This is a genomic window from Thalassospira sp. B30-1 (genome assembly GCF_015767575.1).
Classification (GTDB): Bacteria; Pseudomonadota; Alphaproteobacteria; order Rhodospirillales; family Thalassospiraceae; genus Thalassospira; species Thalassospira xiamenensis.
The window spans coordinates 3439507-3497177 of sequence record NZ_CP065232.1; the positions used below are offsets into that span (position 1 = coordinate 3439507).

The 57671-nt window shown below is 55.6% G+C and carries 53 protein-coding genes and 2 tRNA genes (1 of these 55 running past the window's edge); 19 read left to right on the forward strand and 36 right to left on the reverse strand.

Features of this window, described 5'->3' with window-relative positions; all coding sequences use genetic code 11:
* From glyS to IT971_RS16260, 3 genes are all read right to left on the reverse strand, one after another.
* A protein-coding gene (glyS, locus tag IT971_RS16250; RefSeq protein ID WP_063092620.1) for a glycine--tRNA ligase subunit beta crosses the window boundary here: on the reverse strand, positions 1-1900 show its 5' portion. 164 nt of this gene lie to the left of the window's left edge; the window shows 1900 of its 2064 coding nt (coding positions 1-1900); its start codon is at positions 1898-1900; its stop codon lies off the left edge, out of view.
* Between the two features lie 3 nt (positions 1901-1903).
* Positions 1904-2794, reverse strand: coding sequence for a glycine--tRNA ligase subunit alpha (locus IT971_RS16255; protein WP_007092414.1), 891 nt, complete (start codon positions 2792-2794; stop codon positions 1904-1906).
* 247 nt (positions 2795-3041) lie between these two features.
* The gene (locus tag IT971_RS16260) at positions 3042-3275 is read right to left on the reverse strand and encodes a hypothetical protein (RefSeq protein ID WP_063092619.1); all 234 of its coding nucleotides are present in this window, start codon (positions 3273-3275) and stop codon (positions 3042-3044) included.
* Between the two features lie 137 nt (positions 3276-3412).
* On the opposite strand from IT971_RS16260, the gene IT971_RS16265 reads away from it, so the two are divergent.
* A complete protein-coding gene (locus IT971_RS16265) occupies positions 3413-3940 on the forward strand; it encodes a hypothetical protein (protein ID WP_063092618.1) in 528 nt (175 codons plus the stop codon).
* Positions 3941-3943: 3 nt separating this feature from the next.
* Here IT971_RS16265 and IT971_RS16270 read toward each other — a convergent pair whose 3' ends face one another.
* Both IT971_RS16270 and IT971_RS16275 read right to left on the reverse strand, forming a co-directional pair.
* On the reverse strand, positions 3944-4729 hold the full coding sequence (locus IT971_RS16270; protein WP_063092617.1) for a tRNA1(Val) (adenine(37)-N6)-methyltransferase: 786 nt from the start codon (positions 4727-4729) through the stop codon (positions 3944-3946).
* Between the two features lie 43 nt (positions 4730-4772).
* Entirely contained in the window at positions 4773-5030 is a 258-nt protein-coding gene (locus tag IT971_RS16275; RefSeq protein WP_007092411.1) for a DUF2007 domain-containing protein, read from the reverse strand.
* A 231-nt stretch (positions 5031-5261) separates the two neighbouring features.
* Here IT971_RS16275 and IT971_RS16280 point away from each other — a divergent pair, with 231 nt between their 5' ends.
* The 6 genes from IT971_RS16280 to IT971_RS16305 all read left to right on the forward strand — a co-directional run bounded on the left by IT971_RS16280 (position 5262) and on the right by IT971_RS16305 (position 10558).
* Positions 5262-6272, forward strand: coding sequence for a polyprenyl synthetase family protein (locus IT971_RS16280; protein ID WP_063092616.1), 1011 nt, complete (start codon positions 5262-5264; stop codon positions 6270-6272).
* An 87-nt stretch (positions 6273-6359) separates the two neighbouring features.
* Positions 6360-6436 (forward strand) — tRNA-Pro (locus IT971_RS16285).
* 204 nt (positions 6437-6640) lie between these two features.
* Positions 6641-6717: transfer RNA gene (locus tag IT971_RS16290), tRNA-Pro, on the forward strand.
* A gap of 659 nt (positions 6718-7376) precedes the next feature.
* Positions 7377-8438, forward strand: coding sequence for a TRAP transporter substrate-binding protein (locus IT971_RS16295; RefSeq protein WP_063092615.1), 1062 nt, complete (start codon positions 7377-7379; stop codon positions 8436-8438).
* Between the two features lie 114 nt (positions 8439-8552).
* Entirely contained in the window at positions 8553-9143 is a 591-nt protein-coding gene (locus tag IT971_RS16300; RefSeq protein ID WP_007089655.1) for a TRAP transporter small permease subunit, read from the forward strand.
* Positions 9144-9166: 23 nt separating this feature from the next.
* Positions 9167-10558, forward strand: a complete 1392-nt coding sequence (locus IT971_RS16305; protein ID WP_063092614.1) for a TRAP transporter large permease subunit — start codon at positions 9167-9169, stop codon at positions 10556-10558.
* 132 nt (positions 10559-10690) lie between these two features.
* Here IT971_RS16305 and IT971_RS16310 read toward each other — a convergent pair whose 3' ends face one another.
* Positions 10691-11827: a DUF2336 domain-containing protein gene (locus tag IT971_RS16310; RefSeq protein ID WP_063092613.1), complete on the reverse strand. Its 1137-nt coding sequence runs from the start codon at positions 11825-11827 to the stop codon at positions 10691-10693.
* A 265-nt stretch (positions 11828-12092) separates the two neighbouring features.
* Here IT971_RS16310 and IT971_RS16315 point away from each other — a divergent pair, with 265 nt between their 5' ends.
* Positions 12093-12488, forward strand: coding sequence for a cytochrome c family protein (locus IT971_RS16315; RefSeq protein WP_037992286.1), 396 nt, complete (start codon positions 12093-12095; stop codon positions 12486-12488).
* A gap of 76 nt (positions 12489-12564) precedes the next feature.
* On the opposite strand, the gene IT971_RS16320 is transcribed toward IT971_RS16315, so the two are convergent.
* From IT971_RS16320 to IT971_RS16360, 9 genes are all read right to left on the reverse strand, one after another.
* Positions 12565-13305, reverse strand: coding sequence for a hypothetical protein (locus IT971_RS16320; RefSeq protein ID WP_063092612.1), 741 nt, complete (start codon positions 13303-13305; stop codon positions 12565-12567).
* 139 nt (positions 13306-13444) lie between these two features.
* A complete protein-coding gene (locus IT971_RS16325) occupies positions 13445-14314 on the reverse strand; it encodes an SUMF1/EgtB/PvdO family nonheme iron enzyme (protein ID WP_063092611.1) in 870 nt (289 codons plus the stop codon).
* A gap of 318 nt (positions 14315-14632) precedes the next feature.
* Positions 14633-14986, reverse strand: coding sequence for a hypothetical protein (locus tag IT971_RS16330; protein WP_156487984.1), 354 nt, complete (start codon positions 14984-14986; stop codon positions 14633-14635).
* Positions 14987-15058: 72 nt separating this feature from the next.
* On the reverse strand, positions 15059-15487 hold the full coding sequence (locus IT971_RS16335; RefSeq protein ID WP_007089662.1) for a universal stress protein: 429 nt from the start codon (positions 15485-15487) through the stop codon (positions 15059-15061).
* 14 nt (positions 15488-15501) lie between these two features.
* Positions 15502-18093, reverse strand: coding sequence for a TRAP transporter permease (locus tag IT971_RS16340; RefSeq protein ID WP_063092609.1), 2592 nt, complete (start codon positions 18091-18093; stop codon positions 15502-15504).
* A 208-nt stretch (positions 18094-18301) separates the two neighbouring features.
* Complete coding sequence (locus IT971_RS16345) at positions 18302-19279, reverse strand: TAXI family TRAP transporter solute-binding subunit (protein ID WP_037992231.1); 978 nt, start codon at positions 19277-19279, stop codon at positions 18302-18304.
* A 207-nt stretch (positions 19280-19486) separates the two neighbouring features.
* The gene (locus IT971_RS16350; RefSeq protein WP_063092608.1) at positions 19487-20317 is read right to left on the reverse strand and encodes a 3-keto-5-aminohexanoate cleavage protein; all 831 of its coding nucleotides are present in this window, start codon (positions 20315-20317) and stop codon (positions 19487-19489) included.
* Positions 20317-21678, reverse strand: coding sequence for an aspartate aminotransferase family protein (locus tag IT971_RS16355; protein WP_063092607.1), 1362 nt, complete (start codon positions 21676-21678; stop codon positions 20317-20319). Before IT971_RS16355 ends, IT971_RS16350 begins: the two co-directional genes overlap by 1 nt.
* Positions 21675-22577, reverse strand: coding sequence for a MurR/RpiR family transcriptional regulator (locus IT971_RS16360; protein WP_063092606.1), 903 nt, complete (start codon positions 22575-22577; stop codon positions 21675-21677). Before IT971_RS16360 ends, IT971_RS16355 begins: the two co-directional genes overlap by 4 nt.
* Positions 22578-22853: 276 nt before the next feature.
* Between IT971_RS16360 and IT971_RS16365 the strand changes: the two genes are divergently transcribed.
* Positions 22854-23948, forward strand: a complete 1095-nt coding sequence (locus IT971_RS16365) for a response regulator (protein ID WP_063092604.1) — start codon at positions 22854-22856, stop codon at positions 23946-23948.
* A gap of 149 nt (positions 23949-24097) precedes the next feature.
* On the opposite strand, the gene IT971_RS16370 is transcribed toward IT971_RS16365, so the two are convergent.
* Together IT971_RS16370 and IT971_RS16375 are read right to left on the reverse strand one after the other, a co-directional pair.
* Positions 24098-26029: an asparagine synthetase B gene (locus IT971_RS16370; protein WP_063092603.1), complete on the reverse strand. Its 1932-nt coding sequence runs from the start codon at positions 26027-26029 to the stop codon at positions 24098-24100.
* Entirely contained in the window at positions 26030-26302 is a 273-nt protein-coding gene (locus tag IT971_RS16375) for a ribbon-helix-helix domain-containing protein (protein ID WP_063092602.1), read from the reverse strand. It abuts the gene before it with no gap.
* 78 nt (positions 26303-26380) lie between these two features.
* Here IT971_RS16375 and IT971_RS16380 point away from each other — a divergent pair, with 78 nt between their 5' ends.
* Positions 26381-27157, forward strand: a complete 777-nt coding sequence (locus IT971_RS16380) for a phosphodiesterase (RefSeq protein ID WP_063092601.1) — start codon at positions 26381-26383, stop codon at positions 27155-27157.
* A 2-nt stretch (positions 27158-27159) separates the two neighbouring features.
* Here the strand turns inward: IT971_RS16380 and queG are convergent, their stop codons facing one another.
* The 10 genes from queG to IT971_RS16430 form a co-directional block, all read right to left on the reverse strand.
* On the reverse strand, positions 27160-28314 hold the full coding sequence (gene queG, locus IT971_RS16385; protein WP_063092600.1) for a tRNA epoxyqueuosine(34) reductase QueG: 1155 nt from the start codon (positions 28312-28314) through the stop codon (positions 27160-27162).
* A gap of 112 nt (positions 28315-28426) precedes the next feature.
* Positions 28427-30904: a TonB-dependent siderophore receptor gene (locus IT971_RS16390; protein WP_063092660.1), complete on the reverse strand. Its 2478-nt coding sequence runs from the start codon at positions 30902-30904 to the stop codon at positions 28427-28429.
* A 166-nt stretch (positions 30905-31070) separates the two neighbouring features.
* Positions 31071-32093 (reverse strand): FecR family protein, encoded by a 1023-nt coding sequence (locus tag IT971_RS16395; protein WP_139190043.1) that lies wholly within the window; start codon positions 32091-32093, stop codon positions 31071-31073.
* Between the two features lie 139 nt (positions 32094-32232).
* A complete protein-coding gene (locus IT971_RS16400; RefSeq protein ID WP_063092659.1) occupies positions 32233-32757 on the reverse strand; it encodes an RNA polymerase sigma factor in 525 nt (174 codons plus the stop codon).
* A gap of 201 nt (positions 32758-32958) precedes the next feature.
* Entirely contained in the window at positions 32959-33426 is a 468-nt protein-coding gene (gene queF / locus IT971_RS16405; protein ID WP_062958438.1) for a preQ(1) synthase, read from the reverse strand.
* Positions 33427-33430: 4 nt separating this feature from the next.
* Positions 33431-34573, reverse strand: a complete 1143-nt coding sequence (gene tgt, locus IT971_RS16410) for a tRNA guanosine(34) transglycosylase Tgt (protein ID WP_063092598.1) — start codon at positions 34571-34573, stop codon at positions 33431-33433.
* Complete coding sequence (gene queA, locus IT971_RS16415) at positions 34573-35622, reverse strand: tRNA preQ1(34) S-adenosylmethionine ribosyltransferase-isomerase QueA (RefSeq protein WP_063092597.1); 1050 nt, start codon at positions 35620-35622, stop codon at positions 34573-34575. The genes tgt and queA overlap by 1 nt, the downstream gene beginning before the upstream one ends.
* Positions 35623-35724: 102 nt before the next feature.
* Positions 35725-36270: a queuosine precursor transporter gene (locus tag IT971_RS16420; RefSeq protein ID WP_063092596.1), complete on the reverse strand. Its 546-nt coding sequence runs from the start codon at positions 36268-36270 to the stop codon at positions 35725-35727.
* A 261-nt stretch (positions 36271-36531) separates the two neighbouring features.
* The gene (locus IT971_RS16425; protein WP_063092595.1) at positions 36532-38061 is read right to left on the reverse strand and encodes an inorganic phosphate transporter; all 1530 of its coding nucleotides are present in this window, start codon (positions 38059-38061) and stop codon (positions 36532-36534) included.
* Positions 38062-38231: 170 nt separating this feature from the next.
* On the reverse strand, positions 38232-41819 hold the full coding sequence (locus tag IT971_RS16430) for an AsmA family protein (protein WP_063092594.1): 3588 nt from the start codon (positions 41817-41819) through the stop codon (positions 38232-38234).
* Positions 41820-42221: 402 nt separating this feature from the next.
* Here IT971_RS16430 and IT971_RS16435 point away from each other — a divergent pair, with 402 nt between their 5' ends.
* Together IT971_RS16435 and IT971_RS16440 are read left to right on the forward strand one after the other, a co-directional pair.
* A complete protein-coding gene (locus IT971_RS16435; RefSeq protein WP_007089683.1) occupies positions 42222-43058 on the forward strand; it encodes a DUF2189 domain-containing protein in 837 nt (278 codons plus the stop codon).
* Between the two features lie 180 nt (positions 43059-43238).
* Positions 43239-43619, forward strand: a complete 381-nt coding sequence (locus IT971_RS16440) for a hypothetical protein (RefSeq protein ID WP_063092593.1) — start codon at positions 43239-43241, stop codon at positions 43617-43619.
* A 154-nt stretch (positions 43620-43773) separates the two neighbouring features.
* Here IT971_RS16440 and IT971_RS16445 read toward each other — a convergent pair whose 3' ends face one another.
* Entirely contained in the window at positions 43774-44013 is a 240-nt protein-coding gene (locus tag IT971_RS16445; RefSeq protein WP_063092592.1) for a hypothetical protein, read from the reverse strand.
* Positions 44014-44172: 159 nt separating this feature from the next.
* On the opposite strand from IT971_RS16445, the gene IT971_RS16450 reads away from it, so the two are divergent.
* A complete protein-coding gene (locus tag IT971_RS16450; RefSeq protein ID WP_063092591.1) occupies positions 44173-44907 on the forward strand; it encodes a Crp/Fnr family transcriptional regulator in 735 nt (244 codons plus the stop codon).
* Positions 44908-44943: 36 nt separating this feature from the next.
* Here IT971_RS16450 and IT971_RS16455 read toward each other — a convergent pair whose 3' ends face one another.
* The 4 genes from IT971_RS16455 to IT971_RS22595 all read right to left on the reverse strand — a co-directional run bounded on the left by IT971_RS16455 (position 44944) and on the right by IT971_RS22595 (position 46433).
* Positions 44944-45162, reverse strand: coding sequence for a hypothetical protein (locus tag IT971_RS16455; protein ID WP_063092590.1), 219 nt, complete (start codon positions 45160-45162; stop codon positions 44944-44946).
* Positions 45163-45293: 131 nt separating this feature from the next.
* Positions 45294-45674: a hypothetical protein gene (locus IT971_RS16460; RefSeq protein WP_063092589.1), complete on the reverse strand. Its 381-nt coding sequence runs from the start codon at positions 45672-45674 to the stop codon at positions 45294-45296.
* Between the two features lie 116 nt (positions 45675-45790).
* Positions 45791-45988, reverse strand: a complete 198-nt coding sequence (locus tag IT971_RS16465; protein WP_007089689.1) for a hypothetical protein — start codon at positions 45986-45988, stop codon at positions 45791-45793.
* A 211-nt stretch (positions 45989-46199) separates the two neighbouring features.
* Positions 46200-46433, reverse strand: coding sequence for a DUF3309 family protein (locus IT971_RS22595; RefSeq protein ID WP_063092588.1), 234 nt, complete (start codon positions 46431-46433; stop codon positions 46200-46202).
* Positions 46434-46793: 360 nt separating this feature from the next.
* Here IT971_RS22595 and IT971_RS16475 point away from each other — a divergent pair, with 360 nt between their 5' ends.
* Positions 46794-47159, forward strand: a complete 366-nt coding sequence (locus tag IT971_RS16475) for a hypothetical protein (protein ID WP_063092587.1) — start codon at positions 46794-46796, stop codon at positions 47157-47159.
* 117 nt (positions 47160-47276) lie between these two features.
* On the opposite strand, the gene IT971_RS16480 is transcribed toward IT971_RS16475, so the two are convergent.
* A complete protein-coding gene (locus IT971_RS16480) occupies positions 47277-48188 on the reverse strand; it encodes a DMT family transporter (RefSeq protein ID WP_063092586.1) in 912 nt (303 codons plus the stop codon).
* Between the two features lie 166 nt (positions 48189-48354).
* Here IT971_RS16480 and IT971_RS16485 point away from each other — a divergent pair, with 166 nt between their 5' ends.
* Together IT971_RS16485 and IT971_RS16490 are read left to right on the forward strand one after the other, a co-directional pair.
* Entirely contained in the window at positions 48355-49263 is a 909-nt protein-coding gene (locus IT971_RS16485; protein ID WP_063092585.1) for a LysR family transcriptional regulator, read from the forward strand.
* A complete protein-coding gene (locus IT971_RS16490) occupies positions 49260-50345 on the forward strand; it encodes a lipid A deacylase LpxR family protein (protein WP_063092584.1) in 1086 nt (361 codons plus the stop codon). The genes IT971_RS16485 and IT971_RS16490 overlap by 4 nt, the downstream gene beginning before the upstream one ends.
* Positions 50346-50423: 78 nt before the next feature.
* On the opposite strand, the gene IT971_RS16495 is transcribed toward IT971_RS16490, so the two are convergent.
* Both IT971_RS16495 and choX read right to left on the reverse strand, forming a co-directional pair.
* Positions 50424-51827: an FAD-binding oxidoreductase gene (locus IT971_RS16495; RefSeq protein ID WP_063092583.1), complete on the reverse strand. Its 1404-nt coding sequence runs from the start codon at positions 51825-51827 to the stop codon at positions 50424-50426.
* 197 nt (positions 51828-52024) lie between these two features.
* Positions 52025-52981 carry a choline ABC transporter substrate-binding protein gene (gene choX / locus IT971_RS16500; RefSeq protein ID WP_223304849.1) on the reverse strand — a complete coding sequence of 319 codons (957 nt, stop codon included), beginning with the start codon at positions 52979-52981 and terminating at the stop codon, positions 52025-52027.
* Positions 52982-53240: 259 nt separating this feature from the next.
* Between choX and IT971_RS16505 the strand changes: the two genes are divergently transcribed.
* Positions 53241-54140, forward strand: a complete 900-nt coding sequence (locus tag IT971_RS16505; RefSeq protein ID WP_063092581.1) for a LysR substrate-binding domain-containing protein — start codon at positions 53241-53243, stop codon at positions 54138-54140.
* Here the strand turns inward: IT971_RS16505 and IT971_RS16510 are convergent.
* Positions 54137-54844 carry a TIGR00266 family protein gene (locus tag IT971_RS16510; RefSeq protein ID WP_063092580.1) on the reverse strand — a complete coding sequence of 236 codons (708 nt, stop codon included), beginning with the start codon at positions 54842-54844 and terminating at the stop codon, positions 54137-54139. The genes IT971_RS16505 and IT971_RS16510 overlap by 4 nt on opposite strands.
* A gap of 185 nt (positions 54845-55029) precedes the next feature.
* Between IT971_RS16510 and IT971_RS16515 the strand changes: the two genes are divergently transcribed.
* Together IT971_RS16515 and IT971_RS16520 are read left to right on the forward strand one after the other, a co-directional pair.
* Positions 55030-56451, forward strand: a complete 1422-nt coding sequence (locus tag IT971_RS16515) for a branched-chain amino acid ABC transporter permease (RefSeq protein WP_063092579.1) — start codon at positions 55030-55032, stop codon at positions 56449-56451.
* A gap of 91 nt (positions 56452-56542) precedes the next feature.
* On the forward strand, positions 56543-57541 hold the full coding sequence (locus tag IT971_RS16520; protein WP_063092578.1) for a sensor domain-containing diguanylate cyclase: 999 nt from the start codon (positions 56543-56545) through the stop codon (positions 57539-57541).
* Positions 57542-57671 lie beyond the last annotated feature (130 nt).

Here is a 57671-nt window from a genome sequence, read left to right on the forward strand (position 1 = left end):
CCGCGGCATAATTCTCGGCCCGCAGAAGCGGCAAAGCCTTATGCCGGACATTGATGAGCGCCTCATAGAGCTTGCGTTCCTCGTCCTGCGTCAGAAGATCGGCGGACACATCCGCATCATAGGATTTTTCATCCTTCTTCTCTTCGATACGCAGGATATTGGACGCGCGCTTGTACCCGGCCATAAGGTTAACGCCGCTTTCACCCGATACAAAATCGGCAAGCGCATCAACACGGGCCAGAAGGCGGACAAGATCGTCCTCGCCATCCAGGGCAAACACGGCGGACACCAGATCATGGCGCACGCCCTGTTCACGCAGATGGACTTTCAGGCGGTCGGCAAAGAATGCCAGAAGTTCGTCAACCGCCTCGTCACGACGAATGGAGGCCGGATATTGGGAAACGGCAAAGGCAAATGCACGCCGCAGCGGCACACGCAAACCGTTTTCCAGAACCAGCCGGATGACACCCAATGCCGCACGACGCAGCGCGAACGGGTCTTTTGAACCGGTCGGCTTTTCATCGATGGTAAAGAACCCGGCAAGGGTATCGAGCTTCTCGGCCAAGGCAACAGCCACCGAAACAGGCGCGGTCGGACACATATCCGACGGACCGGCCGGTGCATAATGCTGTGCAATGGCGTTGGCGACTTCGGGGGCTTCGCCGTCATTCTCGGCGTAGTATTTCCCCATCAGTCCCTGAAGTTCGGTAAATTCGAACACCATGTTCGACACCAGATCGGCCTTGGCAATTTCCGCCGCCCGATCAGCAAGTTTGACATCGCAGCCCGGTATATCGGCTGAAAGTTCGCGTGCCAGTCCGCGCAGGCGCAGAACACGCTCCGCCAGCGAGCCAAGCTTGGCATGGAACACGATGTTATCAAGTTTCGGCAGACGCGCTTCCAGCGTCACTTTCCGATCCTGATCCCAGAAGAATTTCGCATCATGCAGGCGCGCACGCAAAACGCGTTCGTTCCCGGCAATGATCTGCGCATTCGCATCCAGCGTCACCATGTTTGAAATGGTGATGAAACGTGCGGCCAGTTTGCCGTTGCTGTCTTCGACAACGAAATATTTCTGATGTTCACGCATCGAGGTTTCCAGAACCTCGCGCGGGATATCCATGAACTGGTCATCGACCTTGCCCATGACGGGTACGGGCCATTCGACCAGACCGCAGACTTCCTCAAGCAGTCCGTTATCTTCCAGAAGCGTAAAGCCTTCTGATGCCGCAAGCTTGCGCGCACCGTCCAGAATGACTTTCTTGCGTTCTTCGCGGTCCAGCATGACCTTGGCAAAGGCAAGCTTCGCCTTGTATTCTGTGGCATTGGCAACGCTAAAGGTGGCCGGTGCCAGGAACCGATGGCCGCTTGTGATATTGCCCGCCGTTACCGGGCCAAAGGATGCCGGGATCACCTTGCCGTCAAACAGGCACAGGATACGGTCAAGCTGACGGACCCAGCGGACCTTCTGATCGGCCCAGCGCATCGATTTCGGCCAGGGCAGTTTTGCCATGGCGTCTTCGATGATGTCCTTGATGACATCCGCGCTATCGCGGCCCTTCTGTTCGACAATCGCGAACAGGAAAACACCCTTGGGCGTTTCGCGCTTTTCACATTGTTCCAGCGTCACACCATTGCCGGCAAGGAACCCGGCAATCGCCTTTTCCGGGGCATCGGCACGCGGGCCACGGCGTTCTTCGCGAAGGTCCGGCTGTTTGTCCGGCAAACCGTCAATGATCAGGGTCAGACGGCGCGGTGTTACCAGTGCCTCGACATTATCAAACGCAAGGTCGGCGGCCTTCAGGCCATCGGTAACCAGTTTGGTCAGATCCTCGGAAGCACGCGCCTGCATGCGGGCCGGAATTTCTTCCGAAAACAGTTCAAGCAGCAATTCGGCCATGACTTATGCCTCCTCTTTCAAATGCCCGCGCGAACGAAGCCACGCCTCGCAGCAGGATTTCGACATGTCGCGGACACGGCCGATATAGGCCGCACGTTCGGTGACGGAAATCACGCCGCGCGCATCGAGGAGGTTAAAGATATGGCTGGCTTTCATTGCCTGCTCGTAGGCAGGCAGGGCAAGGCCGCGTTCGATATTGACCGCACATTCGGCCTGCGCGTCCTTGAAATGCTGGAACAGCATGTCGGTATTGGCGACTTCGAAGTTATAGGTCGACTGTTCCTTTTCATTCTGAAGGAACACATCGCCATAGCTGACGCCATTGCCGTTATAATCAAGGTCATAGACGTTTTCGACGCCCTGGATATACATCGCCAGACGTTCCAGACCATAGGTCAGCTCGACCGGGACCGGATCGCATTCAAAACCGCCGACCTGCTGGAAATAGGTGAACTGGGTGACTTCCATCCCGTCCAGCCACACTTCCCAGCCAAGGCCCCACGCGCCCAAAGTCGGGCTTTCCCAGTCGTCTTCGACGAAACGGATATCATGCGCCATCGGGTCAATGCCCAGATGGGCCAGCGAGCCAAGATAAAGTTCCTGCGAATTGGCCGGTGACGGCTTCATCAGGACCTGGAACTGGTAATAGTGCTGCAAACGGTTCGGGTTTTCGCCATAACGACCATCGGTCGGGCGGCGCGACGGCTGCACATAGGCCGCATTCCAGCTTTCCGGGCCCAGCGCGCGCAACGTGGTTGCGGTGTGGAAGGTGCCGGCACCGACTTCAAGGTCATAGGGCTGCAGGATGACACAACCCTGATCGGCCCAATAGCTTTGCAGGCGGAGAATGATTTCCTGGAATGAAGGGGGACGTTGCGACCCGTCGAGCGCCATTGCGCGAACTCACTTTGATGTTGTCGGTAAATTTAGAGCGGCAAGCTACCGCCCCACCCCGTCGGGGTCAAGAACGCAAAAGCCCTGAGTGGGCCTGAATTTAGCGCTTTTTATGACGTCCCGCCGAATCTCATACCGCATTGCAGCATACAACATCCGTGCAACAACCGGTTTTTCAAAGCGAAATCACGGCCTGTTGGGCGAAAGTCGAAGAAATCAGCAAAGGAAAATATGCCGTCCGCGCAACTCAGCTTTCGCAAACATGCGCGCTGCCTTCGGCGTGATACACACCGCATTTCGGGCATTTTTCAAGATCGTGCGCCACAGCTTCCTGTTTCTGCTGTTTGGCTTTCTTGTCATGCGCGGTCTGTTTTGGCTGCTCCTGCCCGGAAACCTGATTCTTGCGGGTAAACAGCTTGAAGCCCTGCCATACCACCACAACGATCAGTGCGGTAAAAAGGATTTTCGACAAACTCAGCATGGCATTTCCATAAACTTAAAATCAGAACTATTTGGCAAAGTCAAACTTGCATCAAAATCAGTCAATGACTTACTTCCACCACTAATGTACATTCAATAAAATTAATACGCATAAAAGTTTCTTCTCTGGATTATGCTGTGAAAAAATTCACTATTTGCGCACTAAGCTTGACGCTACTTTCCAGTTGCCTTCCTCTAGAGAAGGACTTGGAAGCTGCCTACCCTAACACACAAATTGCCGTAGAAAGCTGCGTAACCAAAAATGCATCTGAAATCGTCGAGCAACCTCAAATTCGAGATGCTTGCGCAAGCAAGCATAAGATTGAATTCAAAGTTTGGGAAAGATATTTTCTAAACGGCAAAGCCGGTTATTCTTCTAGTTCATTTTATACGACTGACACATCAGTATTTGAAGGCGACCTGACGAATGAATCGGTCAATTTGATCTTCACAAATGCTACTATTGAGATTCAGCACACAGAAAATCCAGACAAAACAGAAACGTTATATCTGACAGGGCTCTGGATTCCTCCGTCCGGCAAATATAATTTCAGCGAAAATGTTTTGTTCAAACCTAAATCGGTAGCGAATAAAGATGCAGAAGGGAACTCCCTTTATACATGGAATATATCATCAGCTAGCGGCGTAAGAATTGAACTCAGATAAAATTTAGAAGCCCGGCAGGCATGATATATCTCTTAGAATGTCGTCGGCTTCACGCATCCAATTCCCGGCTTCATCATGCAAAACAATTCCGCGTCGCAGGGTAACCGGCGATGAAACGCCCTTGCGCGCCGAAACAATCACGCGAAGCGGTGCATCGGCACTGGCCTTGCTCCAGACCGGATAGATGGTCATGTCGCCTGCGCGACCATGCAAAAGCCCGATGATCCGGTCCAAATGATCCGCCCGGTGTACGATGGTGATCCGGCCCTTCTGGCGGACCATCTTAAGGCAGAAATGGATCCAGTCCTTGAGATCAGCCGTGCCTTCCTGATGCGCCTTGGCCCGGCTTTCATTGGCCGGGCGCGTTCCCCCGGCATAGAAGGGCGGGTTTGAAATCACCTGATCAAAACTTTCGGCCACCAGCGGCAAGGACCGGTCATTGATATCGCCATGAACCGGCGTTACCCGACCCACCAGATCATTTTCGACAATGTTGCGACAAAACAGCGCATAGAGATCGTCCTGCAACTCGACCCCGGTCACTTCTGCATCGGGCAGACGGCGCGCAACGCAAAGCCCGGCCGATCCGACAGCCGCCCCGACATCGAGTATTTTCTGATCGCGTCTGGAATTGATCGAGACGGACGCCGCCAGCAAAACCGCATCGACCGCCGCGCGATACCCATCGACCGGCTGTTTTAACGTCACCGAACCGCCCAGCAGAAAATCGTGGCTGATGCGTTCTTCCGCAAAATCGGGAACATGAAATGCGCTATCGGTTCGGGTCATAAATGCCTTAATTCCTGCAACCTTGCCGATGTCGGACTGATTTTCAGTCCTGAACTTCCTCGGTATCGGGATCATGCTGTGCGTTATGCGCATCAAGTTCGCGCCTGGCAATATCAAGGATGTATTTGGCCCGGCTTTCTTCCTCGGGGGCCACCATCAAACGCCTTGGCAATGCGCCGATGGATCCTTCGAGAATGCTGGCGTGGTAATCAAAAATATGGCTGGCGATGTCTTCGTCGGCGAGAACCGATTGCGCCCAGCTGAGCTCGATCGGGTCGTTGCTGCGAAATAGCTCGATCATGCGATTTATGCGCCCCGGTTGTTATTGTATGTTTATGTTATCCATATATATGTGTGTAGCAGAACATATTCGGGTAAAAATGACGGCAAAGCGGTTATTGTTGCCTGCCTGGCAACCATTTGTCCACTTGACCGTCACCACCCGGCATCTCTATGTTGAGGCCGCCCACTGAAATCAGCGTCCGTCCCGGTGGGCGGGGTCAATACGCGAGAAATTGTTTCGGATTACAGCGTGACCAATATCGCAACGCAGCAGACGACCGAACCCAGCCTGGACTCCCTGATCCGCCTTGTCGATGCCGACATGAAGCGCGTCAATCAGGTCATCATTGACAACATGCACAGCGAAGTCGCGCTGATCCCGCAACTGGCAAGCCATCTTGTCGCTGCTGGTGGCAAGCGCATGCGCCCGATGCTGACACTGGCATCCGCCCAGCTTTGCGGCTATCAGGGCGGCACATCGGCGGTTGATCTTGCGGCCTGTGTCGAGTTTATCCACACCGCAACGCTTCTGCATGACGATGTCGTTGATGAAAGCCTGCTGCGCCGTGGCCAGGCATCGGCCAATGCCCTGTTTGGCAACGAAGCCAGCGTTCTGGTCGGGGACTTCCTGTTTGCGCGCGCCTTTGTCGTGATGGTCAGAAACGGCTCGCTCAAGGTTCTTGATATCCTTGCCAAGGCGTCCGCCGTCATTGCCGAAGGCGAAGTTTTGCAACTTTCGACCGCCAATGACATGGCGACCACCGAAGAAGCCTATCTTGAAGTCATCACCGCCAAAACCGCCGCCCTGTTTGGTGCGGCGTCGCAGATCGGTGCAGTGATTGCCAATCGTTCGGCGGAGGACGAAGAAGCCCTTCGCCTTTATGGCATCTATCTTGGCACCGCCTTCCAGCTGATCGACGATGTTCTGGATTATTCCGCCCATCAGGCGACGCTGGGTAAAACCGTTGGCGATGATTTCCGTGACGGCAAGGTGACCCTGCCGGTGATCATTTCCTATGCCAAGGGTGACGACGCGGAAAAGGCCTTCTGGCGCCGTTGCATGGAAGATCAGGATTTCCAGGATGGCGATCTTGATCGCGCGCAGGAACTGATTCGCAAATATGACGCGCTTAGCGCATCGATGGATCGTGCGCGCGAATTTGGCCAGCTTGCCATTGATACCCTGACGCGCTTTGACGATGGCCCGATCAAGGATGCGATGATCGAAGCGGTCGAGTTCTGCATTTCGCGCCCATACTGATATCGCATGCCGGGGTTCCGGCGGATTGGCGCAAAAAATTCTTGCGTCGGTCGGTATTTGGGATTATCACCCGGCTTCGCAGAATGACGGAGCGTAGCTCAGCCTGGTAGAGCACTGTCTTCGGGAGGCAGGGGTCGGAGGTTCGAATCCTCTCGCTCCGACCATCATTCAAAGGCCCTGAAACGGTTTTACGTTTCGGGGCCTTTTGCGTTTTGGCACAAACCCCGCCGAATTCACCCGCAAAGCGATTGATGCCCACACCGCGCAACCGTGAAATCATCTGTCGTAAAACGGCAAAGTTTTTCAGGCTCACCGACCGGTTTATGCTTGATCCAGCCCTGAAGACGGGCTAAACAACCGCCCACTGACGGAGCGTAGCTCAGCCTGGTAGAGCACTGTCTTCGGGAGGCAGGGGTCGGAGGTTCGAATCCTCTCGCTCCGACCATCAGTCGGGAAGCCTTTTTCAAAGGCTTCCCGTTTTCATTTCCGGATACTTTCCCGCCTGACATGCCCCGCCTTAACCATGCGTTATATCGGGTGCCGGCATCACAAGGTCCTCTTTCCGCACGGCTGACCAGAAAGCCCTTCGCAAACCGGTTCTTCATCAAATCAAACCAGTTCGGCCGCACTGCGCCGCGCCGCAACAAATCCGCATTACCGTTCGCAAGTGCAAACTTTCTCATCATGCTTTGGCATCGATTCCACTCACCTTGCCAGTCTTGCGCATGACGGCACCACAGCCCGTCAACAATCCGAAAGCAGTTGTTCTGCCAATCGATTCGCAACCATAGCGCGGGTTACCGGGCCTTTCTGCCATAACAACTTTAAATGAGAGCTATGCAATATGCTGAACCCCGTATAAATACGCATTTCCATGCGTAAATCCCGGTTTTTTGAGCGAAATCAAGTCATTTTTGTGCGTTCGCGAAGATATTTTCTTGCGTAGCGGGCGAAACAAACTTGCTCATACTTGCGAAATACGCTTAAGCTTCGCCCTGCAACAAGAGGCACGGGACGTTTTCGCCAGCAATAATAAAAGCAAAAGGCGGTTATCGCCCCGACGTGGTAATACCAATTTCGGACTTCTTAGGGAGGAAGCTACGAATGAAATTTTCTAATTTTTTGAAATCTGCAACCTGTGTGGCCGTACTTGCAGCGGCTACTTTGACGACGGTTGCGCCTGATGCGGATGCTGCTGATCGTGTTCGCTGGAAAATGGGCTCGACCTATCCGGGCAGCCTGACCCAGCTTGGTACGCTTGGCAAACGCGTTGACGAAAAGATCGACGAAGTTTCCGGCGGCAACATTCAGATTAAATTCTATGAGCCGGGCGCACTTGTTCCGGCACTTGAAGTGTTTGATGCGGTTTCAACCGGTTCCATCGATGCCGCCTTCTCCACCCCGGGTTACTGGGCGGGCAAGGTTCCGGCACTTCAGCTTTTCGGTGCCGTTCCGTTTGGTCCGCAGGCTGGTGAATATCTGGCATGGGTCAAATTTGGCGGCGGTCAGGAAATCTTTGACCGGCTTTACGCCGAACATGGCATCAAGTCGCTGTTCTGCGGCCTGATCGCACCGGAAGCATCGGGCTGGTTCTCCAAGGAAATCAACACGGTTGAAGACCTTAAAGGCCTGAAAATGCGCTTCTTTGGTCTTGGCGCAAAAGTGATGGAAAAGCTTGGTGTCTCGACCCAGCTTCTGTCGGCTGGCGACATCTATCCGGCACTTGAACTCGGCACGATTGACGCGACCGAATTCTCCATGCCGGCAATCGACCTTAAACTGGGCTTCCATCAGGTCGCCAAATACTACTATTTCCCGGGCTGGCATCAGCAATCCACCTTCTTCGATCTCATGATCAACAAGGAGAAGTGGGAAGGTCTTGATAAGACCCAGCAGGCACAGATCGAAGCCGTCTGTAACGACAACCTGGCTTATGGTTTCGCCGAAGGTGAAGCGATCCAGTTCGCAGCCCTGAAAGAACTTCAGGAAAAAGGCGTGAACATCAAGAAATGGTCGCCTGAAATGCTTGATGCCATGCGCGGTGCATGGGAAGAAGTCGCAGGCGAACTTGCTGCACAGGATGCGGACTTCAAAGAAGCCTATGACAGCCTGCAGGGCTTCCGTGCCAACTACAAAATCTGGAAAGACATCGGATATCTTGATTAATCTTTCCCGGTCCTGATGCGACCTTGTGTCGGACCACAAAAAAGTCTCGGCAAGGCCGGGCGCCAATGGCCCCGGCCTTGACCGCGATTAAGAAAAGACCCGGGAGGCTTTTTAATGGAAGCGCTACTAAAACTGAGTGACGGCATTGATGCCATCGTTTCCCGCATCGGGAAATGGGCCGCCCTGCTTGCCATTCCGCTGATGCTGACGATCATGTTTGACGTGATCCAGCGTAAATTCGGCGGCCAGGGTTCCATCAAGCTGCAGGAACTGGAATGGCATCTCCATACCGGCCTGTTCATGCTGTGTTTCGGTTTTGGCTATATTCGTGACTCTCATGTCCGCATCGAACTGATCCGTGACAATTTACGCCCGCGCACACGCGCCATCGTCGAGATGATCGGCGCGATTATCTGCATTCTGCCGTTCTGCGCACTGGTGATTTATTTTGGTTATGATTTTGTCCTTCGATCCTTCGAAAACCACGAAGTCTCTGCCTCGACCACGGGGCTGACCCATCGCTGGCTCATCAAATCAACCATCCCCATCGGCTTCGGCCTTCTCGCCATGGCCGGTTTTTCGGTCTTCCTGAAATGCTATGTCTTTGTGTTCGGCCCCAGCAACCTGCGCAGCCGTGCGGGTCACTATGTCGGCGCAACACATCACGCAGACCTTGGCAACGAAGCCGCCAGGCTCAAAGACTGATTGCGGAACGGGGATAATTCCAAATGGAAAACTTCTATATCGAAGACTGGTTTCCGCTGATCATGTTTGCCTCGCTGGGCATTCTGGTCTTCTCGGGGCTGCCGGTCGCATTCGTCATTTCGGGCATCGGGATCGCCTTTGGCTTCCTTGGCATGGCCTATGACGTCTTCTCATTCATTGAATTCTTCAACATCGTATCGCGCATCTGGGGTGGCATCGCCGAAAACATGGTGATGGTTGCCGTTCCGATGTTCATCTATATGGGCACGATGCTGGAAAAAAGCGGCGTTGCCGAAGACCTGCTTGAATGCCTGAACGTTCTGATGCGCAAGGTTCCCGGGGGTCTGGCACTTTCGGTTACCCTGATGGGTACGATCATGGCCGCCACCACCGGCATCATCGGTGCATCGGTTGTGATGATGACCCTGCTTGCCCTGCCGGTCATGCTGCGCCGCAATTATGATCCGTCGCTTGCGACCGGGACGATTGCCGCATCGGGAACGCTCGGCATTCTGATCCCGCCAAGCATCATGCTGGTCCTGATGTCCGACCTTCTGTCGGTTTCGGTCGGGAACCTGTTCCTGGCGGCGATCATTCCGGGTCTGTTGCTGGCATCGCTTTATACCATCTATATCTTTGTGCGGTGCCAGATGCAGCCCCATCTTGCCCCGCCCCTGCCCGATGCCGAAGCGGTCCATGGCACGGAGATGGTGCGCATGATGGTGCGAAGCTTCATCCCGCCGGTCTTCCTGATTGTGCTGGTGCTGGGATCGATCTTTGCCGGTTTTGCCACCCCGACCGAGGCCGCAGGCGTTGGTGCGGTAGGCGCGACCTTCCTGGCACTGGTCAAGGGTCGCCTGAAATGGGATGTGCTTAAGGACGTCTGCGAACGGTCGGCTTTGACCGGGGCGATGCTGTTCTTCCTGTTTGCCGGTGCAACCGTCTTTTCCTATGTGTTCCGTTCACTGGGCGGGGATGACCTGGTTATCGATCTGGTCGATAGCGCCGGCCTTGGGGCGTGGGGCGTTCTGTTCCTGCTGATGCTGATCGTGTTCATACTTGGCTTCTTCTTCGACTGGGTCGAAATCACCCTGATCGTGCTGCCGATCTTTGCACCCGTCATTGCACAGCTTGATTTCGGCGATCACCTTGCCGTTGCCGGGATTGGCCCGACCGAGACACAGGTACTGACCTGGTTTGCCGTCATGGTTGCGGTCAATTTGCAAACCAGCTTCCTGACACCGCCCTTCGGGTTTGCCCTGTTCTATCTTAAGGGCGTCGCACCGAAATCGATCACCATCCAGCAGATTTACAAAGGCATCATTCCCTTTGTCATCCTGCAGGTGATCGGGCTGTTGCTGGTGATGTATTTCCCGGAACTGGCGCTGTGGATGCCAAATACCATTCTTGAATAGGCTTATGCCTGTCACATCAAAGGCACCGTGCAAACGGTGCCTTTTTTGTTGCCCGCAATCAGGCACACCAGACAAAGCAAAACCGCCCGAAACGGGCGGCTGCAAGATCACGAAGCTGCTTGCTGGTTAGGGTTACGGCTGAAGGTTCCGCTCGCTTGGCAATTGCAGCATACGGCCCATCAGGTAATCGACATCGTCTGAGTCAAACTCGACACCAAGATCACCATACTGGGTCAGAACCCGTTCGATCATCCGGCGCGAATAGCGTTCCCGATCACGTTCCCCGCCATCAAGGTCGGTTTCGCGCGCGACTTCAACCGCGGCACGAACCCCCGGGAAGAAATGAGCCGGCATGTCGGCCTTGTTATAAATCGCTTCAAGCCCGAACGGGCCGCTATCATGGATCAGAATGCGGGTATTGATCAGCGATACCCCGGCACGGCGCGCAAGGGCAGCTTCGAAAAAGGCAACATCGCCCATGCAAAGCGCACGCAGGATCAGACCGCTGGTCAGACGGTTGTTGGTGTGAAGATGTTCGACCAGAAGCTCGACATCGCGTTCTTCCGCGCCATCCCCCAGAAGGCCGATGGTCGCACTTTCCTGCGACTGGGTCATGACCGCATTCACGATCCCCTCGGGGATGTGGCCGCGCGCAATCAGTTCGGATCGCATCCGGTCAGACACCAGCGTCACAAGCCGTTCGGCAATCGTGATCGGCAGATGATTGCGTTCGATCATCGGCTTCTGGATGCGCTCGTTCTCGCCGAATTCATCCACAACCTTTTGCAGGGAATGTTCACTGATCTGTGCGCCGTCATTCGAAATCAGATCGACCATCACGTCTTCATGGCCGATATCGACCAGGGTTGCCGAAACGATTTCCGACACATGCGGACGCGATGCGATGGCACGCTGTTTTTCAACACTGTCGGCATTGTCACCGATAATGTCGACCAGATCCTCGTCATTGAGAACTTCGGAAAATTTCAGGATCGGCAGGGCCACATCATCAACGTCGCGTGCAAGGGTCGCTGCAACATCGTGGGGCACAAGCGGGGTCTGCTTAAGGTTCTTGGCCAGCGCCTTGCGCACACGCACTTCCGCGTCACGCACCATCAGCCGGAAAATATCCTCGGCAAGCAGACGTTCGCTGTCACTCAGGCTTTCAGCAGAAAATTCACGGCTGATTTTCTCGGCCGTTTCCGCACGATTCTTCCCGGAAGGATCCTGGATCAGATTGTTAAGATCTTCTTTGGTTATACGCGGCAATGGAGTTCTCCCGGCACGCTAAGCAATCGGCTGCCAACCATTTGTAATTCTTTATACACCGTAGGGCCGATTGACTAAACGCAAATTATTCAGTTCCTGCTTGTGCTAAATGTCGTGTCGAATTCGGGAAACTCAACAGTAAGCCGATCTTTTTTAACGAAAAGCGAATTTTTGCTTCCGTTGATGTTTTTCGGTTCACTTGTGAAGCAACCAACGACACAATGTAGTGGGGACCCTACCACCGCAGACCATGAGAGGCCGCAATATGAATTTGACCAAAACACTTACCATCGCCGCCACCCTGGCCGTACTCGGCATGGCACCGGCAATGGCTGGTGATGCCGAAAAAGGCGAAAAAGTTTTCAAGAAATGCGCTGCCTGCCACAGTGTGGAACCTGGCCAGAACAAGGTCGGACCATCGCTGGCAGGGGCCTTTGGTGCGCAATGTGGCCATGTCGCCGACTTTAAATACGGCAAAGGCTATCAGGCTGCTTGTGAAAAAGGTTTCACCATCGATGAAGCCTTCCTGGTTGACTATCTTAAGGATCCGTCAGCCAAGCTTAGCGAAATCTCGGGTTCGAAAGAACGCTCGAAGATGACCTTCAAGCTGAAAAAAGAAGACGAAATTGCCGATGTCATCGAATATCTGAAAGCGCACTAAGCCTTTCGATATCCGGTACCGGAATTAAAAAACGGCCAGTGCTTCTGCATTGGCCGTTTTCATGCGTGCAAAGATATCACGCTGCGGCGCGTCGCCGACCAAGTTCCTCGGTGATCGCGCGGATTTGCTCCTCGACCCGGATGTCGATGGTCGATGTAACTTCCAGTTCGCGATCTTCGTAAACATCGCGATCAGGATGCTTTTCACGCCATTCGTTGATTGTCATATCACGCAGGCGGATCAGCTGTTCGATTTGCGGCCGATACAAAAAGATCATCCCCGATATCCAGCGATTTACCGGCCAGGATGGTTGCGCATGATCAATGATGAAGTTTTCGAGCATATTGATCACGGTTTCGCCGTCATACCAGACTTCGCCGGTCACCCACCGGTTGGTGGTGAACAGACGCTGGGCAAAACCGTATTCATCCATCGATACCGCAATCAGGTGCGACAGCGCGTCATTTGGCCCTTCGGGATAGTCAAATCCCTCAATCGGTACCGGCTTTGACCCGGCCGGCATACCGCGCGGCCGCAGGAAGGTATGGAAATGTCCATGCTCGTTCCAACTGCGCTGTTCGTCTTTGGGATGGGCATGATAATAAAACTGGGCGTGCGAATTGCGGTCATACACATCCCCTTCGGGATAGTGCGTCCATTCATAAAAAGGCCCCGCCGTCTTGATCAGTTCACCGACAATATTATCGCCGGTCACCGTCAAGACCCGGTGGCATTCCATAACATCGCGTCCCGCAGTCAGCATCCGTTCAAGCCGTCCGGTCGGAAGCGATGTCCAGTCAATTGCAATTTCGGTCATTCCAACACCAGTAACCTTGCGATGAGAATCCTATCCGCAGCGGCAGAAATAACCCGTCCATGACCATGACGGCCAATTAATCCCGTTCAAGAATTAGTGATTCTGTCACAATGTGCAAGCCTGCTTCGAAAACAGGCCGCTATTCATGCATCAACCGAAATCCGATAAGGATATGCTGCATATGTTCCGGCCTGCCATGGCGGGCGGCGGGGCGGCAAACACCGCATCCCCGATCATCCCAAGATCCGCCCTTAACAATACGGTATCCGGCTTGCAAACTGGTGGCCGTCCATTCAAACACCTGCCCCGCCCCGTCATACAGCCCATAAGGTCCGGGTTCGAACTGTCCCACCGGGACTGTATCAAACGGGCCGCGATCGGCACTGTTCAATTGCAGCGGGTCATAAATATTGCCCCAGGGATAGAAAATGCCGTCCGCACCGCGAACCGCCTTCTCCCAATAGATTTCTTCGGGGATGCGCCACTTGATGCCGGTTTTCGAACTTAGCCAGGCGGCATAATCCTGGGCATCACGCCACGACACCAGAACAACCGGATGATTGCCCTTGCCACGCGGCGGTTCGCCATTCTGCCACGCAAAGGGACGGGTCGCGTCATATCCGTAAATCAGACCAAGACTTTCCCAGTCTTCCTCGCTGATATCGGGCGCTTCACGACCGGTATCCCGGACAAAGGCGGCATACTGATCATTGGTGACCGGCGTTTTCATGATGAAATAGTCGGGCAGATAAATGTGCCATTTATCGACTTCAACATCGTACCAGCGATTCCGGCGGCTGATGTCATGGCCATAGACCTGCTCATCAATCTGATAGGCATATTGCCGTTCAACCGCATCCGACCCCTGAAAGAACCAACCGGCCGGAATTTCCGCCACATCGGCATATGGTACATCCGCGGACTGCGCCCGCACAGAACCGGGCAACGACATCGTGGCCAAAACGGCCGCAAAAAGCCCGCCGATCATGTGACTCTGCTGTTTTTTCATTGTCTGTTCCGGTCTCCGTGATGGCTGTTCTCACGGTTTATTCAACCGTACGCCATGCTCCGCTCCCCGTATCCCCGATTTCTTAAATGCGTAAAATCTATCGGTTTTTCAATCGTTTTGATACCAAAGCATAAAAAATCAAACATGAATTGTTCGCGACTCATTCAACCGTGGGCATATTTTGACCGCTTCTCTCACACGGCTCTCTCACACAACAGTGAAACCATGTGACGTTCCGGGCGACCTGATTTGGCGCATATTGGCTTGCATCGGACGAAAAACATTCAAACGTCCCTACCGTCAGATCGAAATGAACGCTTAATCAGTGAGGCAATCAATGTCCAAAAAATCCAGCTTCTTCTCCCAGTCGGCCCTGATGCCCGCGATTGCCGTTGGTGCCGGCCTTGTCATGGCAGCCCCGATGGCAATGGCGGCCCCGCTTCCGACACCGACCGCCGAAGTCGCGACGTGCACAGCCAATCCTTGCGCGGCCAACCCCTGTGCCGCAAACCCCTGTGCCGCAAACCCGTGCGCGGCCAAAAAGGTCGTCAATCCCTGCAGCCCGTGCGCGGCCAACCCTTGTGCTGCAAATCCTTGCGCGGCGGCTAACCCCTGCGCTGCCAATCCGTGTGCGGCAAATCCCTGTGCTGCCAAATAACCGGGCCGATCCATCGCCCTGACCATGCAAAAGGGGCAGTGCTTTTGGCGCTGCCCCTTTTTCGTGTCTGTCCGGAACGATAGCAATCAGTCGCGAACCACCATCACCGAACAATCGGCATGGCGAACAACCCGCGCGGCATTCGGCCCCAGAAGGTAATCCTTCAATTCGGGGCGGTGTGCCCCGATGACGATCAGATCGCAATTGGTCTTTTTCGCCATTTTCAGGATCACTTCATAAACCGTCCCCTGGCCCACGATATGCTGAACCTTAAGGTCGGACGGAATATGTTCGGAAACGAACTGGTGCAGTCTTTCGTTATAGGCATCAAGAACCTTTTTCTCGTAACCCTTCGGAAAGAACTGCCCGACCATCGACATCCCGACCGTGGGAACCACGGTCAGGACATGAAGGCGCGCATTGAATGCCTGGGCTTGCTTGATTGCGACCGGAATGGCTTTTTTCCAGGACAGATCGTGATCAAGATCCACTGTAACCAGAATATCCTTATACATGGACTTGGCCCTCCTTAGGCCGCTTCGGCACGACGGCGACGGCGTTGCAATACGATGATCCCGCCCAGCAGAATAAACGCCGGGATAAAGAACACCTCTTTGGGCATGCGGTCGGCTTCGATCTTGATCGCGGTGATTTCAAAGTCGAAATCAAGTCCCGCTTTCTCGGCCGGACCACCAAATACCAGATCATCGATAAAGACCTTGCCGTCTTCGTTGCGAACCGCAATGCCCGCATTGTAAAGACGATCTTCACCCGATGCTTCCGGCCCCAATGGCAACATCACCGATTTGCTGACCTCGTCGCCTTCAAGACTGATGCCCTCGACATCCAGAAGAATGCTGGTATTGGCGGGCATATCGGCCGCCTTTTCAACAATCTCGGTCGCGGGCAGGTTTTCATAGGGCGGCTCGAGCAGATCAAGCCAGAAACCCGGACGGAACAGGGTAAAGGCAATCAGCAGAAGTGCCGCACTTTCCCACAGTTTCGACCGGGTGAAGAAATACCCCATCGTTGCTGCGGCAAAGACCAGCATCGCAACAATCGCGACAAAGATCACCATCACCACTTCAAACGGATGATCAAGCCCGATCAGCAGAAGCTGCGTGTTGAACAGGAACAGGAACGGCAGAACGGCGGTACGCATGCTGTAAAAGAACGCGACAAAGCCGGTCTTCATCGGGTCGGCCCCTGAAACCGCGGCGGCGGCAAAGGATGCCAGACCGACCGGTGGTGTCACATCGGCCATGATGCCGAAATAGAACACGAACAGATGCACGGCAATCAACGGCACGATCAGGCCGTTCGCAGCCCCCAGTTCAACAATCACCGGTGCCATCAGGCTCGACACCACGATATAGTTCGCCGTCGTCGGCAAGCCCATGCCAAGGATCAGACTGATGATCGCGGTAAAGATCAGGATCAGCATCAGATTGCCGCCCGAAATCAGTTCCACGAATTCAACCATCACCTGACCGATCCCGGTCAGCGACACCGTGCCCACGATGATACCGGCCGCCGCCGTCGCCACCCCGATCCCGATCATGTTGCGCGCCCCGGTGGCAAAACCGTCAATCACATCGGCAATGCCTTCCTTCACACTGGCCATATAGTCCGGCTGCTTGCGGAAGAACGCCTTGACCGGACGCTGGGTCAGCATGATGAACAGCATCAGAACCGTCGCCCAGAAGGCCGACAATCCGGGTGATTTCAACTCGATCATCAGGAACCAGACCAGAACCACGACCGGCAGCAGATAATGCAGGCCGGACTTGGCCGTTTCGCCCAGTGCCGGAAGCTCCAGCACCGGCTTGTTGGGATCATCCAGTTCAAGATCAGGATATTTCGCCGCATAATACAGACCGGCAAAATAGATCGCGGCACATTCGACCGAGACAATCCAGCCCACCGCGTTACCGAATATCTGTTTCTGGAAATTGATCGCGTAGTAAATCACACCCGCAAGAATAACCAGCGACAACACGAACAGAAGCGAACGCATCAGCACTTGCTGCACGGTCGATGTCTGACGTTTCGGCAGGCCCTTCATATTGGCCTTAAGCGCCTCAAGATGGACGATATAGATCAGCGCGATATAGGAAATCGTCGCCGGCAGGAAGGCATGCTTGATGACTTCCGGGTAAGGAATGCCGACATATTCCACCATCAAAAAGGCCGCAGCCCCCATGACCGGCGGCATGATCTGCCCGTTGACCGACGATGCGACTTCGACCGCACCGGCCTTCTCGCCCGAGAAACCGACACGCTTCATAAGCGGGATGGTAAAGGTCCCGGTCGTTACCACGTTGGCAATCGAGGAGCCTGAAATCAACCCGGTCATTGCCGATGCCAGAACGGCAGCCTTTGCCGGACCGCCACGCATGTGACCAAGGGCGGCAAACGCCACCTTGATGAAATAGTTGCCAGCCCCGGCTTTATCGAGCAACGAGCCAAACAGCACAAACAGGAACACGAAGCTGGTCGAAACGCCAAGCGCGATCCCGAACACGCCTTCGGTCGTGATCCACTGATGCGACATCGCCTTGGAGAAGCTTGCACCCGCCCATTGCAGGACATCGGGCACCCACGGCGCATTGCCAAAGAACACATAGGCAAGGAACACCATTGCCACGATCATAAGGGGCGGACCAAGTGCGCGGCGCGTTGCTTCAAGCAACAGCACCAGACCGGCACCGGCCACCACAAGATCCTGCGTGATCGGCAAGCCCGGACGCGATGACAGCTCGCGGTAGAAAATAAAGATATAAAGAGCACAGAATGCCCCGGCAGCCGCCAGGACCCAGTCAAAAACCGGAATATAACTTCGCGGTGAATTCTTGAAAGCCGGATAGGCCAGAAATGCCAGGAACACGGCAAAAGCCAGATGGATCGACCGTGCTTCGGTCGAATTGAAAACCCCAAAACTGACAATATAGGGCAGTGGCGATGCCAGCCACAGCTGGAACAGCGACCAGGCCACGGCAACATACAGCAAAATTATTGCCGTCATGCCGGTCGGCTGGCGCGCGCCTGTATCATTTTCCGCGATCAGATCCTGAAGATCCTGGTCCGATGGACCCTGTGTCGCGCTTTTATCGTCGGTCATTGCAAACTCCCGGTCTGAACGCGGTTTCTGTTTCGGGCGGCCCAAACCGATAGCCCAGAAACAAAAAACCTCCGTCGACACTTACCCGGTCGCCCACGGAGCATATCGGCACATCATTGTGCGCCATTTTGATCAAATTTTTTAAGATGCCCGCAGGACGGAAGAAAACAAAACGGGAGGCACGGCGTGCCCCCCGTTTCAACCTGACTTACATCAGGCCAGCTTCTTTGAAGTATTTGACAGCGCCGTCATGCAGCGGTGCCGAAAGGCCGTCTTTGACCATTTCTTCTTTTTTGAGGATCGCAAAAGCCGGGTGCAGCTTTTTGAAGTCGTCGAAGTTTTCAAAGACTGCTTTGACAACATTGTAAACGACGTCCGCATCGGTTGCGGTCGAGGACACGAAGGTCGCGCCGACACCGAAGGTCTGAACGTCGTCCGGGTTACCGCGATACATGCCGCCCGGAATGGTGGCAACACGGTAATACGGGTTATCGGCAACCAGTTTGTCGATTTCCGGACCGGCAACTTCGACCAGAACAGAATCACAGGAAGATACAGCTTCCTGAATCGAACCGGACGGATGACCAACGACATAAAGCATCGCATCGATCTTGTTATCGCAAAGCGCCTGCGACTGTTCAGCCGGCTTCAGTTCGGATGCCAGTGCGAAATCGTCAAGGGTCCAGCCCTTGGCGTTCATCACGATTTCCATGGTGTCGCGGCTACCCGAACCCGGGTTACCGATATTGACACGTTTGCCTTTAAGGTCATCAAAGGTTTTGATGCCGGAATCAGCGCGGGCAACAATGGTGAACGGCTCCGGATGGATCGAGAAGACGGCACGAAGTTCCGGGAACGGGCCGACGTCTTTGAATGCTTTTTCACCATTCAGGGCATAGTACTGAACGTCAGACTGGGCAACGCCAAGATCCAGTTCGCCCGAACGAATGGTGTTGATGTTGTAGGACGAACCACCAGTGGACTCGACCGAGCAACGAATGCCATGCTCTTTACGGTCTTTGTTCACCAGACGGCAGATTGCACCACCTGTCGGATAGTAAACGCCCGTCACGCCACCGGTACCGATGGTGATAAAACGGTTTTCCTGTGCCGATGCCTGTCCGGCGAACAGCGACGCACCTGCCAAGGTGGCAATGGCACCCGCTACAGCAATAAGTTTCTTCATCAGGATTAGCTCCCTATTACACCCTGTTATAAAGTTTTCAACCACACCGCGAAGATGCGGCGGAAAAACATGGAAACATCAGATAAATCAGATGTTTCAGCGAGGGGATTATAATGACGAGCCCCAAGAATTGAAACCCTATAACCCCGAAACCCCCTGATACTTTTATGTCAGGTAACCAGTCTGTTTTCATTGGCGCGCCAAAGTCTACCACTGCGGTTGCATGATTTTTCGCGCCTGATCGCCGGTCGCAACAGTCCGCCCCATAAGATACGCGCCTTCGCGCGCCTGAACGATCAAAGCAGCATTGTCGACCGCACCCGAACGGTCAACCAAAAGATGATTATTTTCAAAACCAATGCGCGCATGACCACCCAATCCGGCCGCCGTCAACGCACAGGCATTTTCATGTGCCCCGAAGGCGCACAGCATCCATTCCGATACAAATGGCGACGCATCCAGATACGGCAAAAGGTCCTTGGGATCGGATACCTGCCCCGTGGTGTAACGGCCCAGAACATAAAGCACCGGCAGCTTTTCACCCGGAATGACGCCATCACGCACAAGCTGGTTGAACCGGATCACGTCTTCTGGCGCATACAGGATGAATTGCGGCAGGATATCCGCCTCGCGGATGAAGGCAAAGAAATCGCGCAGTTCATCAAGATCGGCATTTTCCGGCGCAATTTCGCGCACTGCAATCGAAACGGCTTCGGGCACAAGTTCGCGGATCATCGCCATCTGATCCTGCGCACCATACATGCCGACCGCCTCGCTCGTGACCTGAAGCAGCATGTCATCACCAACACTTGCGCGCACCTCGGTCAGCATTTCACGATACCGCCCCACATCAATGCTGTGTCTCTGGTCATCATCACGCACATGCAGATGCATCATTGCCGCCCCGACGGCCTTGCAGTTGGCGGCTTCTTGCGCCAGTTCCGCTGGTGTAATCGGAATGCTGGGCAGATCGGCCTTGGTTTTGCGCGCGCCATTGGGGGCCGATGCGATCAGAAACGGGGTTTCACCATAAGACATTACAAAAGCCCCTCGGCGGTAAACACGTCATTCATCGCCAATTCAAACAGATCAACGATCCTTGCAACATCATCCCCGGTCACGATAAAGGGCGGCGCAAACAGCACATGGTCACCCCGCACGCCATCAATCGTGCCGCCCATCGGATAGGCCATCAACCCGCGGGCAAAGGCCGCCTTCTTGATCTTGGCGTTGATCTTGCGCGCCGGATCAAACGGGTCTTTGGTTTCGCGATCCGCGACCAGCTCAAGCCCCCGGAACAATCCCCGACCGCGAATATCCCCCACAAACGGGTGCTGCCCGAACCGTTCGCGCAATCCATCGGCCAGCAATTCGCCCTGCCTGACGACATTGGCCAGAAGATCGCGTTCGCGAATGGTTCGCTGGGTTGCAAGGGCCGCGGCACAGGCGGTTGCATGCCCCTGATAGGTATGGCCGTGCTGAAAGAAACCCGATCCATTGGCAATCGCATCATCGATTTTCTTCGACACCAGGATCGCACCAATCGGCTGATATCCGGCCCCCAGTCCCTTGGCGATGGTTTGCAAATCACCCGAAATGCCTTCCTGTTCAATCGCATGCAGGGTGCCGGTGCGGCCCATACCGCACATGACCTCGTCAAGGATCAGAAGCACACCATACTGATCGCAAATCTCGCGGATACGTTTGAAATAACCCGGCACCGGGGCCAAGGCACCCGATGTTGCGCCGACAACCGGCTCGGCGACAAAGGCGGCAACGCTGTCGGCCCCCAGTTCAAGGATCGCGGTTTCAAGTTCGTTGGCGACCCGCAAACCATACGCCGCGTCACTTTCGCCCGGCATCTGGTCACGATACGGATAACAGGGCGCGATATGGCTTGCCGTAATCAGCAGCGGCTCGAACTGTTTGCGACGCCACATATTGCCGCCAACCGAAAGCGCGCCCAGCGTATTGCCATGATAGGACTGGCGGCGCGCAATCACGTATTTCCGGTCCGGCTGCCCGATCTCAAGGAAATATTGCCGCGCCATTTTAAGCGCCGCCTCTGTCGCCTCGGACCCGCCCGAAACGAAATACGCCTTTGCCATGCCTTCGGGGGCATGGGTTACAAGGTCCTCGGCCAGTTCTTCCATCGCATCGGTGGAAAAGAAACCCGAATGGGCATAGGCAATCTGATCAATCTGGGCATGCATGGCGGCACGCACCGCCGGGTCGGAATGCCCAAGGCATGAAACCGCGGCACCCCCGCTGGCATCCAGATAACTTTTGCCATTCTGATCAAAGATATAAATACCTTCGCCCCGCACCGCACGCGGCGGGATCGCAAGACTGCTGCGATGAAGGACATAGGTTTCGGGCTTGCTGTGGGGCTGGTTCATGATCGGGAATTCCGGGTGGGGGCGGCTTCTTCATGATAGGTATCGAAAGCCGCAAGTTGTTCTTCCGCAACGGCAATCCGTTGCAGTACCTTTTGACCGCCGCGCGCAACCAGAAGGGCGACAAGCGCCTGCATGACCGAAACGCTGGTGGTAAAGCTTTGGAAAAAGGATGGGGAACTGTCGGATACGACCAGCTTTGCAACCGCATCGACCGCAATCGGCGCAACGTCCGAATCACAAACCGCAATCACCGGGCAATGCTGTTTGCGGGCAAACGCGACCGCGCGCACCGTATCGCGAATATAGGGCCTTGCCCCGACGGCAATCAGAACGTCCCGCGGGCCAATCCCGCGCAACTGGTCCCCGAATGCCCCTGCATGCCCGTCAACCAGAACACCATTTTCGTTAAACAGCCGATAGGCATAGGCAAACTGATACGCCGCCGGATAGGCCGCACCACGCCCGACGACAAAAACCTGACGGGCGCGCGCAATATGTTCACACGCATCCTTCATGCGTTCGCACATTTCCGGTGCGAATACCTGACCGATATTGGCAATCTCGGCCTGCGCGATGCTTTGCAGCAGATGTGCATCGCGATGGATATCGGCATCGCTGTTTTGCAACGCGCGCGCCCGGTGTGCGTAACTTGCCGGCAGGTCAAGCAACCGGTTCTGGTAACTGTCGCGAAACTGCTGCCAGGTATCGACACCGATGGCCGCCATCAGGCGGGTAACCGTACTGGGTGGCACATTGGCCGCCCGTGCAAGGGCGCGCATCGAACGCAGGGCCACATCATTGGGATGATCAAGGATATGGCGCGCCGCCTTCTGCATTTGCGGACTCAGCGTCGCATAATCGGAAATCAGCTTTTCGCGCAAATCGGTGTAAACACCCATTTTCCCGGGTTCCTGTGATCAATTGATCGGAAAACTACGCCACAGCGCCACCGGATTTGCAACGAATGTTTCAATTACATGACTTAATGAAACGTTTGTTTCGTAAAATGTTTCATGACCAAGGCAGCCTTGTGGGCTGCAATTGGTAAAAACCATGGACTTATAAGAAAAAGATGTAACAATACCAAATTCGCGGCAGGAACGTTTACGTTTCATATAAAGATATAAATCTACATTCGCGATGTGGGACTGGGCACCGAATCGATAAGGTGGCCAATGAATAACCAGATCATCAATGCACTGGCACAGACAAGTGCGGGCATCGCTCTTTTTGACAGCAATGAACGGATCATCTATGCGAACCCGGCGTGGGAACAGCTGATTACCGGCGTTGCCGAAGAAGACCTGCTGTTTTCCGAAACGGAACTCGCTGACGGCGGCATGATTTCCGTCTGCTTCGTCAAGCCGCAGGCGGAGCATCCCCACCCGATTGCCCTTCCGGCATCGGCCAATGACAGTAAAATCGGTACCGTGATCATCGCCGATGACAGTGAAAGCAACCGCATGGTCGCGCGCCGCATCCTGCAAGCCGAAGGATACGGCATTGTCGAGGCCACCAACGGACAGACCGTGCTGAACATGCTGCGTCGCGGGGTGACGGCCGATCTGATCCTGATGGATGTTGAAATGCCCGATATGGACGGATTGCATACGACGCGCCGCATCCGCCACATGCAGGGGCCGGTTGCCCATACCCCCATCATTGCCTTGTCTGCTCACCAGTCGCGCGACTGGAACGTCATTGCGCGTCAGTCCGGGGTTGATGAATTTATCAACAAACCGATCCAGCGCACCAAGCTTCTTGATACCATCCGCGACCTCATCAGCCGGTCCCCGGAGGGTGCGGCTTCCGCCCCGCGCCTTTCGCCGCCGCCGGTATTGCGATCCAAGGGGGCACGCATCACCCGCCCGGAACGCCTTGATCCGCCTTCAAGCCCGGTGCTTGATATCCGCACCCTCGAACAGCTTTATGCCGACGCCGGGGACGAAGGCGCATCATGCGGTATCGACCTTTTCATCAATGAAACCGAAACCCGTCTGGTCAAAATTGACAACGCGCTGTCAAATGACGACCTCGCAACCGTCCGGGACGAAGTCCATGTGCTCAAAAGCACCTCGGGCACCTTTGGCTTGCGCCAGCTTTCCGATTTGTGCGGGGTCACACAGAATTTCTTTGAAGAAGACGATATCGACGAAGGCCGCATCCTTGCCCTGTCACGCCAGGTGGTGCAACTGGCACCAACGGCCCTGACCGCGCTTAATCTTTATCGCCGTTCACGCGGCTGGGGCAATCCGCAAGGGCCTCAATAGCCTGCCCCCACGACAACTCTCGCCACCCCGGGCACACCTATTGCCGAGGCCGGGGCCAAGCTTAGGCTTGAGGCAGAATTAAGGACTGAGCCCCAAACCTCGTCAAAAACCTCAGTCCAAGCCCCCAGCCCAAAACAAATGCACGATTTTCATATCGCGGCCTTGGGCACCGTTTTTTCCTGAACCACTTCCTGAACCACTGCCTTTATCGATCCATCTACGCTGCCTTTTGCACGCATGATCTCTGCCCGGCGATCCGTTGCAAGATGCATCTGCCAGATCCGCCATACGATTAGCGCCCAAAGGCCAAGCGCCATATCCTGCTCGCCATGCCGTGTTGCCCTGCGCCAGTAATCCTGCCGCGTGCGATCCCGTATCGGCAGATCGGCAAACAGCATCTCGATAATCCGGGCCTCGCGCCCCCACAAAAGCCCTCCAAGCTTCGCCAGCCAGTCAGCCACCGGTGGATTGAAGCCGACCTTGGATGCACGGAGATAGCCATCCGGCATCATCTGCGCGATGGCCGCACGCAACAACGACTTCGCACCCTCCCGCAGATGCCCCCGTGCCGCAACACGCCCGGCAATTGCCATCACGTCATGGCCCAGCAATGGCACCCGGTATTCCAGCCCGTACGCCATGCCACATCGGTCGGACATCGCAAGCTGATTACCCGGCAATGTCACCCGTCGGTCAAACGCCATCATCTGATCGCACAAATCACCTTCTGACAAATCTTCGGGTACCACTAACCGCGCGCCCAATTCCGCCAATCCACAACGATCATTCCAGTATTGAAACGCCCTTTGTGCGTCGCCCTGCCCGCCCCGAACAAACCGCGCACCCCCGCGCGGCAGCAACCGGGCAATATTGCCTGCCATCTTTCGTCGGATGAAACCCGGAACAGACTGCCACGCGCCGAATATCGCGGCCGCCTGATAGCGCGGATAGCCCCCAAACAGCTCATCCCCGCCATCCCCTGCCAGACAGATCGGCACGTGCCTTGATACCGCCGCACCAAGCGCCTGCATCAAAACAACCGACGGATTGCCAAAGGGCGACCCAAAAGCCCGCAGGCCATCATTCAGATGCGCCAGAATTTCTTCGGGCCCGTCAGGTGCCACGACGACATGCAGCTCCGTCCCCAGATGTTTTGCCAATTGCCGCGCACGTGGTGTTTCATCCATCCCGGCATCGCGGAACTGCATGACAAATCCCGGTGGCGGCTTTTGCCCGCGTTCACGCGCGACATCACACGCCATCGCGGCAATCGCACCACTATCCATTCCACCGGACAAAAGCATGCCAACATTACGGTCCGCATCCATCGCATCGGCCACCGACTGGCGAATGGCCCGGCGCAGATCGGCAACTGCGTCTTCGCCGTCAGGTCGGTGGCAAGTGGCTGGCCGGATCATCCGGCCATCGATCTTGCCATTCTGCCAGCAGATCAGTTCTCCCGGCCTTAACTGCCGGATATCGACAAAGCCCGTCGCCGGTGCAGGCACAAACAGATGGGCAAGATAATGCGGGAAAACACCCCGGTCCGGCATGGCCGGTATGATGCAACGCAGGGCTGCGACCTCGGACGCAAACGCCACATTCCCGCTGCCATATTCGGAAAAATAAAGCGGCTTTATCCCGATCGGATCACGCCCCAGCCAAAGTTGCCGCAATGCGCAATCCCAAAGCGCAAAAGCATACTGCCCTGAAAGATCGGCAAGCGGTTTGGCAGGATCACAACCATCACGCAGGGCATTGCCAAGAACCGCCAGAACCAGCGCCGCATCACTGTCGCTTTCAACGACGGAACCTTTTTCACGCAAAGACAAAATACGCCGCCGATGCCCGGCAATATAACCGTTAAACGCCAGAACAAACCGGCCATCGGGTGAAATCAGGGGCTGATTTGCCGCAGCCCCCGGATCGGTCGTGATCAGCCGACGCACGCCAAGCGTTACCCCACCTGCGGGATCAGACCAGCACCCTTCACCATCCGGTCCCCGATGGACAAGTGCATTCAGTGCTGCGTGAACACGTGGTTGCTCCCCGCTGGCTGTCGCCCCTGCCAGTCCACACATTTATTGATCTTCCGGTGCTTCTTCGTGACCCGATGGCATATCAGGGTCACGATCCCGCCCCAACCGCCCCTGCAAATTCGCCAGTACATATAACCGCAGGGCACTTGAAAGGTTGCCGTCGCGGCCTTCGTCAACCTCGGCTACCAGTTCGGCAATTGCCATGTCGCGCCGTGTGGCGATGCCCTGAAGTTCGGACCAGAATGCATCTTCAAGCGAGAAACTCGTCCGGTGTCCGGCAATTGTCACAGATCTTTTTCGAACGTCGCTGCTCATCGGCCTGTATATCTTCCCAATCCTCGGCAACTCGATCATCATGCCGGTGGCGTCACCCGATCATGATAAGGCATCCCTATGAAATTCATACATCTTTCCGACACGCATCTGCTGGCCCGTGATGACCTTTCGCGCCCACCACATGCGGGTGATACGCTGCGTGCCGTCATTGCCGAGATCAACGAATATCATGCTGATGCCGTGATCTGCGTGATTACCGGCGACATCACCCATCATGGCCGCCCGGAACAATATGACCACGCGGTCGAACTGTTCGCGACCCTTGCCATGCCGTTTATCATGATCCCGGGCAATCACGATATCCGCGAACCGATGCTCGCCGCCTTTCCCGATACGCCGCGCGATGAAAACGGCTTTATCAATCATGGTCAGACAATCGGCGGCATCCGCTTTGTGATGCTTGATACCATCGTGCCTGATGCCCATCACGGCACATTGTGCGACGCCCGGCTTGACTGGCTGAAACACGAACTGGCAGAGCACCAAAACCTGCCAACGTTCCTGTTCATGCATCACCCGCCGCTTGATATGGGCCTGCCGTTTCTTGATTCGATCCGGATGGATGCAGACGCCGAACTGGCCGCCATCATCAAGAACAATCCGCAGATCAGGCATATCTTCCTTGGCCACCTCCACCGCCCCAGCAACGGCATCTGGCAGGGTATCCCGTTCAATGTCGGCGGCAGCAGCCAGAAGGGCGAGCCTCTCGACATGCGTCATGAAAAGGAAGAAGAACTGGTTGAACGCGCCCCGTTAAAGCCGATGTTCGGCATCGTACTGACCGATCCGTCGGGCAATGTGCGCTATCATTATGAAACAGTGCCGTTCGACTAGGATCACGGCGCGGGGCGCGCCCATTCCGCCAGCACCACCGGATCGCTTTCCATGCGTTCATGACGGGATCGCAGGGCGTCAAACGCCTTGCCATCCATCAATTGCGACAGCGCCCAGACCGCCGATCCGCGCACAAGCGGGCTTTCGTCGGTCAAAAGGCTTTCGACACGCGGCACAAGATTGACCGCCCCGCTATTGCCCACCGCCGTCAGGACATTGCGCAAAAACTTCGCCCGCCCGATCCGCTTGATCGGCGATCCGGTAAAGAAATTGCGGAATGTCTCGTCATCCAGATCAAGGAAATCGGCAAGCCTTGGCGCGGTCAGTTCGGCGCGCGGGATAAAGGCCATTTCCTGCGTCCGGCTGGCAAACTTGTTCCACGGGCACACCGCCAGACAATCGTCACAGCCATAAATACGGTTGCCCATGGCACGGCGAAACTGGGGCGGGATCAAGCCATCATGCTCGATCGTCAGATACGAAATGCATTTGCGCGCATCAAGCTTGTAGGGGCCCGGAAACGCATCGGTCGGACAGGCCGAAAGGCATTTGGCGCACGACCCGCAATGATCGATTTCCGGCTCCGCCAGATCAAATTCAAGCGTCGTGAAAACCTCGCCCAGAAACAGCCAGCTGCCGTATTCGCGCGACACAAGATTGGTATGCTTCCCCTGCCAACCAATCCCGGCGGCCTGCCCCAACGGCTTTTCCAGCACCGGAGCGGTATCGACAAACACCTTGACCTGTTCGCCATCAGCACCCGCTTTCTGTGCCTGTTCCATCATCCAGCGCGCAAGCTGCTTGAGGCGTTTTTTGATCAGATCGTGATAGTCGCGGTTTCTGGCATAGACCGAAATCATCGCCCGGTCGGGATGGTCCAGAAGGGTTAGCGGATTTTCCGCAGGCCCATAGTTGGAACCCAGAACAATGACGGATTTGACTTCCGGCCACAGCATTTTCGGATCGCGACGGCGCGGCAGCCGTTCCGGGTCATTCATCCAGTCCATGGTGCCATATTCGGCAGCGGCGACAAATTCATCGAGCCGCGCCTGATTGCGTTCGTCAATCTGCGGGCGCGCCACACCACACACATCAAAGCCGATTTCACGGGCTTTGGCCTGAAGGCTTTCAAGGGTTATCGCAGCGGCAACCGTCATGGCAAAACATCTGGGTCGTTTTCTCTCTCTGTGCTGCCTTATATAGGTTTGTCGCCGAAACGCAAAAGGCCGCAGCACATGGCTGCGGCCTTTAAGTCGACGCCGGGCGAAATCAGAAGCGATATCGCAGCGTCGCCAGAATTGTGCGTTCCTCGCCATAATAACAGTTATCCGACCACTGCGTGATCAGACAGGACGCGACATATTCCTCGTCCATCAGGTTATTCACATTCAGCCGGAAATCGGCATTGTTCATGCCAACCTGCGCCAGATCATAGTTCAGCACGACATCAACCAGCGTGTAGTCCGGAACCATAAGGGTGTTGGCCTCATTCGCAGCCGTTTCACCGACATAGCGGATCCCCGCCCCGATGCCGAGCCCGTCAAGTGCGCCCTCGTCAAAGCGGTAATGCCCCCAAAGCGACACCATATGTTCGGGTACCTGCTGCGGACGATTGCCATCCTTGACCGCCCCCGGCGCATCAAAGGACGCATCGGTATAAGTGTAACCGGCCAGCACGCTAAGATTGTCGGTCAGTTCGGTGCGCGCCTCAAGCTCGATGCCCCGGGATTCAATCGTTCCAACCGGCTCCCATGCCGTCGTCAGGTTGTTATAAACCGCAACGTTTTCCTGTTCGATATGGAATGCCGCCGCACTCAGCATCGTTCTGCTGCCTTCGGGCTGGAACTTTACGCCGACTTCATATTGCGTACCTTCGGTCGGTTCCAGCGGCTTGCCCGATGCATCACTCGACAGGCTGGGATTGAAGGATTCCGAATAATTGAAATAGGGCGCGATGCCGTTATCAAACAGATAAAGAACCCCGGCACGTTTGGTCAGCTTGCTGCGGTCTTCGCCCTGTTCAACATTGGTCAAACGGTTCAGGTTGCTGGTTTCCAGCCAATCCTGCCGAAGCCCCAGCGAGAAACGCCAGTTTTCATATGCCAGCTGATCCTCGGCATAAAGTCCCGCCTGTTCAAGGGACCGGCTGTTGCTGTTGGTGATTGTTCCCAACGCAACCCCGGGGCTGCCATAGACCGGATTGAAGGCATCAATGTTCGATGCCCCGGTAAACAGCCATTTGTTTTCGCTTTTGCGGTCCTGATAATCAAAGCCCATCACAACCGTATGATCAACGCCACCGGTGGCAAAATTGGCTTCGGCCTGGTTATCCACCGTAAAGGCGCGAAGGCTTTCATCCCCGCCACCATAGGTTCGCGTCAACTCATTTGAGGTACCGCTCCAGCCCGTCTGGTAAATCTGGTCAAGATGCACATCGGCATCAAGAAAACGGAAATTCTGGCGCACAGTCCAGGTATCGTCGAAATCATGTTCAAACTCGTAACCGACCATGTTCTGGGTGCGCTCGAAGCTTTCAAGTGCCGGATCACCGTCAAAGAAAGTGTTCGAAATATGCTGGCCATTGCGCGCGAACAAGGTGCCTTCGGACGGCAGGCCATTATGGGTGCCGCCTTCCGGGTCTTTCTGGAAATAACCCGACAGTGTCAGGCGTGTATCATCGCTGATATTGGCGGTCAGCGACGGGGCAATGGCATAACGTTCTTCTTCGGTACCTTCGAATTGGGTGTCGGATGCATCTGCCTTGCCGACAACGCGATAGGCAAGCTTGCCCGCCTCGTCCAGCGGACCGGTGAAATCAAAACCGACCCCGCGCTGATTGCGATTGCCATAGGAAAGCTCGACCTCGCCCTGCTGTTCGAATTGCGGTTTCTTGCTTGATAGTGCCACAAGACCACCGGGCGAACTGCGACCATAAAGCACCGATGCCGGTCCTTTGACCACATCGGCACGTTCGACGAAATAGGGATCGATCTGCATCGAGCTATAGGTCGAATCATCGCTCATGGTTTTCAGGCCATCGAGATAGATATTGTCGATGCTGCGATCCACCAGACCGCGCAGGATAATGTAATCGTACCGGTTTGACGCACCGACCTGACCGGTAAAGGCACCGGGGGTATAGCGCATCGCCTGCATCACCGTTTGCGATCCCTGATCTTCCATCTGCTCCTTGGTCACCACGCTAATGCTTTGCGCTGTTTCAAGGATCGGTGTGCCGGTTTTGGTTGCCGCACGCGACCGGGTCGCGACATAGCCGTCCACCGGGCCATCGGCGGTTTCGGTGACCGCATTGGCTTCGACCCGCACCGGATCAAGCACCGTTTCACCACTGGCGGCGATCTGTTCAATCGTGACCGTGTTATCCTCGGTAAAGCGCCACGTATAACCCGTCCCGCTCAGAAGCTGGCCCAGCGCCTGATCAACCGTCATTTCCCCCTGAATGGCGGATGCCTGAACCCCGGAAATTCCGCCGGACGGAAAGAACAGACGCACACCGGCCTGATCGGCAAGGCTGGTCAGGGCCCGGTCAAGGTCCTGTGCCGGGATGTTGAAATCAATCACGCTCGCCTGTGCGATTTCGGCATTGTCGCGCGACGCGGCAATATCGGCGGCCATCGCATGAAACGGTGCGATGGCAACAAATCCGGAAATCACCGTGGTTACCGCAAGACGGCGTTTCCAGCCCATCAGCATCATCCGCCGGGCCACACAAACGTTTGTATTCATTCCATAAGCCTTTTCGTCAGAAACCCCAATGCGAATGAAATTAAGAACCGAAATCATTCGCTGTTATTTCTGAGACGAAACCGGCTAACGTGATTTGCAGTAAAAAATTCAAAAAATTTTCGGGATGAGAAGAAAGCGCGAAAAACCGCGACCTTCGCCAGAAGGATTAGTAAATGATTGTCAGCAAAGGCAACCGGGTGACGCGCGCCGATGTGGTTTGTTCGATAGAGGCGAAAACCGCATCAAGATCGGCGGTTTCAAACACACCCGTAACCTTAAGCCCCCGCAGCGCATCCCGCGCCACAACGATCCTGCCCGGCTGATAACGTTGCAGTTCCGCCATCACATCCGAAAGCGTCCGCTGATTGAAAATCAGCTTGCCGCGCTGCCAGCTGCCATAGGCGGCAAGATCGGCATCCGTGATCTTTTTCAGCCCATCATCGGTGTCATAATGCGCCTGCTGCCCGACCGTGATTCGCAACGGCTCACTGTCGCCACGGGTCACTTCCACAATGCCTTCGCGCACGGTGACATTCGCCCCACCGTCCTCAAGCCGCACCCCGTAAACCGTACCAACCGCGCGCGCCGCCCCGCCATTGGCGGAAACAATAAACGGATGATCGGCATCCTTCGCCACGTCAAAAATCACTTCGCCCGCTTGAAGGCGGATTTCGCGACGTGGGCCGGAAAAATCAACGGAAAAGGCCGATGCGGTATTCATGTGTGCAACCGATCCATCGGCAAGCGTCACCGCCCGCTGCTGTCCGATGGCCGTACTGTAATCCGATGTCCAGCGCGCAATCGGCCCGGTTGCTTCCAACCCGCCAAAGATCGCCAGCATCAAGGCGCAAACCATTGCCCCGGCAATGGCAAGGCGTCCGGGCCGGAGCCAAACTGCCCGGCTTCGTGCCGGTTGCAGCCTAGGTTGTCTGCGAGGCGCTGCGGCCCCCGGCGCGGGTGACTGGAAACTGCCGATCTCGCGCCGGATATCGGGATTTTCCTGCCATTGCTGCGCGGCTTCGGTTTGACCGACGGCGGCAAAAAGGCTTCGGGCCTCGGCGGCGGCACGGGCGTGATCGGGGCTTTGCGCGCACCAGTCGGCAAAGGCCGCATGATCGCGCGCCGTGGCATCGCCTGATTGCAGCATCACCAGCCATTCAATCGCCTGATCACCAAGATCGGCGGTCAATGGCCTGCTGGCTGGTTGCTGATCCGATAACCCGGTCTTCAAAACCCGATACCCCGAAAATGGTCCCGCACGGCCACCAATGCATGGCCCATATTGTTAAGACGTTTGGGCATGGGCAAATCTACAATGATTTTTGCCATTATTTTTCGCCCTCGCGCAGAAGCTCGTCACGGCAATGTTGCAGGGCGCGCACGATATATTTCGCGACCATGCTGTTTGATACGCCAAGACGCGCGGCAATTTCACTGTGTGACAACCCGTCGACCCGAAACATCAGCAACGCCATACGTGGCTTTTCTGGCAGCTTTTCCAGCGCCTTATCAAGCAGTAAAATCTGTTCGCGATCGAGCACGATGTTTTCCGGGCCGGGTTTGGGATCGTGGATCGCGTCGGTATCCTCGTCCATATCGTGATGGGCGGTAATGCGTTTTTCACGCCTGATCCCGTCAATCGCAAGGTTCCCGGCCACCCGATAGATATAGGCGCGCGGGTTGTCGATCACGTCCCCCTGATCGTGGGCATCGGCAAGCCGCACATAGGTATCCTGCACCACATCGGCTGCGCGTTCATGGTCCCCGCCCAGCTTTCGGGTCAGAAACCGGAAAAGCTGTTCGTAATTTTCCTGAAAGCTTGCGATCAGAACCGATGCGCTGTTGCGCGCCATGGCCTTGCCCAAACATGCCGTTGCCAAATGATACAGGTTCCCCTGCCCGCCCGTCTATTAGCAAGAACCAAAACCCAAAACAATGAGAATAATTCGCATTGTTAATAACTATACATACCGGTAATACCCCAAAACAAAAGGCTGCCGCCGGTTTCCCGACAGCAGCCCTTGATTTTGTATCAATTCCGGTGAGCCCAGCTACTAGCCACGCCCGCGATAGGGGGCAACGCCCTGATCGGGGATCCACACCCCTTCGGGGGCCGGGCCGGTCTGGTAAAACACGTCAATCGGAATGCCGCCGCGCGGATACCAGTAGCCACCAATGCGCAGCCATTTCGGATCAATCATATCGGCAATCCGTTTGCCGACCTTGACCGTGCAATCCTCGTGGAAGGAACCATGATTGCGAAACGACGTCAGAAACAGCTTCAGCGACTTGCTTTCCACCAGCCAATCCCCCGGCACATAGTCAATCACCAGATGGGCGAAATCCGGCTGACCGGTGATCGGGCAAAGCGATGTGAATTCCGGTGCGACAAACCGCACGCAATAATCGGTTCCGGCCTGCGGGTTCTGCACCCGTTCAAGAACCGCTTCATCCGGGCTGGCGGGCTGTTCGGTGGTGCCGCCCAGCATGGTCAGGTTGTCGTAAATGGTTTGATCAGCCATGTGATTAATCCTCGATGATCGGCACGGGATCAATATCCCCGCCTTCCTGGCCTGCATAAAAATCACGGGCGAACTGTTCCATGCGGCCCGCAGCAATGGCGTCGCGCATGCCACGCATCAGATCCTGATAATAGGCAAGGTTATGCCAGGTCAGCAGAACCGCCCCCAAAATCTCGCCCGCCTTGATCAGGTGATGCAGATAGGCACGCGAATATTTCGTACAGGCCGGGCAATTGCACTGATCGTCAAGCGGACGGTCATCATCGCGATGACGCCCGTTTTTAAGGTTCAGCGTCCCCCGATGGGTAAAGGCCTGCGCATTGCGGCCCGACCGGGTCGGCAAAACGCAATCAAACTGGTCAATCCCGCGCATCACCGCACCCACAAGGTCCGATGGCTTGCCAACCCCCATCAGGTAACGCGGCTTGTTCGCGGGCAGCATATCGACACAGAAATCAAGCGTATCAAACATGATCTGCTGGCCCTCGCCAACCGCAAGACCACCGACCGAATGCCCCGGAAGGTCAAGTTCGGCAAGCTTTTCCGAACTTTCGCGCCGCAGATTTTCAAAAACACTGCCCTGCTGAATGCCATAAAGCGCATAGCCTTCGCGCTCGACAAACGCATCCTTGGACCGCTTGGCCCAGCGCATCGACATGCGCATGGAATCCGCGGCCTGCTGTTCGGTCGCCGGGAACGGGGTGCATTCGTCAAACGCCATGGTGATGGTCGATCCCAGCAAATGCTGGATTTCCATCGACCGTTCCGGCGACAGGGCAAATTTGCGCCCGTCGATATGGCTTTTGAACGTAACACCATCTTCGGTAATCTTGCGCAGCTTGGACAGCGACATCACCTGATACCCGCCGCTATCGGTCAGGATCGGCTTGTCCCAATTCATGAATTTGTGCAAACCGCCAAGGCGTGCAATGCGTTCCGCACCGGGGCGCAGCATCAGGTGATATGTATTGCCCAAAAGAATTTGCGCACCCGTATCGGCGACATTTTCCGGCAACATGCCCTTGACCGTGGCAGCCGTTCCAACCGGCATGAAGGCCGGGGTATCGATCACGCCGTGGGCGGTATGAATGCGGCCGAGACGGGCCTTGCCGTCGGTCGCCAGAAGTTCATAACGGAATTCAGTCATCAGCTTTTTTCAATCTTGCTGGCGCATTCAAGCAGGCTGCAATCGCCATAGGAATAGAAACGGTATCTGTTTTCAATCGCGTGACCATAGGCCGCCTTCATGCGCTCAAACCCGGCAAAGGCCGATACCAGCATGAAAAGTGTTGATCGCGGCAGATGGAAATTGGTCAGCAGCATATCGACCGCCCGGAACCTGTATCCCGGCGTGATAAAGATGTCGGTCTCGTTCTCGAACGGTTCAACCACCCCGTCTTCGCGCGCCGCACTTTCAAGCAACCGAAGCGACGTCGTCCCGACCGCAACAACCCGCCCGCCCTTGGCGCGCGTTTCATTGATCAGGCTGGCGATTTCCGGCGATATGCTGCCCCATTCGGCATGCATTTTGTGGTCTTCGGTATCATCCACCTTGACCGGCAAAAACGTGCCCGCCCCGACATGAAGCGTGATCGTGCGGCGCTCGATACCGCGCGCATCAATCGCTGCCAGCAGTTCCGGGGTAAAATGCAAACCCGCCGTCGGGGCTGCCACCGCGCCGTCATGCTGGGCGAAAATCGTCTGATAATCCGATCTGTCCTGATTATCCCCACCCTTTTCCCGCCGGATATAGGGCGGCAACGGCATCACGCCATATTTTTCAAGGGCGGCAATCAGATCAGCCCCGGCAACGTTAAACCGCAGCAACACCTCGCCGCCGTCTTTCTTTTCCATGACCTCGGCTTCGAAATCATCGGCGACCCTGAAGGTTTCCCCAACGCGCAGCTTCTTGGCCGGTTTGGCAAAGGCGCGCCATTGTGCAAGACCTTCCTGCTTGTGCAGGGTCACTTCAATGCCCGCCTCCCCGCGCTTGCCAAACAGGCGTGCTGGGATCACGCGGGTATCATTGGAAATCAGAAGATCACCGGGCCGCAGGATTTCGGGCAATTCACGAACGATGCGGTCATGCGTTTCCCCGCCCGTCAGATCAAGCATGCGGGCACTGTCACGCGGGTTGGCCGGATGTTCGGCAATGCACTCACGCGGCAGATCGAAATCGAACAGATCGACTTTCATCGGAAATACAAAACCTGCAATTATCAGAAAAAATCAGAGGGGCGCCTTATACCGCCCCCCTTTGCAAAATCACAAGACGCCCGCCGGAATATCAGCCCTGCATCACCCTTTTGCCGGTTCGATATTCAGGCGCGGGGTAATGATTGCCATCAGCAAACGGAACGGTGCCAGACAGGTCAGCGCCATGATGATCTTGGCGCTGAAATCGCCCATCGCCCATGTCTGCCACGGAAGCCCGGTACCGACAAACGCGATGGAAAAGAACAAGGCCGTATCCACCGCCGACCCGATCCCCGATGAAATCAGCGGAGCCTTCCACCAGGTCGCCCGGCGCAGCCTGTCAAACACCGTCACGTCAAGCATCTGCGCAATCAGAAACGCCGTGCCCGATGCAATCGCAATACGCGTATCGGCAACGATCAACGACAGAACAACCGCAATCGCAAACCCGGCCAGCACGACAAGGCGTGCCGCCGCTGCCCCGCGTGCGCGGTTGGTCAGGTCAGTCACCAGAAACGCCACCGGATAGGTAAACGCCCCATAAGTCAGCCAGTCGGCCAAAACGCCCGGCAGCGGATATTCAACCAGAATGTTCGATGCAACAACCGTCACGGCCATTGCCAGAACGCCAATAATGATGGCTTTCATCGTTTTTCCTTAACCAAAATCCTGACCAAAAGCAGAACGCACGCATAGGAAATCTCGCGGCCCACTTTGATTGGGCGACGATTCGGCACGGGTTTGATTCAAATTATGGTTGGGGTAATTACGCTTGGAGACCCCAGGCGTCAAGGAAAAACGGCGGTCAGACAAAGCCTGACCGCCGCTGCAGATCGCCACAAGCTGCTCCGGGGAAAAGGAGGAGCACCGTGCCGCGAAACGTCAATTCTGCGCCTAATTCCGACGGAATTAAAGCATGATCCCGCGAATGGTGAAAAACAGCAACGCGCCAAGGAACGCCCCGGCCGGAACCGTGATCACCCACGCGGTCGCAATCGTCACCGCATAACGGCGGCGCACCAGCAACCGCTTGCGCAGTTTCTTCTCGGCCTTTTCGGCCTGTGCCGGGTCAAGCTGACGCAGGGCTTCGATATGCTGTTTCTGTTCGTCACTTTCCTGTTCCGCACCGACCAGCATCGGCGCACTATCCATCCGGCGACGATGGCTTAGCGTTTCACGCAGGAACCCGACCCCAAACACCGCACCAACCGCAATATGGGTCGAACTGACCGGAAGCCCCAGCGCGGATGCCACAATCACCGTCAATGCCGCCGACAGCGCCACGGTATAGGCCCGGATCGGATCAAGCTTGGTGATTTTCGATCCGACCGTCTTGATCAGTTTCGGCCCGAACAGGATCAGACCTGCAGAAATACCAATCGCGCCAATCACCATCACCCAGATCGGGATCGGGGCCGATGTCACGATCTCGCCGCTATCAACACCCGAAACGATGGCGGCCAACGGTCCAATGGCATTCGCAACATCATTTGACCCATGCGCGAATGACAGAAGGGCTGCGGACACGACCAGCGGAATGCGAAACAGCGATGCGATTTCCTTGCGTCGTCCGATCATGTTACGCGACGCATGCAGCACGGCCTTGCGGGTCGGCAACAGGGTGACGAAAAAGGCTGCGATACCGATAACAATGACCTGCCACGTATCAGCAGCCCAGATCTTTTTGATCCCCTTCATCATCAGATACATGGTGAAGGCCGATACCATCACACCGACCAAAATCGGCACCCATTTGCGGGCCGCTTCGACGCAATTTTCGGTATACAGAATCTTGAACTTGATAAAGGCAAGGAACGCGGCTGCGATCACGCCACCCAGAACCGGCGAAATCACCCAGCTTGCGGCAATCGTGCCCATAGTCGGCCAATTGACCGCGCCAATGCCGACGGCTGCCATACCCGCCCCCATCACACCGCCAACGATGGAATGGGTGGTCGATACCGGCGCGCCCAGCCATGTGGCAAGGTTAAGCCAAAGGGCGGCTGCCAGAAGGGCCGCCATCATCGCCCAGACAAAGGTCTGTGCATCGGGCATCTGGGTCGGGTCGATAATACCGTTCTTGATCGTGCCAACAACATCGCCACCGGCGATAATCGCCCCGGCTGCTTCAAACACGGCTGCAATCAAAAGGGCGCCAACCATGGTCAGCGCCTTTGAACCAACCGCCGGACCAACATTGTTGGCCACGTCATTGGCGCCGATATTCAGTGCCATGTAACCGCCGATCACCGCAGCGGCGATCAGGAATCCGCTTTGCGGCAGGCCGCCCATATGAAAGGCGACAAAGGCGCTGCACGCCAAAAGAAAGACAAGCGCAAGTCCGAGCTTCGCACTCAGGGAGGCTGTCTCTCCGGCACCCGCATCCATGCGGCGCTGCCATTTGAGATCCTTATCCAGAGCGGTTTTCTTTGCGACCATGATCAACCGTTACTTAAAAAGGGAATCGACGCGCGGATCATGTCGAAGCAAACCCGGTTTGTTAAGGTTTTTTTGCCTTTTTATGACAGCCATGTCCCGACCGCATCCCGCCAATAGCAAAACGGCCCCGCACTGCAGGGCCGTTTTACGTTTGGAACAGTTGTGAAAAGTTATCGACCGAACTGGTTCAGAAGCCCTTTCAGAACATCCTTGGCCGCATCCTTGCCCGAACTTCCCGATCCGCTATCGGATGAACCACTCCCGCCCAGTGCCTTATCAAGGATATTATCCAGAACCTTGATCGCGACCTTGTCCATGCGCCCGGTAATCGCCGGGTTGCTGATATTGCCCTTGGCGTAAACGCTAAATGGCGGTAATTCTTCGATTTTCTCGGAAAAATCGAAATCGGCCTGCGTATCCATCTGCCATTTCGGCAGATCAAGGGTCGCATCGGCATCCGCCGTCCCCACACGCGATGTCGCTTCGACACGGGTGGTTTTGGCAATCCCGTTGGTGATGGCAATGTCGGCCTCAAGGGTCTGAACCAGATCGTTGTTACCGACCCCTTCAACCACCATCGCCTGCGGGCCCTGCTGCAACAATGCCTGAATGTTCAGCTTCGGATCAGCAGACCGTTTATCGGCATTGCTGAACCGGACATTATTCAGAACAAGGTTCGCCGTACCATTCAACGCACTGATCAGCTTGCGCGATGTATTGCCCGATGCGGTGACATCAAACTTCGTCGCCGCCCCGCCGATCACCGTGTCATTGGCAACCCGGATCGGGGTCAGCTTTTCGATATCCGCCCCGTCAAGATTACCTTTAAGCGCCAGTTTCGGCGTATCGGAATTGCGCGCATCAAACGTGCCATCAATCGACAAATTCCCATCGCCCAGAAGGCCGGTGAATTTCTGAATGGTCAGAAGCCCGGTCACGAGTGTCGCCTTCAAATCCGGCTTCACAAGGCTGTAGGTATCGAAATCAAGCTGATCAAATGCGACCGTGATATCGGCATCAATCGACCGCAGGGCCGATACATCAATCACCGTATCATCCCACGGCGTGCCGTCACGGGCATCAACAGTCGTAACCTTCATCGTGGTCGGCATATTGAAAGCCGCCCGGCGCGCACCGCTACCGCCTTCGGGCATCAGTCCGGCCCGTTTTGCCGCGGGCACGAACGGATCAACATTCAATACCCCGCCCGAAAGGGCCACGGCCAGTTTCGGCTGCGCCCCGGTGGCGTCGAAATCAACGTCACCCCTGGTTTCAAACGGACCGATACCGAACTTCGCGATATCAAGCGCGATATTCTTGGCATTGCCCTTGACCGTGCTGTCCAGAACCAGACGCCCCAGATTGCCCGATGGCTCATAGGTCGGTGCCAGCAACGGCAACACACGGTTCAGGCTTGATGCCTGCATCGCAAGTTTGCCATCAATGCCCGGTGTCGCCCCAAACAGGTCGCTCAGCACCCCGTTCAATGCCACCTGCATCAACGGGTTGGATACATCAATATCAAGGTTCGGGCCGGTCACCGGGCCATTCAGCCCGATATTGGCCTGAATGCTTTTATATTCGCTGGCCGGTGCCGGAAGCGTCATACCCGTCAGCTTCGCCAACGGTGCCAGCGTTTTGGCCGTGACTTTAAGCTTGATCCCCTCGAATGCCGGAACAGCCACATCGCCACGGAACACACCGCTGGCACTGGCCGAAAGCCCGGCCGCATCGGCCACCGCAAAATTGTTCAGCGTGATCTGCGAACCGCTCAGGCTGCCATCAATCGAAATGCCCTTGATCGACACGCCCGATGAAATGATTTCATCAGCCGCCAGCCGATAATTGGCCGCAACACCATCAAGCGGCGCCAGCGCATCCTTGATCATCCTGACCATGGCATCACCGCCCGCCGCGGGTCCCGACGACGGGGCGGCATCCGAACCGTTGGCTACCGTGCCGGAATCCGTTGTTGCGGAATCATTGCCCGCTGGGCTTGCCGCATCGCCATTTCCGGCGGCTGGTGCTGCCGAAACATACTGATCCAGATTGATACGATCAAGCTTAAGACCAATACCAAGTGCCGGAAGCCCCTCGCCGCTCAGATTGGCGACGATGGCACCGCGAATGGCCGTATCATCAATCCGCATATCCAGATCGGAAATATCAAGCTTGTCAGGTGTCCCTTTGACCCCACCGGTCAACGAGAAACGACGCAACCGGTCCGCCCGGATGCCATCAACATCGACCCCAAGCCAGCGCGCCACCGCCCGAATATTTTCCGATGCCATCTCATAGGAAAGGGCCGCACTCGGCTTCGGACCTTCGCCCGAAATGCTGCCAAACACCGAGAAATCCGTCCCCCCCGGCAAACCGGCGGAAACTTCGTTCAATGTGATCTTGCTGTTGGCAATCGCGGCATTGATCCGCGCATTATGCACCGGCGTCTGGTTATAGATCAGGGTTTCAACTTCGAAATCAATCGATGCCGTCAGATCAGCCGGGATCATCGGACCATTGGCCGCACCCGATGTCTTGTCGCCCTGCGACGGGATGGATTGCCCACCCGCATCGCCCGCCGATCCATTTTCCGGGGTCGCCATGCCGCTGTCGCCCGTGCTGCCCGCGCCTGTGTCCGGGGCGTCACCATCGCCCATATGCGTCAGCACAAGGATTGAATCAAGATCAAGCTGATTGAAACGCAGCGCCACATCGGCCCGCATTTTCGGGTCCTGATCAATCGCAATTGCCCCCGATCCACGGGTTTCACCAAACCGGATCGATAGGTCATTAACCGTGACAGATTTGGCATTGGCGGCAACCTGCCCGCCCAGATTGAACGGCTTGGCGGCGATATCGGGAATATCGGCACCTTCGCCTGCAATCCGAAGGGCCGCTTCGCGCAGATCATCAAACTTGCCGTCAATCTGGCCGTTAAAGCCCGGATATTCCGCCGAAAGATCAACCTGACCGCTTAAATTGATACCGCCATCGACCTTGTCGATGCCAATCTGCATGCCGACCGGGAACGGGCCGGTCTGGCTGATTTCGCCGACATTGAAATTAAACGTCAGCGGAATCCCGCGATAGAAAACATATCCCTCGCCCTTTGCCGGACCATTCAGGCTGTCGGCCGAAACGCCAAGGGTCAGCCCCTCAATCCGCTCCGTGCTGCCCGGTGTGTGATAAAGGATTGTCGCATTTTCGATTTCCAGACGGTCAATCTGGATCGTGCTGGCAAAATCGGATGATCCGGCGTCGCTTCCGCCCGATTGGGCATCAGGTGCCGCCTGTTCGCCTTCCGACGTGGTGCCCGTGCTTGGCGGTGTGGCAATCGTTCCGGCATCCGGCCCGCTTGGCGCGGCCTGTGCCGGATCAAACACCAGATTGTTGCTGCCGTCTTCAAACGTCTCGATGGAAATCACCGGATCAATCAGGCTGATCTCGGTCACCTGCACATTGCCGGTCAGAAGCGGCATCAGGGCGACAGAAACCCGGACTTCCTTGACCGACACCATGTCGGGGTCCTGCGCACCGGGCAGATTGCCAAGCGTCACCTGCTCGACCGACAATGCCGGAAACGGCAGAACGGACATCGAAAGATCGCCGCGAATTTCAAGATCGCGACCGGTTGCTTCACGCACTGCCTGGGTGATCTGTGGCTTGTAACCGTTCCAGTCAATCAGGGAAGGAATGACCAACAGGGCAGCGATGATCACAACCAGAATGGCGCCAATCACGGCAAGGATCTTTTTCAACAGTCCGGCTCCGCTTTTTGCTCGGCACCGCTGAAACAGACATGTTTGCGCGGTGCGATGTTGTATTTATCTCAGTAGCATATGGCTCGTACCGCTCGTCGCAACAGAAAATGGCAATAAGTTGGTTGATGATACCATTTCCGCACGTTTTCGGTACGCGCATTTCCCTTTTACCGGTTCACCTATGAATTTGTGCGCAAGACCAGCGGTAATCAAGCATCCCCTATGGAAAACCGCCCCCGCACCCTCATATGAAAAACCTGTGCTATTGAACACAGCCGATACTGGCAATTGTTTTGCGAAGTGATACTATAAACAAAAAAGAACACACCATCAGGGCGTTGAGCCTGTGTATCAGCCACCTTGATCAATTCTGATCAACAGGGTGCAGGGAGGATGCAGATGTCCGAAACCACAATCGAACAACCAACAGGTTCCATCGGCGGGCTTCCGCAAGGCATTGCCATCCGCGATGTCACAAGTGACCAGTCCGGCAAATGGCTTGAAGCAGGCTGGCGCGATTTCAAACGTACCCCGGCCATCGGCCTTGCCTATGGCGGGCTTTGCGTCATTGCCGGTTATCTTATTTTACTAAGCCTGTTCCAATCGGGTCAGCCCTATCTGACCCTGCCGCTGGGTGCCGGTTTCATGCTTCTGGCACCGGTGATTGCCGTTGGCCTTTATGAAACCAGCCGCCGCCTTGAAATGGGTGAAAATGTCACCCTGTGGCACAGCCTGAACGGTTTCCGGCGCAATCCCGGTCAGCTTGGCGCGATTGGCGTCGTCCTGATGCTGTTCTTTCTGGCCTGGACGCGCATTGCCATGCTGTTATTTGCGCTGTTCTACAATGGCTCGGTCCCGTCACTTGATGTGCTGGTATGGGAAACCTTCTTCTCACGCGATGCCATCACCTTCCTGATTACCGGCACCATCCTTGGCGGTGTGCTGGCGATGATGGTGTTTGCCATTACGGTCGTCTCGATCCCGCTTCTGGTGGATCGTGATATCGATGTGATTACCGCCCTGATCATAAGTGTTGCGGCGTTTCGCAAAAACTGGCGGGTCCTGACCGGGTGGGCAGCCATGATTGCGGTCATGGCGGCGTGTGGCATGGTGGTCTTCCTGCTGGGTCTTGCGGTCATGATGCCGCTTCTGGGCTATTCAAGCTGGCATGCCTATCGCGGCCTGATAGACACTGAAAAGGCCGAAGCCCGACGCCTGCGGCGTGTGGTACCATAACACCCGCCAAATAGCATTTCACATCGGCGCAAGGATGCCTGAAACCAGCCTTGCGCCTTTGTTTTTGCCAAAAGAAACCCGGCAAAACTAACCCGTGTTAGCCAACCCGGATACCCCATGTGCTAAACCTTTCGATAGCTTGGCGGAAGTTCCGTCGAGCCTTGTTTAAGGCACACGCGCATGACACAGAAAACTGTCGAAGCCGACAAAACGGCCACCTCAATTCCCGCGCCCCTTCTCGAAGTTTTTAACGGACCGCTTGCATCGACGGTTAAAAACAATTCCGAAGCCATCGCCAATAGCATGCAGGTCGTTCCTGCAAAGCTTGGGGAATTTGTCGCAGGCCGGATCAAGGCCAATGTACAGCTTTACCAGACGTGTCAGGAATGCACGGATTGGTCGGACCTGATGGATGCGCAGCAAACCTGGCTAAAAGACACCAATGCCGCATTCGCCGATCAGACCAATACCATTATCGCGATGACCCAGTCCCTTTTTGGCCAGATCGAGGTCCCCAAAGGCACCCCGGAAACAAAAGCTTCCGATAAAGCGCACAAATAAGATCTGACAACATTGACGACCTTCAATGTCACAGACATCGAAACACATCACGAAAAAGGGCGGGATTTTGCGCGATGCAGAATCTCCGCCCCTTCATGTCGGGATATTGAATAATTCCGCCTGAAAAGCATTTGCCGAAAACCGTTACGCCCGACTAAGCGGGATGCCGTACCGAATTGCCACCTTTGATGATTGCTTTGATCAGATCATGAACGGCCTGATGATGATTGTTCACTTCCCCCCCGGGTTCGCCGGTGACATGCGCGCTGGCCGCATCTTCAAGAATACCGATAACATCCTTGTCCGTCATCAGCCCCATATCTCCCAGACAAAGCAAGAGAGACTCACAAATCGAAAGGGCAGCAGCACCTTGAACGCTGTATTGATCATCCATTTTATTTATCCTTTAAATAATCTTGAATTTATCGCATCTATGTTGCGAAATATGACCAAAAGATTTATCATCATGTTTCACAACTGGCGTAAACACAGATCAGGATTTTGAAAATATTGGCATAATAATTTTTATTATTTTGTCAGGAAAGAAGAACACATGATTTCGTCTACAAAATTTGTTGTTAAAAAGCTGAAATCTTTCATCGATCTGACCGATAATGAAATTTCTACATTTTCTTCGCTACCACACAGATTGATCACACTTTCCGCCGGGCGCGAAATTGTTCACGAAGGACAGCGGGCGCACAATGCCTTTATCCTGCTTGATGGCTGGGTCGCGTCTTACAAACTGCTGCCCGATGGCACGCGCCAGATCATCGATTTTCAAATTCCTGGCGACTTCCTCGGCCTGCGCAGCCTGTTGCTGCGCACCTCGGATCACAGCTTCGAAGCGATAACCGAAATCACAGTCGCCGAAATATCAGCCCAGAACATGATATCCACCTTCGCGAAATCCCCCCGTCTGGCAAGTGCCATTCTCTGGGCGGCGTCGCGTGATGAGGCAATGGTTGTCGAACATCTGGTAAATATCGGCCGACGGTCCGCGATTGTGCGCACGGCCCACTTCCTGCTGGAATTGGGGACCAGATTGAATCTGATCGGGGTCGGCACCCCAAACAGCTACCCCTGTCCGCTGTCACAATACCTTCTGGCCGATGCCTTGGGCCTAAGTGCGATCCATATCAATCGTGTACTGCGCCAATTGCGCGAACAGGATCTGATGACCTTCCAAAAGGGGATCGTGCATTTCAAAAATCTTGAAAAGCTGATCGCCCTTGCCGATTTTCAGGTCGGCTACCTTGATCAGGACGAGCCCATCATCCGGCATTGATACCGGCCATATCGAGCATTGATCGCCCCCGTGCGATCAAAAAACCTTGCCTGCCATCCACGCATCGACATCCTTTGTCGCCTGTTCTTCGGACAGGCTGGCGCGGACTTTGATCATATTGCAAAACTGCCCCTTGGTCCGGATCGTCGAAAGATCATAATGCGTCAGGAATTTCCAATGCTTCTGCGCATCCCTGAGGTAACCCTTTTTGCGGGCAACAGCTTCGGCTGTTTCGTCACCCTGGAAACCAAACATTTACACTCTCCTGTTTGTGATATTATTGAATTTCAAAATGAAATGGATAATCCAAATCAACCGGGCAAACCGGGCGATATCGCCCGGCCCGTTGATCAGATCAAAATGCCTTGGTCGCAGATATCGGAATGTCAGCGAATAACCATCGCAAAGGGTGATCTGGCAGATGAAACCCGGCTTGCACGGTGTATTTCGCCCAGCAAGTTCAATTCCTGTTCGGAAATATCGGCATCAAGAAGGGCCAGTTCTTCTTCCGCGATCTCGTCCATCATCAACGCAAGATCAAGTTCTTCAAGACTGACCAGGATTGAAAGCCGCGCCGCATCAGAAGCCGGCGTCCCATTGATATGCAAAAGCGACAGGACCGGTTGATAGGTGACGAAACTATCGCCCTCCGCCAGCTCTTCGTATGTCTCCACACAATATGTACCGGCTGGCAGATTTCGTGTACGGCCTGTCAAATTGAACGGATGCCTGAAACGGTAAACATTGCTGATCGTGCGGACACTCATGGAAGCCTCCTGTGTACTCAGGTGAAATCCTGCTGTTGCGTCATGGCCTGTTTGAAAAAAACCACCCCGACGAAACGCCGGGATGGAAGATGTCAATAGGGGTAGGACATCAAAGTTCAGTTCAAAGCTTTGGTCGCTGCGTCGAGCGATTTGATACATTCAGGATCGTTTTTGGCCTTTTGGGCCGTTTCGGCAGCCTGATAATGCTTCAACGCCGCTTCTTTTTTCGGACCGGAAGGTGCCTTGTCCCAGGCAGCCTTGACAGTCTTCATTTTCTCGGCAGCGGACTGCCCTGAACTCTGTTGTTCTTTCATAGCCATTGACCTTAAGTCTTGATTTCATGAGGGCAAAATAGGGGGACTTGTCTTGAGAATCGGGGGTCCGACTGTGGGCGACAAGTATTGCCCTGAAAAAACCGAATTTGAATAACTGAACATTCAGCATTCATGATGACTTTTAACCGAAATTCCAAAGCACAGAACTAACCTGTGTTTGCTTAGGCCAAAATTTTATATCGCCATTACATTAGAAAAACACCTGAACATCATTTGTGAATGAAACACCAATGATGACAACAATCAATACAAGCATGATCGAACAGGGAAAATAGCCCCACCTGCGGCTAAAGGACCAGATTGGCATGGTCACGACAAATATCGATCCCAAAATCATCAGTATCAGGAATGTAAGCGACATGATGCCCTCATTCAATCGAGTGGCCGCCAAGATAAAGAACCTATCCAAACGGAAAAAATTCATTCTTTCATGATTATACAAATTTGAAACCCGTGCACTGATCTGTGTTTATTCATCCATTAAAAAACAAAAATAGAACATTCGATAAAATAATCGGATCAGCGTACAATAATATTCAAAACAAAATGAAACATGTGAAATGAAATGAAAACATCTTCGAACAGGATACTTCACATATCCACGGCACAATCAGACTTTCCGCTTGAAGGCTGTCCGTTCAGCACACCGGTTCCCTTGCCAAAAAAAGAACCGGACGAAGGATATCCGCTGCGCTCGTAAAATGATTTTGCCCTCCCCGCCGAATGTCCCGCGCACCATCGGACAGGGTCATTGCCGGGGCCACCGCAAATGGAGCCTCATGCCATGACGACCATCAGAACAATCCAGAAAACATACGCCTTCCACCACCCTTTCCACCTGAAAGGCTTCGATCACAGCTTCCCGGCGGGCTCGTACAATGTTGAAACCGAAGAAGAAATGCTCGAAGGGCTGTCTTTCGTTTCCTACAAACGAACCGGAACCACACTGCATATGATCCGCACGGCAACCACCATCATTGAACCAAAAATATTCAATATCGACCCGCGCGATTTCGACCTTGCCGTGCTTCGTGATCGCCATCAATGCGCCGAAGAAACCGGATTGTCAGACGCGCCATCGATGATGTCGCGCGTCGACAAGCTGGCAATCGAAAGAGGCGAAAACGAAGGCATGACGCCCCGTAAATAGGGACACAACGGCACGATCAGCCCCACCGCCAGATACCCCGAAATACAAACCACCGCCCGGCGATACGGGCGGTGATTTTCTTTGCTCAAGGGCGTGTTCAAAGCAGGCATCGATACCCTAACTGGTTGTCGATGCCCGACGATCCGATGGGCGTGCGGGCCGCACAAGGAACGTCCCCGCCACCACACAAGCCAGTGTCACGATCAGTTCCGGCCGCAATGTTTCCCCCAGAAGCAACGTGCCCCCCGCAAGACTGGTCAGGGCCATGACATAGCCGATCTGGCTGAGGAATACCGGGCCCGCAACGCGCTGCAATTCGAAATGGCAGATATACATCATGCTGGCGACCGCCATCTGCACCCCGATGATCAGCCACGCCATGCCATTGCCGAAATCGGGCACATGCAACTGATCACGACCGGTTTCGAACCCAAGACACAGGATCGCACTGGCCATCATCATCCCCGACGCCAGCGTCAGCGGCGACGCCCCCGCGGGCCATGCCACGGTCCGGTAAACATTGCCAATCGCCAGACTGACCGGGATCAGGGCCGCAATCAGCAGGTAAACCAGAAGGGTGCTATCGGGTGCACTGATCTGCGGCACATACAAAAACAGCACACCGCAAAAACCGACCATCAACCCCATCAGGCGCTTGAATTGCGCGGTTTCAATCCCGATCCCCATCGAAATCAGGTATGTCATCAGCGGCGGCAGGGCGGTAAACACACCGGCCATCGACGCCCCGATATAGGGCACCATGAAATAACCAAGCCCCATCGGGATCGCGAGACTGACCAGACCGGCGACAAAATAATACCGGATATATCCGGCCCGCAGCGGCGGCAAACCACCCCGCCCGACCGACAATATCGCCAGTATCAACCCGGCACCAAGGCACTGCCAGAACAGATAGGAAAGGGCGGGAATGCCTTCCTGTGCCGCAACCTTTGACAGCAGGATCGAACTGCCGCCCATCGTTCCGGAACCAATCAGCAATAAAACAGGTTTGAGCCAGGTGGCGCTCATGGTCGTGATCCTTCTTCGGGCCTGCGCGGATATGTGGGGCGCGCAGGCAATTTCAATTTTGGTGAAACTAACACAACATTACCAGTCGATCTTGCCGCTATTTGATCGTAGTTTATTTCCAGTATGGAAATTATAGGGTTATTTGACCGGAATACGGGGAACTGGAATGGACCGTCTGCGCGCACTGGAATGTTTTCGTAAAATCGCCGAACGCGGCACATTTGCCGCCGCCGCCCGCGAACTCAACATGACACCCGGCTCGATGACAAAACATATCAACGCGCTTGAAGATCAGCTTGGCGTGCAGTTGATCGCGCGGACCACGCGCCGCATGAGCCTGACCGAAGCCGGCGAAACCTATCTCGCGCGGATTACCGGCATCCTTGATGACATGACCGATGCGGATGAAACCGTGCGCGATCTTAACGACGGGCCGCGCGGACGGGTGCGTATCGCCGCCCCCATGTCGTTTGGCATTCGGCAACTGTCCCCGATGATTGCCGAAATGATCGATGCCTATCCCGAACTGACCATAGAACTTGAACTCAATGACAAGGTCGTCGATCTGGTGGACGAAGGGTTCGATATTGCCCTTCGGGTCAGTGAATCGCTGCCCAATTCAAGCCTTATTGCCCGGCGATTATGCGGCTATTCCAGAGTCTTATGCGCAAGCCCCGCCTATATCGCCAAATCACCCCCGCTAACCCGGCCAGAGGATCTGTTGCACCACAACTGCTTTGTTTACACCAATGACAGCCGCCCGGGTTTCTGGACCTTCGTTGATGGTCAACATGAACGCAGCATTCAGGTCAAAGGCCGCTTTTATGTCAACAGCAGCCTTGCGAAGCGTGACGCACTGCTGCAAGGTTGCGGCATCACGCTGACACCGCGTCTGGTTGTCGACGATTTACTGCAAGATGGCAGGCTTGTCAGTCTTCTGGATGATTTCGCCCCGCGCGAGCTGGGCCTTTATGCTATATGTGCACCGCAACGTCATAAACTGCGTAAAATCAGAACCGTGATCGATTTCATGGTGCGAAAATTGCGCGTCAATAATGATCAGAGCATTCGATGACATCGCCCAAAACCATTTCGAAACATCTTCTGGCATCGCTGCCCGTCCTTGGTGTTCTGACCATGGCAAACATCGCCCATGCCCAGCAAAACACCGCATCCGGTCCGCAATCGACCCGCACCCCCGATGATAAATGGGGGGTGTCGCTATCGGTTGAAAACGATCTGTTCACCAAAAACAATCAGGACCAGCATTACACCAACGGTGTCCGGCTTGCCTTCGTCTCCCCCGAAGACAGTGCGCCCGAACCGGTCCTGACCGCAGCCAAGGCCGTGCCGTTTTTCGCCTCGAACGGTCGTATCCGCACCAGCTACGCCATCGGGCAAAGCATGTTTACGCCAAACGACATCTCGATTGCCGAAAACCAGCCCGATGACCGCCCGTGGGCCGGCTTGCTGTATGGCAGTGTCGGGCTTCTGTCCGATACCGGATTGCAACGCGACGACGACAGCAACTATTCGCGGATCGACACCCTTGAACTGACCCTTGGCGTTGTCGGCCCCGCATCCTTTGCCGACAATACCCAGAAAGTCGTTCACGAGATGATCGACAGCCCCGACCCCAAAGGCTGGGACAACCAGATCCACAACGAACCGATCGTCAATCTGGCTTATGAACGCAAATACCGAAGCTGGTTCGAAGGCGATGTTCTCGGTCTTGAATATGACGCCACCCCGCATGCCGGTTTCATGCTGGGCAATGCCTATACCAATGCTGAGCTTGGCACCATGTTCCGGCTGGGCTTTGACCTGCCGGGCGATTACGGCCCGCCGCGCATCCGCCCCAGCCTGCCGGGTTCGGATTTCTTTGTCCCCGACACACGCGGCTTCCCCGTCAGCGGCTATCTGTTTGCCGGGGCTGCGGGTCGCTGGGTGCTGCGTGACATCACCCTTGATGGCAACACGTTCCGCGACAGCAATTCCATCGACAAGGAACCGCTGGTTGGCGATCTGCAAATCGGCTTTGCCGTCATTGTCGGTCAGGCGCGCTTTACCTACACCCACGTCTATCGTACCGCCGAATTCGAAGGCCAGGACAAGGGCGATCAGTTCGGGTCGCTGTCCATGTCCGTCCGTTTCTGATCCGATAGCCGATATTACCGCACAAAAAACGGGGCCGCTTTGGCCCCGTTTTGCATTCATCTGACAGGTCGGGCGCTCTCAAAGCCCCGGAATAAGCTTGCCCGGGTTCATCAATCCCTTGGGATCAATCGCCGATTTGATCGCGCGCATCAGGGCAATCGTATCGGGGCCATGTTCGGCTTCCATGAAATCAAGCTTGCCGTAACCGATGCCATGTTCGCCGGTGCATGTCCCGCCCAGTTTAAGCGCACGTTCGACCATGCGATCATGCAGGCGTTTGGCTTCGGCCATCTGTGCCGGATCTTCGGGGTCCAGCAGGATCAGGGTATGGAAATTGCCATCACCCACATGGCCGACAGTCGTGCAGGTCAGCGGGCTGGCATCGCAATCGGCCCGCGTTTCGCGGATCGCCTCGGCCAGTTTCGAAATCGGCACGCAAACATCGGTCGGCATCCCGGCCTTGCCCGGTTCAAGCTGAAGCGACGCATAATAGGCCTTGTGGCGTGCGGCCCACAATTTGTTGCGGTCTTCCTGACGGGTCGCCCACTGGAATGCCTCGGCACCAAATTCTTCGGCAACCGACTGAACAAATTCCGCCTGTTCCTTCACACCCGCTTCGGTGCCATGGAATTCGAAAAACAGGGTCGGCGCTTCCTTGTGATCGGTCTTGGAATAATTGTTGATCGCGCGGATTTGCATCTCGTCCAGAAACTCGATGCGCGCCACCGGAATACCGGCCTGAATGGTCAGGATCGTGGTATCAACCGCCGCATCAACCGACGGAAATGCGCAAACGGCTGCCGACATCGCTTCGGGGATGCCATACAGCTTCAAGGCGATTTCGGTAATCACGCCAAGTGTCCCTTCCGACCCGACAAACAGGCGTGTCAGGTCATAACCCGCCGATGATTTGCGTGCCCGGTTGGCGGTCTTGATGATCTTGCCATCCGGTGTCACCACCGTCAGGTTCAGGACATTGTCGCGCATGGTGCCATAACGCACCGCATTGGTGCCCGATGCGCGGGTGGCCGTCATGCCCCCGATGGAGGCATTCGCCCCCGGATCAATCGGGAAAAACAGACCGGTATCGCGCAGATGATCGTTAAGCTGTTCGCGCGTCACCCCGGCCTGAACCCGGCAATCAAGGTCCTCGTTATTGACCTCAAGGATCGCATCCATCCGCGAAAGATCAATACAAATCCCGCCGCGAAGGGCCGCGACATGCCCCTCAAGCGACGATCCGGTGCCAAACGGCACGATCGGCACGTTATGTTCGGCGCAAAGTGTCACCACCTTCGCGACTTCTTCGGTCGAGGTGGCAAACACCACCGCATCGGGCGGGGACGCCGCGTGCCAGCTTTCATCCTTGCCATGCTGTTCAAGAACGGCGGCAGCAGTCGACAGGCGATCCCCCAGCATGTCGCGCAAGCTCGCGATCAGGCTTTCCGGGGTTTCAATGCGGTCATATTGACGATGGGACATGACGTTCCTCTTGGTCTTTGGTGGCAGCCTGCCGCTATCACGCGGTAGCAAACGGGGCGCATGCCCGGCAGGTCAAAATCTGGCCCCAGCCTAATCCGATACATTCAAAATTGGTATTACCTTTTGCCGCGAAATGCAAAAAACCGCCCGTAACGTCACGGGCGGTTTTGCAAATCCGGTCACGATATCCGCCTGTCTCAGACGCCAAGCGCATCCTTGACCGCGGCCAGTCCGTCGCCGCCATCCTTGGTGGTCACCCCCTCAAGCCACGCATCAAGAACCGACGGATCTTCTTTCAGAAGCTTGGTCGCGGCATCATTGGGTGCCATGCCATCATTGATGATCAGCCCCATCATGGTGTTTTCCATATCAAGGGTGAAGCTGACATTATCAAGCAACTTGCCAACATTCGGGCAGGCCTTGGCAAAGTCGCCACGCACCAGCGTATAGACATCCGCCCCGCCGTAATTCGGGCCGAAATAATCATCCCCACCTTCAAGATAGGTCAGATCGAACTGGTTGTTCATCGGATGCGGTGCCCATGCCAGGAACACGATCCAGTCCTTGCCGCGCTCAAGGCGCTTGGCCTGTGCCAGCATCGCCTGCTCGCTGCTTTCGACAAGTTCCCAGCCCTCAAGACCGAAATCACCGGCATCGATCATTTTCTGGATCAGCTGATTGGCCGGTGCACCCGGTTCGATCCCGTAAATCTTGTGATCAAACTCTTCGCCATGTGCGCCCAGATCGGCAAAGCTTTTGATGCCCTCGACGGCAACATATTCCGGCACGGCAAGCGTGAATTTCGCCCCCTTCAGGTTCACACCAAGGTTCTCAATCCCGCCTTTTTTCTCGGCCGCATCGACAAATTTCTGCTGGGCGGGCATCCAGTTGCCCTGAAACACGTCAACTTCCCCGGCACCAAGCATTTCAAAGGTCACCGGCACGGAAATGGTTTCAACCTTCTGCTCGTAACCAAGTGCTTCAAGAATCACACCGGTCAAGGCATTGGTCGATGTGATATCGGTCCATTGCGGATCGGAAAACACCACCGTATCGCATTCCTGCGCATGGGCCGCGCCCGTCATGGCAATGCCGCCCAGAATAATGGCCGTTGCCCCCGCCGCCATCATTCCCCGTCGTCCCGCAAAACTCATGAAATTCTCCTGACTTTTATAATTGGTTTTCGATCCACGCCACCGCGCAGTTGATCCATCTGCACTTGATCCACCCGCACCTGGTCCACCGGCACTTGCTCCAAACGCCGGATCACACAGCAAGTTCCGCGATCTGCCCTTGGCATTCACAGAAATGATAGGTATCGCCGTCATGAATGGATGTCGCCAATTCTTGCCTATCGGAATTCCTGTGTGAAGGCCGCTTGCATCGATCATTGGTATCAATATAATTCATATCATGAAATTCCATCACATCCCCTCGCCGCATGCCCTGATCGCGTTCGAAGCCGCCGCCCGCTGCGCAAGCTTCACAGCCGCCGCGCGCGAACTGGGTGTGGGCCAACCCGCCGTAAGCCATCAGATCACCGCCCTTGAAGAACAGCTTGGCCATCCGCTGTTTCGCCGCAAACATCGCGGCGTGTCGCTGACCCGTGCCGGGCAGGAACTGTTTGACTGCATTTCGGTCGCATTCGGGCAGATCGACCGCACGGTGGAACGCATCAAAACAAGGCGCTCGGCCCGGCTCAGTGTCGGCACCGATTTTGCCTTTGCCTCCTTTATCCTGATGCCGCATCTGCCGGAATTCATCGCCCGCCACCCCGATATCGAGGTCAATGTCGTCACCAATCAGACCGGGCGTTTTACCGCCGACCAGAATATCGATATCGAAATATCGTTTGATCATCACCGCCCCGAAGACGTGATGCTGATCCCCGAACAGGTCACACCGGTGTGCAGCCCCACCCTGCTTGAGGCCCGCGGCCACCCGAAAAACATCGCCGATCTGCGCCATTATCCGCTGATCCATCTCGATGATGAAATCGATCATCGCTGGTTTAACTGGGAAAGCTGGCTGCGCACTGCCGGGGTTCGGGAAACCGGGCGGCTTTACGGCCACCGGTTCAACACCTATCTGCTCGTCCTTTCGGCCACCCTGTCCGGGCAGGGTGTGGCCCTCGGCTGGACCGCCCTTTTGCAGCAGCACCTGAAAACCGGGCAGCTTGTCACCCTTGGCGATGTGACACTGGGGTCAGACCGCGGATATGTCCTGTCCTGCCGGTCAAACACCCACCGGCAGGAACAGATCAATGCCTTTCTGCGCTGGATGCGCGAACTGGTTGCGCAAACCGCCACCTAACCCTTGTTGCGATCCTTTGGCAGGGCTGCGGCAATCCGGTCGGCCAGCCTTGCAAACGGCAATGTCTGCAACCACACCGTTCCCGGCCCTTCCAGGGTCGTGACAAAAAGCCCCTCTCCACCAAAAAGCGCATTGGTAAAACCGCCAATGAATTTGATCGAATAATCAACCGATGGCGTCATCGCCACCAGCGCCCCGGTATCAACGCGCAATGTCTGGCCTGCCTGCAAATCCTTGCGGATGATGGTGCCGCCGGCATGCACAAATGCCAGCCCGTCACCACGCAACCGCTGAAGGATAAAGCCCTCGCCACCAAATAATCCCGCGCCAAGTTTCTTGGAAAAGGCGATATCGATATCAATGCCCGATGCCGCGCATAAAAACGCATCCTTCTGGCAAATGATCTCCCCGCCCAGTTCCGGCAAATTCATCGGCACCACCTTGCCCGGATAGGGGGCGGCAAAGGCGACATGCCCCTTGCCCGATCCTTCATGCACGAAACTGGTGATAAAGAACCCCTCGCCGGTCAGCATCCGCTTGAAGCCGGAAAAAATCCCGCCGCCCGTGCCGGTCTGCATGGCAATGCCGTCCGACATATACATCATCGCCCCGGCTTCGGCGCGCACCCCCTCGCCCGGATCAAGTTCGATCTCGACAAGTTGCATTTCCTCGCCATGGATTTTGTAGTCGATCACGTCTGCCATTCGGGCGTCTCCATCTTCGGGCTTTGGTTAAATCTTCGTCATTGATCAAGTTCAGCATGACCGCCCCCTGATCGCAACCAAAAGGGGCAAAATTTCGTCCCCTGCCATCACACCAACACCATGCACTTGTAAAAACAGCCAAATCGCACGAGGATAAGCTGATCAAGGGCAAGCCGGAGCAACCGGTGAACACCAGATCAGGGTCAAGGCATCTTCGTCGCGTTTTCTGGCTGCTGCCACTTCTGGCCGCAATCCTGTCGTCCTGCGCGCCCCGCGATCCCTATCAGTTCAATATCTGCCGCCTTGCCCTGCCGGGGATCGAGGATGAAGACAGACAGATCCGCCTTGTCACCCGGTTTGACGAAACCTCTGACGGCAATCAGATCACCCTGCGTTACCAGTTGCTCGAACCGGGTGAAATCCCGCTGCCCTCCACCGAAACGCACGCCATTACGTGTCATTTCGAAGCAGCGACCAAACCCAACACGCCAACCAACCTTTATGCGATTGAAACAACCCGCCTTGGCCCGGTGTCAGACGCGCATATGGCCCTGCTGAAACGGTTCTGGATTGACCGGGTCGGGCGCACCGCACTCGAAAGCTATATCGATCCTGAAAGCCACGGCCTGCGCGCCGATGTGCCCGATATCGGCCTGCCTGCGGCCTATGCCATCCAATTGGTGCTAAGCGGCCTGTCGCGCGGGGCGATTTACGGGTTGCTGGCCCTGTCCTTTACCCTGATCTATGGCCTGATCGGGCGGATCAATCTTGCCTTTGGCGAGGTCGTGATGACCGCTGCCCTTGGCACCATCATCACAAGCCTGTGGATTTCAGGCATGGTTGGCTGGCTGATCCCGGTGATGGTGGTGGGATCGGTCGCAATGGCGGCCTTTATCGGATCGGGGTTAAGTCACCTGACATGGCGCAATGTGTTCGGGCCGCTGGGTCGAAAGGCAGCAGGCGGACGGGCGGTGATTGTCGCATCACTTGGCTGTGTGCTGGTCATTCAGGAATTTATCCGGATTGTCATATCCGCGCGCAATTTCAATCTGCCGCCGATCTGGCAGTTTTCCGTGCCCCTTCTGCGCGGTGATCATTTCGTCGTCCGCCTGCACGGGTTCGATATGCTCGCCATTGGCGGGGCGGTTCTGGTCGCGGGCGTTCTGGTCTGGATCATGGGCAAAACCGCCTTTGGCCGAAACTGGCGCGCGATCAGCCAGGATCGTCTGGGGGCCGCCCTTTGCGGGGTGTCGCTTTCGCGGACCGAATCCCAATCCTTTGTTCTGGCGGGATTTTTATGTGGTCTGACCGGTGCAATGCTGGCCCTTCGTTATGGTGTCATTAATTTTCACAGTGGTACGCTTTTCGGGTTCAAGGCACTGACTGCCGCCATCCTCGGGGGAATAGGACGGATGCGCGGGGCGTGGCTGGGCGGGTTATTGATCGGTTTGACCGAAACATTATGGTCGGGATATTTCGGCGGGGCCTATCGCGATGTGGCGGTTTTCGGGCTTCTGGCGGCAATCCTCGTGCTGCGCCCTCAGGGGATTTTGGGGATAAATGACAGACATGACAGCTTGTTCTCCGCACGAAACGGACAAATATAAAAGGAACGGACCCCTGAAACGTCTGGTCACGTCGCTTGGGGCGCAAAGACCGGAACCGTCAGGGAAATGGAGGGACCGGGGGCGTCAGGATATGGTGCAGTTCAAGACCCGCGACTGGCTTGTCGATGATGATGCCATCGCGCCGTCACTTGAAAAGTGGCAGCGTGCGGTCGATCTGATGACCGAACTTCTCGGTGCCAGTGCCGGTTTCATTGTCGAATATAATGACCGGCTGGGTTACCGCGCCGCCGTCACCAGCACCAATGACGCCAATCCCTATGCCGGATGCGACAGCACCGTCACCGGCCTTGACACCAACATTTTCTGCCGACAGGTCATCGCGCAGGGCGGCAGTTTTTACGAACCCGATGCCCGCGAAAAACCCGAATGGGCCGATAACCCGGAACTGACCGAGGACGGTTTCTGTTCCTATTTCGGGGTGCCGGTCACATGGTCGAACGGCACGATCTTTGGCACGATCTGCGTGTTTGACTGCAAACCCACCCAATATTCCGACACGCTGCAAAAACTGATCGAAACCATCCGCGACCTGATCGAAGCCGACCTTCGGCTCTATGAACAGTTCCAGATCATGCGCAGCATCTCGCTATCTGATCCTTTGACCGGGCTTAACAACCGCGCCGGGTTTGAAATGCTGGCCCAGCAGAAAATCCGCATCGCCAAACGCTATCACCATCATATCGGCCTGATCTTCATCGATCTCGATGACATGAAACACTGGAACGATGATTATGGCCATGCCGCAGGGGATGCCGCACTCAAGGCCGTGGGCGCGGCCATCACCGCCTCCATCCGCGAGGTCGATATCTGCGGGCGGATCGGCGGCGATGAATTTGCCATTCTGGGCTATGTGCGCAATCGCGGCGATCTGACCACCATCATCACCCGCATCCGCAATGTGTTGCAAACGACCAGAATTTCGGTACCGGGATCAAAAAAACCGATCCACGAAACCCCGAAAATAAGTGCCGGGGCCTCCGTCTTTTTCGAACCGGTCAAGGAAAGCCTCGAAGAAATGATGGATATGGCCGACCGGGAAATGTATCGCGACAAAAACCGCAAAAAATAAATCGCCTTTTTATCGTCCCTTGTGTGCCACATCACTGCACGCGACCTCAAAAAATGCGACTTTCACCCAAAGTTCAACCTGTGCTGTGGTGACATTCAGACACACCTTTGGTATGAGCCTCCCACGACAG

Bases quoted from the DNA above. Each gene is read 5' to 3' on its own strand.
- IT971_RS16340 (WP_063092609.1), bottom strand. From the start codon at position 18,093: ATGACCGACGATAAAAGCGCGACACAGGGTCCATCGGACCAGGATCTT.
- IT971_RS16305 (WP_063092614.1), top strand. From the start codon at position 9,167: ATGGAAAACTTCTATATCGAAGACTGGTTTCCGCTGATCATGTTTGCC.
- IT971_RS16275 (WP_007092411.1), bottom strand. From the start codon at position 5,030: ATGATCGAGCTATTTCGCAGCAACGACCCGATCGAGCTCAGCTGGGCG.
- IT971_RS16360 (WP_063092606.1), bottom strand. From the start codon at position 22,577: ATGGGTGTTTACACCGATTTGCGCGAAAAGCTGATTTCCGATTATGCG.
- IT971_RS16255 (WP_007092414.1), bottom strand. From the start codon at position 2,794: ATGGCGCTCGACGGGTCGCAACGTCCCCCTTCATTCCAGGAAATCATT.
- IT971_RS16380 (WP_063092601.1), top strand. From the start codon at position 26,381: ATGAAATTCATACATCTTTCCGACACGCATCTGCTGGCCCGTGATGAC.
- IT971_RS16510 (WP_063092580.1), bottom strand. From the start codon at position 54,844: ATGGCAGACGTGATCGACTACAAAATCCATGGCGAGGAAATGCAACTT.
- IT971_RS16295 (WP_063092615.1), top strand. From the start codon at position 7,377: ATGAAATTTTCTAATTTTTTGAAATCTGCAACCTGTGTGGCCGTACTT.
- IT971_RS16320 (WP_063092612.1), bottom strand. From the start codon at position 13,305: ATGACCGAAATTGCAATTGACTGGACATCGCTTCCGACCGGACGGCTT.
- IT971_RS16370 (WP_063092603.1), bottom strand. From the start codon at position 26,029: ATGTGTGGACTGGCAGGGGCGACAGCCAGCGGGGAGCAACCACGTGTT.
- IT971_RS16460 (WP_063092589.1), bottom strand. From the start codon at position 45,674: ATGAGTGTCCGCACGATCAGCAATGTTTACCGTTTCAGGCATCCGTTC.
- IT971_RS22595 (WP_063092588.1), bottom strand. From the start codon at position 46,433: ATGAATTTTTTCCGTTTGGATAGGTTCTTTATCTTGGCGGCCACTCGA.
- IT971_RS16260 (WP_063092619.1), bottom strand. From the start codon at position 3,275: ATGCTGAGTTTGTCGAAAATCCTTTTTACCGCACTGATCGTTGTGGTG.
- IT971_RS16475 (WP_063092587.1), top strand. From the start codon at position 46,794: ATGACGACCATCAGAACAATCCAGAAAACATACGCCTTCCACCACCCT.
- choX (WP_223304849.1), bottom strand. From the start codon at position 52,981: ATGAGTTTTGCGGGACGACGGGGAATGATGGCGGCGGGGGCAACGGCC.
- queG (WP_063092600.1), bottom strand. From the start codon at position 28,314: ATGACGGTTGCCGCTGCGATAACCCTTGAAAGCCTTCAGGCCAAAGCC.
- IT971_RS16520 (WP_063092578.1), top strand. From the start codon at position 56,543: ATGGTGCAGTTCAAGACCCGCGACTGGCTTGTCGATGATGATGCCATC.
- IT971_RS16425 (WP_063092595.1), bottom strand. From the start codon at position 38,061: ATGGTCGCAAAGAAAACCGCTCTGGATAAGGATCTCAAATGGCAGCGC.
- IT971_RS16450 (WP_063092591.1), top strand. From the start codon at position 44,173: ATGATTTCGTCTACAAAATTTGTTGTTAAAAAGCTGAAATCTTTCATC.
- IT971_RS16325 (WP_063092611.1), bottom strand. From the start codon at position 14,314: ATGAAAAAACAGCAGAGTCACATGATCGGCGGGCTTTTTGCGGCCGTT.
- IT971_RS16480 (WP_063092586.1), bottom strand. From the start codon at position 48,188: ATGAGCGCCACCTGGCTCAAACCTGTTTTATTGCTGATTGGTTCCGGA.
- IT971_RS16440 (WP_063092593.1), top strand. From the start codon at position 43,239: ATGACACAGAAAACTGTCGAAGCCGACAAAACGGCCACCTCAATTCCC.
- IT971_RS16390 (WP_063092660.1), bottom strand. From the start codon at position 30,904: ATGAATACAAACGTTTGTGTGGCCCGGCGGATGATGCTGATGGGCTGG.
- IT971_RS16345 (WP_037992231.1), bottom strand. From the start codon at position 19,279: ATGAAGAAACTTATTGCTGTAGCGGGTGCCATTGCCACCTTGGCAGGT.
- IT971_RS16365 (WP_063092604.1), top strand. From the start codon at position 22,854: ATGAATAACCAGATCATCAATGCACTGGCACAGACAAGTGCGGGCATC.
- queF (WP_062958438.1), bottom strand. From the start codon at position 33,426: ATGGCTGATCAAACCATTTACGACAACCTGACCATGCTGGGCGGCACC.
- IT971_RS16485 (WP_063092585.1), top strand. From the start codon at position 48,355: ATGGACCGTCTGCGCGCACTGGAATGTTTTCGTAAAATCGCCGAACGC.
- IT971_RS16315 (WP_037992286.1), top strand. From the start codon at position 12,093: ATGAATTTGACCAAAACACTTACCATCGCCGCCACCCTGGCCGTACTC.
- IT971_RS16435 (WP_007089683.1), top strand. From the start codon at position 42,222: ATGTCCGAAACCACAATCGAACAACCAACAGGTTCCATCGGCGGGCTT.
- IT971_RS16270 (WP_063092617.1), bottom strand. From the start codon at position 4,729: ATGACCCGAACCGATAGCGCATTTCATGTTCCCGATTTTGCGGAAGAA.
- queA (WP_063092597.1), bottom strand. From the start codon at position 35,622: ATGAAAGTCGATCTGTTCGATTTCGATCTGCCGCGTGAGTGCATTGCC.
- IT971_RS16455 (WP_063092590.1), bottom strand. From the start codon at position 45,162: ATGTTTGGTTTCCAGGGTGACGAAACAGCCGAAGCTGTTGCCCGCAAA.
- IT971_RS16330 (WP_156487984.1), bottom strand. From the start codon at position 14,986: ATGGATCGGCCCGGTTATTTGGCAGCACAGGGATTTGCCGCACACGGA.
- IT971_RS16465 (WP_007089689.1), bottom strand. From the start codon at position 45,988: ATGAAAGAACAACAGAGTTCAGGGCAGTCCGCTGCCGAGAAAATGAAG.
- IT971_RS16495 (WP_063092583.1), bottom strand. From the start codon at position 51,827: ATGTCCCATCGTCAATATGACCGCATTGAAACCCCGGAAAGCCTGATC.
- tgt (WP_063092598.1), bottom strand. From the start codon at position 34,573: ATGACTGAATTCCGTTATGAACTTCTGGCGACCGACGGCAAGGCCCGT.
- IT971_RS16350 (WP_063092608.1), bottom strand. From the start codon at position 20,317: ATGTCTTATGGTGAAACCCCGTTTCTGATCGCATCGGCCCCCAATGGC.
- IT971_RS16335 (WP_007089662.1), bottom strand. From the start codon at position 15,487: ATGTATAAGGATATTCTGGTTACAGTGGATCTTGATCACGATCTGTCC.
- IT971_RS16355 (WP_063092607.1), bottom strand. From the start codon at position 21,678: ATGAACCAGCCCCACAGCAAGCCCGAAACCTATGTCCTTCATCGCAGC.
- IT971_RS16375 (WP_063092602.1), bottom strand. From the start codon at position 26,302: ATGAGCAGCGACGTTCGAAAAAGATCTGTGACAATTGCCGGACACCGG.
- IT971_RS16420 (WP_063092596.1), bottom strand. From the start codon at position 36,270: ATGAAAGCCATCATTATTGGCGTTCTGGCAATGGCCGTGACGGTTGTT.
- IT971_RS16505 (WP_063092581.1), top strand. From the start codon at position 53,241: ATGAAATTCCATCACATCCCCTCGCCGCATGCCCTGATCGCGTTCGAA.
- IT971_RS16490 (WP_063092584.1), top strand. From the start codon at position 49,260: ATGACATCGCCCAAAACCATTTCGAAACATCTTCTGGCATCGCTGCCC.
- IT971_RS16400 (WP_063092659.1), bottom strand. From the start codon at position 32,757: ATGGCGCGCAACAGCGCATCGGTTCTGATCGCAAGCTTTCAGGAAAAT.
- IT971_RS16300 (WP_007089655.1), top strand. From the start codon at position 8,553: ATGGAAGCGCTACTAAAACTGAGTGACGGCATTGATGCCATCGTTTCC.
- IT971_RS16445 (WP_063092592.1), bottom strand. From the start codon at position 44,013: ATGGATGATCAATACAGCGTTCAAGGTGCTGCTGCCCTTTCGATTTGT.